The following is a 56,694-nucleotide window of genomic DNA, read 5'->3' on the forward strand; positions in this document are numbered from 1 at the left end:
ATTGTAGGTGACATAATGGAGCGCATCGCGCTCGTAGAAATCGAACACCGAACCGTCGGGGCGGATATTGCCCGTCACCTGCTTGCGGAAGGCCGCGCGGGCGCGCTCGATCAGCTTCGCGTCACCGACCTCGAACGCCGCCATCGTCGCCAGCTTGATGCGGTGGCTCTGCCAGTTGGTGTGGGAATTCTTCACCGTGCCGTCCATCGCGTCGAGATAGCCCTTGGCCATCTTGCGCCAGAAGCCGTCGAGCTTGGCCTTGAGCGCGGGCGGCAGGTCGTCCTCGGTCAGGTCGGTAGCAAGGATCAGCGTGTCGAAGCCGGTCTCGTCGATCGGATTGAACGACATCTGGTAGATGTCCGCCCAATTCTCGAGATAGCGCGCGGTCTGGTCGAGATAGCGCCTGTCGCCGGTCAGCCGCCAGGCGAGTGCCAGCGCGATCACGATCGGCTGGTCCTGCTTGGCCTTGAGGCTGATCTCGCGGATGCCCTTGCCGGGAAGCGTCCCTTCGGTGTGGAGCTGCGGGATCGCGCCGGGCGGCCGGTCGAGCGCCGCATTGGCGCGGGCGATGATCTGGCGCGCCACCGGATCGGTCGCCGGAATGCCCTTGGCGAAACCGGGACCGAGGATCGCATTGTCCTGCGCGAATGCGGGAACGGCGCCGAACGCCAGCAGGGCGACGGCGCTGGAAAGAAGCAACTTCATCGGGCGGATCTCACCGAAAAGAGGGCGGAGCGGCTGCACGCATAGCCGCTCCGCATGCAGGGAGGCTAGAAGTTGGTGCGCACCGTCAGCGTGTAGGTGCGTCCGTCATAGTCGATGCGGCGCGGCAGCATCGGGTCGTTCTCATATTCCGATCGGGTGGCGTTGGTGAGATTGAACGCGTCGAGCGAGAGCGAGAAGTTCTTGCTGATGTTGATCGAGGCCGAGGCATCGAGCTGGCTGCGCGCCTTCACCGTGCGGGCATCGCCGACAAAGCTGTTGCCGGCGGCGAGATCATATTTTCCGCGATGGTTGAACACCATGCGCAGGCCGAACAGCTTGGTCTCGTAATAACCGATCAGGTTGATGTTGTGCTTGGCCACGCTGGGCAGCGTGATCGGGTTGCCCGCCGTGTCCTTCCCGTCGATCTGGGTATAGGTGTAGTTCGCGGCACCACCGAGATACTTGAGGAAGCCCGGCAGGAAATCGAGGTTCTGCTGGACCGAGACCTCGACGCCGCGCACCCGCATCGGGTTCTGGTTGGTCAGGCCGCTCGCCCGGACGATCGCTTTGACCAGCGTGCCGCCGGCGCCGATGAACTGGTTCGAGCTCACGCAGTTCGGACCGACGATGCTGAGGTTGCCCAGCCCATAATCGACGCCGTTGATCCGGCCATCCGACGGGCAGAGCACGTTCTGGTCGGTGATCGGGCCGATATAGCCGTTGACGTTCTTCTGGTAGACCGCGACCGCGAAGGCACCGCCGGGGCGGTTATACCATTCGAGCGACAGGTCGAACGAGTTGGAGGTGTAGGGCTTGATGCTCGTCGCGCCGATCGTGACCGTGTAGACCGGGTCGACCGCCGGGGTGAGCACTTCGGGCACCTGCACGAAGGAGATCGGCACGGTGTCGCGCGGCTGCGGGCGGACATAGGTCTTGTAGTAGGCGCCGCGCAGGACGAGGTTCTTGGCGAGGTCCGCCGCGAACATCGCCGAGGGCAGCCAATAGTCGTAATGGTCCTTGTAGGTCCGGTTCGACATGCTGTGGTTGACCGGCCCGGCCAGCGTCGAGAGCGCACTGGCGCAGTTGCGGCAATCGAGCGCGTCGATCCGCTGGTCGGTGGTCTCGTAGCGGACGCCGGCATTGCCGCGGACATGGATGCCGAAGATGTCGGTATCGAACTTGCCCATGAGATAGGCCGACATCACCTTCTTCGAGTTGGTGAAGTTGTTGTTCCAGTAATTGGCGTCCCAATAGTTGTTCACCAGCCCATAGGGGGTGAGGAACACGCCGCCGCTGCCATAGACGAACTGGCCGGGCAGGCCGTTGGGATTGGCGGTGGTGCGCGGGCCGGTGTTCACCGGGGTGACTGCACCGAGCACCTGGTTGATGTTCAGGTCGCGCCAGTTCTGGGTATAGCCCCCCGCGGTGCCGCCGAAGAAATCGGAGACATAGGGGTTCACCACCGACATTGCCGGGGTGACGTTCCCGGTGTTGGCGCCAAGCGAGGTATTGCGCGAGCCGATCGAGGTATATTCGTTGCGCTCGTAGCGGAGGCCCGCCTGCACGCTCGACAGGAAGCTGCCTTCGAAGCTCCGCTCGAAATCGAGCTGGATCGCGTCGAGCGCATTCCACGACTGGCCGTTGGTGCCGGTGACGCCGAAGCGATCGCCCTGGGTGCCCGCCGTCGCGCCGGGCATCTGCGCGCCGGCCTGAGTAGCCTGGTTCGCCGCCGAGGGCAGCGGATAGCCGCCGGTCGGGATGTGCGAGGCATTGGGCGTGTTGAGGATGAACTTGGCATCCTGCAGGCTGGTGCCGCCGGTGAAGATCGAAGCAGTGATGCCGTTCAGCCCGGCGGTGCCGAGATTGCGGTACGGGTTCTGGATGATGTCCAGCTCGATCTGGTTGGCGAGCACCTGCGCGCGCGAGATCGTGCCCTGCGCGGTCACCCGCCACTGATCGTCCTTGAACTCGATCGTCGGGTTGATCGCCCAGGTCTTCTGCTTGGCCGGCTCCGAGCGGATCGAGTCATAGGTCTGCAGATTCTCGGCCGAGAACTGGTTGATATAGGCGCGCGGACCGCTCGAGGTCTGGACGACATAGGGCGTGCCGAGGCTGGTGAAATGCGCCACGGCCGAAGTCGCCGCGAGCGCGGTGTTGGTGTTGTTGCCCGCCGAAGTGTCGATGTAGAGGAGGTGGTTCAGGCCCTTGTCGAGATTGCGCTCGGTATAGAAGCCGGTCGCGCCGAACTTGATCTTGTCCGTCGCCTGCCACTCATAGCCGGCTGCGCCGGTGAGCAGATGCCCCTGGTTCATGCGGACGAACTGGCGGACCTGGCTCGGATAATAGACGCCGCCCGGATACTGGGCGATCAGCGCCTGATAGGTCGGGTTGGTCGCCGCCGCCTGCTGGTTGCCGACCTGGATCGCGCCAAGGCGGTTGGCCCAGGTGTTGACCGAGATGGAGTCGCGGCGGAACTTCTCATCCTTGTAGGCGACGACGCCGAACACCGCGAAATTGTCGGTGATGTGCGCATTGTAGCCGGCCGAGAGCGCCGGGCTGCCGAGGTCGCCGAGATCGTTATACTCATAGGACGCCTTGGCCCAGCCGCCCTGCTTGCGGCCCAGTGCCGGGGCGATGCGCAGATCGACATTGCCCGAAAGGCCGCCGGCCAGGTTCGCCGCCGACGGCGACTTGATCACGGTGATCGCGGTGAAGATGTCCGAATTGAACGCGCCGAGCGGCGTGGACGAGGTGTTGGTCGCGCTGCCCAGGATCGGATCGGCGAAACCGCCGCCGTTCAGCGTGGTGCGCGCGAACGAGCCCGGCAGGCCGCGCAGCGAGATCGTCGCGTTGCGCGAATCCGCCTCGCGGTTGATCTGCACGCCTGGAATGCGCTGCACCGCTTCGCCGACGTTCAGGTCCGGGAAGCGGCCAAGGCCATCGGACGAGATCGAATCGGTGATCTGATCGGATTCGCGCTTGATGTTGAGCGCGTCGGCATAGGCGCGACGGAAACCGGTGACCACGATCTGGTCGGTCGGCGTCGGCTCCTCGGCCTGCGGCGCGGTATTCTGGTTGCTGCTGTCAGTGTTCTGCGCAAGCGCAGGCGTAGCCATCAGGACGGCGCAGAGCGCCGAGCCGGCAAATAGAGCAGTCCTTCGCATGACTCTCCCTCCCCATCTGTTTCCCGGCTTGTTTTGCCAGACAGGCTGGCCACCGGTGTCAGGCCAATAAGGCCGATACGGCGACAAGTGTCAATAGAGTGGTCAGGCCACATTGCATTATTGGTCGGGCAGGATGCGCTACGGGCACGAAAATGGGCCATGACGGGCCTTCGCGCGCGAGCATTTTGGTCACGGCCAAGCGGGCTGTGTCCAGCTACACTTTCGGGTAGTAGGGAGCGTTCGCGGCGTGCATGCCGCTGAAACAGCCGCGTCCCCGCGCGCCATGAGGCACGCGGGGCGCGGGGGCGGGGGTTGGCAGGTTCAGCCCTGGGGAGACTGCTGCCACCCCCCGCCAAGCGCGAGGAACAGGGTTACGGTCGCATCGGAGAAGTCCGATTCCGCCTGTGCGAGCGTCAGCTCGTTCGTGGCGAGCGAGCGCTCGGCATCGAGCACGGTCTGGAACGGCTCGGCGCCGGCGCGATAGCGCAGGCGCGCAATGCGCGCCGCTTCGCCGCTCTGGTCACGGCCACGACGCAGCGCCTCGACGCGCTGGCCCTGCGCGACATAGGCGGCAAGCGCCGTCTCGGTATCGCGCAGCGCGGTGAGCCAGGTGCCGTCGAACGTCGCGAGCGCGGCGTCCGCCCCGGCCTTGGCCTGGGCGATGCGCGCACGAGCCACGGTCATGTTCGGGAAGCTGAACGAGAGCAGCGGACCGACGCTGAACCGGAACGACGAGCTCTTGAACAGGTCCTTCGGATCGAGCGCGGTCGAGCCGATCGAGCCGCCGATCGAGATGTTCGGATAGAGATCCGCGGTGGCGACGCCGATCTGCGCGGTGGCCGAAGCCAGGCGACGCTCGGCGGCACGGACATCGGCGCGGCGGGCAAGCAGGGTCGCGCCATTGCCGACCGGGATCGCTTGGCGGACCACCGGCACGCTCTCGCAACCCGCAACGTCCGCCGGAGCCTCCGCCGGCGGCTTGCCGGTGAGCGTCGCCAGACGGAACAGCGCCGCCTTGCGCTGCGCCTCGAACACCGGGACGGTGGCGCGGGTCTGCTCGAGCAGCGCACCGCCCTGGGCCGTCTCCAGCCCCGTGCCTCGGCCACCGGCCTCAAGCCGGCGGGTCAGGTCGAACGTGTCTTCCTGCAGCTTGAGCGTCTGGTTGGCGACCTTGAGCTGCTGGCCGGCGGCGCAGGCATCCGAATAGGCGCGGATCGTCTCGGCGACGACCGTGACGCGGGCCAGGTCATAGGCGGCCTGGCTGGCAGCGACATCCGCCCGCCCGGCCTCGATGCCGCGGGCGATCTTGCCGAACAGGTCGACCTGATAGCTCGCGTCGAGACCCACGGTGTAGGTCTCGCCCTCGAACGAGGCGTTGGGGATGCCCATCGCCGCGCCCGGGGTGCGGGCATGCGTCGCCTGCGAGCTGACCGTGGTGCTCGGCAGGATCTGGGACCGGGTCTCCCGCAGCACGGCGCGGGCCTGGCGCAGGTTCGCCGCGGCGACGCGCAGGTCGGTGTTCGCCGCCAGCGCCTCGCCGACCAGCCGGTCGATCACCGGCGTGTCGTAGAGCTTCCACCAGTCAGCCGGCGGCTCGTCGGGCACGAAGCCCGGCGCGTTCGCCTGGCTGAGCTCGCCCTGGGCAGGCGCCTTGGGCGCGGGCGAGACATAGTTGGGGCCAACTGCGCAGCCCGCCAGCGACAGGCCGGCGGCGGTCAGGATGAGGGTCCGCTTCATTGGGCTTCTCCCGTCGCGGTGGCAGGCGTCTGGGTCGGCTCCGGCGGGGCTTGCTCGCTCACCCGGCCCCCGCCCCATTTGCGCATCAGCACATAGAAGATCGGGGTGAAGACCAGGCCGAAGATGGTCACGCCGATCATGCCGAACACCACTGCGGTGCCGAGCGACTGGCGCATCTCCTGGCCCGGGCCGCTGGCGATCGCCAGCGGGATCACGCCGAAGATGAAGGCGAACGAGGTCATCAGGATCGGACGGAGACGCGAACGGGCCGCGTGGATCGCCGCATCGAACCGGTTCATGCCCTCTTCCTCGCCCTGCTTGGCGAACTCGACGATCAGGATCGCGTTCTTCGCGGCCAGCGCGATCAGCACGACGAGGCCGACCTGGGTGAGGATGTTGTTGTCCATCCCCCGCAGGTTCACGCCGAGCAATGCCGCGAGGATACACATCGGCACGATCAGGATCACCGCCAACGGCAGCGTGAGCGCTTCATATTGCGCCGCCAGCACGAGGAACACGAACACCACGGCGAGGACGAAGATCAGCGCCGAGGAACTGCCCGCCGCCTTTTGCTGATAGGCAAGGCCGGTCCATTCATAGCCATAGCCCTGCGGCAGCACCTTGGTCGCCATCGCTTCCATCGCCGCGAGCGCATCGCCCGAGGAGACGCCCGGCGCCGCCTGGCCCTGCAGTTCGACTGCGGGGAGCAGGTTGTAGCGGACCACGCGCGACGATCCGGAATCGCGCACAAGGTTCGCCACAGCCGAGACCGGCACCATCTGACCGCTCGACGAGCGGACCTGGAGACGGCCGATATCGTCCATCTGGTCGCGGGCGTTCGGCTCCGCCTGCGCGGTCACGCGGAAGGTGCGGCCGAGCAGGTTGAAGTCGTTGACGTAGGTCGAGCCGATATAGGTGCCGATCGCGTCGAACACCTGGCTGGGCTGCACGCCGAGCAGCTGTGCCTTGTCGCGGTCGACATCGGCACGGATCTTCGGCGTTGCGGTGTTGAACAGCGAGAAGACCTGGCTGACCTTATGCTCCTGCATCGCGGCGCCCATCATCGCGCCGGTCGCGCCCTCGAGCCCGCGCCAGCCGCCATTGGCCGACTTGTCCTCGACCATCATCACGAAACCCGAGCCGTTGCCGAGACCCTGCACCGCGGGCGGTGCGATCATGAAGATGTTGGCACCGCTGATCTGCGCACCGATCGCGCCGGTGAGCTGGCCGGCCAGCGCTTCCGCGCTCTGCTTCTTGCCGCGCTCGGACCAGTCCTTGAGCTTGATGAAGATCACGCCCGCGTTCGACGCCTGGCTGAAGCTCGCGCCGTCGAGGCCGGCGAAAGCCGCACCGTCGATCACGCCATCGGTCTTGGCGGCGATGTCATAGGCCTTGGCGACGACTTCGCTGGTGCGGTCGAGCGACGAGCCCGGCGGCAGCTGGACGACACCGATCAGGAAGCCCTGATCCTGCTCGGGGATGAAGCCCGTCGGCGTGGCGGTCAGGCGCCAGCCGGTGAGCGCCAGCAGGCCCGCATAGATGATCATCATGATCAGGCCCATGCGGATCAGGCGGCTGGTCACATGCCCATAGCGATCCGACAGCCAGTCGAAGCCCTGGTTGAACTTCTCGGCGCCGACCTTGATCGGGCGCATCCAGCGCGGACCCTTGTTCGCATCCATATGCTCGTGCGGCTTGAGCAGCAGCGCGGCAAGGGCCGGCGACAGGGTGAGCGAGACGAGCAGCGAGATCGCCGAGGCCGCGGCGATCGTCACCGCGAACTGGCGGTAGAAGATGCCTGGGATGCCGCCGACCATCGCGGTCGGGATGAACACCGAGACGAGCACCAGGCCGATCGCGACCAGCGCGCCCGACACTTCCCGCATCGTAAGATGCGCGGCCTCGCGCGGGCTCTTGCCCTCGCGGATATGCTTTTCCACCGCCTCGACCACGACGATCGCGTCGTCGACCACGATGCCCACGGCGAGCACGAGCGCGAAGAGCGAAAGCGAGTTGATCGAGAAGCCGAGCGCGAGCTGCACCGCGAAGGTGCCGACCAGTGCGATCGGGATGGCGACGATCGGGATCACCGCCGCGCGCCAGGTCTGGAGGAAGATCAGCACGACGACGACGACGAGGACGACCGCTTCGAACAGCGTGTGCTGCACGGCCTCCACCGAGGCCGAGACATATTCGGTCGGGTTGTAGGGGATGCTGTACTGCAGACCGGCCGGGAAGTCCTTCTTGAGGACGTCCATTTCCTTCAGCACGAGCTCCGCTGCGTTGAGCGAATTGGCGCCCGGCTGCTGGACGATCGCGAGCGCGATGCCGCGCTTGCCGCCGAACGAACCCTGGATCGAATAGTCCTGGCTGCCCAGCTCGACCCGCGCGACGTCACCCAGCTTGGTGAGCGCGGCGCCCGAGGGATCGGACTTGATAACGATGTTCGTGAACTGCTCGACGCTGGCGAGACGGCCCTGCACATCGACCGGCACTTCGAACGAAGGCTTGTCCTTGCCCGAGGGCGACGAGCCGAGCGCACCGCCCGCGGTCTGGACGTTCTGCGCCTGCAGTGCGGCGATGATCTCCGAGGAGGTCAGGTTGCGCGCGGCTGCCTTGTCCGGATCGATCCAGACGCGCATCGAATAGTTGCCGCCGCCGAAGATCTGCACCGAGCCGACGCCTTCGAGGCGCAACAGCCGGTCGCGGATCACCGTGTTGGCGTAGTTGCCCATATAGTCGACGTCGAGGCTGTTGTCGGGCGAGGTCAGCGCCACGATCATCAGGAAGCCCGATTCCTGCTTGTTCACCGTCACGCCGATCTGGCGGACCTGCTCGGGCAGGCGCGGCAGCGCGAGGTTGACGCGGTTCTGCACCAGCACCTGCGCGGCATCGAGATCGGTGCCGGGCTTGAAGGTGACGGTGATCTGGCCCGCGCCCTGGGTGGAGGACGAGCTCATGTAGAGCATGCCCTCGACGCCGTTGATCTCCTGTTCCAGCGGCGCGGCGACCGTCTCGGCGATGATCTCCGGCGAGGCGCCGGCATAGGCGGCCTGGACCGAGATCGTCGGGGGGGCGATCTCCGGATACTGCGACAGCGGCAGCAGCGGATAGCAGAAGGCGCCGATCAGGGTGATGAACACCGAGATCACGGCGGCGAAGATCGGCCGCTCGATGAAGAAGCTCGAGAAGCCGCGATGCTCAGTCGGCGGCCCGGACGGGGCTGCCGTTGTGGCCTGGTTGTCACTCATCGACCCGTTCCTCAGCGCTTGTTCGCGGGCTGGGCGGCGTAGTCAGGCGCGTCGTTGGGGCCCTTGGCGGGAGGCGCCGCTTCCTTGACCTGGCCCGGCTGCGGCGTGACCTTCACGCCCGGACGGGCGCGCTGGGCGCCGTCGATGACCACGCGGTCGTCCTTGTTCAGGCCCGAGCGGATCACGCGCAGGCTGCCCTGGAGCGGGCCGGTCTGCACCGGACGCGCGGTCACCGTGTTGGTCTTGTCGACGACGAACACGATCTGGCGGGCCGCATCGGCCATGATCGCCGTGTCGGGGACCAGCATCGCCGGATAGGGCTTGGACGCCTCGAGACGGGCCGAGCCGAACATGCCGGCCTTCAGGAAGCCGCCCGGATTGGCGATGACCGCACGGGCGCGGATCGTGCCGGCACCGGCATCGAGCGCGTTGTCGACGAAGTCGATCGTGCCGTTATGCGTATAGTCGCTCTCGTCCGAGAGCTTGACCTTGATCGGGGTGCCGTTCTGGGTGCCCGACCCGTCACGCTGGTACTTGAGCAGCAGCGCTTCCGAGCCCTGGAACACGAAATGGACCGGATCGACCGAAACGATCGTGGTCAGCACGGTCTGGTCGGTCGCGACGGTGTTGCCGACATCGACCTTGCGCTCCGAGATGCGGCCGCTGATCGGCGCAACGACCCGGGTGAAGCCGAGATCGAGCTGGCGGGCGCGGAGATTGGCTTCGGCAGCGGCGACCTGCGCGCTACCCGAGCGCAGCGCGGCGCGGCGCTGCTCCAGCTCTTCCTGGCTGGCGGCGCGCTGCGCGACCAGCGCTTCCGAGCGGGCATATTCGGTCTGCGCGTTGGCGAGCGTCGCCTTTGCCTGGGCGACCTGGGCCGCAGCCTGGGCGACGGCGGCCTGGGCCGGGCGCGGATCGATGGTGAAGAGCAGCTGGCCCTTGCGGACATACTGGCCATCCTTGAACCAGATGCCCTGCAGATAGCCCGTGGCGCGCGGACGCACCTCGACGCTCTGGATCGCCTCGAAGCGGCCGACGAACTCGTCCCAGTCGACGACGTCGCGCACCAGCGGGGCGGCGACGGTCACGGGCGGGGCACCCTGCTGGGGCGGCTGCGCACCGCCTCCACCGCAGCCGGAAAGGACAAGCGCGGCTGCAAGAGCCGGGATGAGCAGCTGACGGTTCTTCGAGTGCATTTTCGATCCCTAAATCCGTGCCTCTGGCCGGACATCCTCCGCGGCGTCGTTGCTCGAAACGAACGACTTCCGATTTGGTCCCGCTAAGCGGGTTCAGGGAACTTGTCAACGAGTGATGACATATGTCCACAGCGGTTGACTATGTTCACCGCCATGTTAGGGAAACTGTCCATGATCCCACCGGTTCCGTCGCGGCATCGCAATGCCGTTGCGACGCGCCAGGCAATTCTCGCCTCGGCCCGGAAGCATTTCGCGCGCGAGAATTACGAGAATGTCGGTCTGCGCGAGATCGCGGGCGATGCCGGCGTCGATCCCGCATTGGTCAGTCGCTATTTCGGCAGCAAGGAAGCGCTGTTCCGCGAGACGCTGCGCGATGACGACGAGAAGGACATCATGGACGGGGCGACGCGCGAGACGCTTGCCCAGCATTTCGCCGATCTCTTCCTCGAAAAGGATGACGCGCCGCCGGGCGAGCGCGACATCCATATCGAGCGCATCCTGATTCTGCTCCATTCGATCGGCTCGCCCAAGGCCGGGCAGATCATCCGCGACGCGGTGCAGGCGGATATCCTCGACCCCGTTTCCCAGGAACTGGTCGGCCAGGATACCGAGATGCGCGCGGCGATGGCACTTGCGGTGCTGATGGGCATGGGCATCATGCACAACATGCTCTCGATCGACACGCTTGAATGCACGCCCGAAGAGGATGCCCGCTTCGAGAAGCGCCTGACGCGGATCTTCGCCGCCGCGCTGGAGCCGATGGACGACTGACATGACCGCGTCGCCGGTCCGCAAGATCATCCATGTCGACATGGATGCCTTTTACGCATCGGTGGAGCAGCGCGACGATCCCACGCTGAAGGGCAAGCCGGTTGCGGTAGGCTATGCCGCGGCGCGCGGCGTGGTGGCGGCGGCAAGCTATGAGGCGCGCAAGTTCGGCGTGCGCAGCGCCCTGCCCTCGGTCACCGCATTGCGGCGCTGCCCCGAGCTGGTATTCGTCAAGCCGCGCTTCGATGTCTATCGCGCGGTCTCGAAGCAGATCCATGCGATCTTCGCCGACTATACGCCGATCATCCAGCCGCTCTCGCTCGACGAAGCCTATCTCGACGTGACCGCCAATCTACGCGGCATCGAGACCGCCTGGGCGACCGCCAAGGAGATCCGCGCGCGCATCCTCGAGGAGACCGGGCTAACCGCCTCGGCCGGGATCTCGTACAACAAGTTCCTCGCCAAGCTCGCCTCGGACCAGCGCAAGCCCAATGGCCAGTTCGCGGTGACGCCGGACATGGGCGCGGCCTGGGTCGAGACGCTGCCGGTCAAGCGCTTCCACGGCGTTGGCCCCGTCACCGCGAAGAAGATGCAGGGGCTCGGCATCGAGACCGGCGCGGACCTGCGTGCCAAGTCGATCGAGTTCCTGCGCGCCCATTTCGGAAGCTCGGCCGAATGGTATCACGCGATCGCCCGCGGCGAGGACGACCGGCCCGTCGATGCCGAGCGCATCCGCAAGTCCTCAGGCTCGGAGACCACCTTCAACACCGACCTGACGGGCAATGAAGAGATCGAGGCCGGCGTGCTGGAAATGGCCGAGGATGTCTGGGCCTGGTGCGAGAAGGCCCAGGAGTTCGGCCGCACCGTCACCGTGAAGGTGAAGTACGCCGATTTCCAGATCATCACCCGCAGCCGCAGCCTGACCGCCGGCCTGGTCGACCGCCGCGAGGCGCTGCGCGACATGAGCCTGTCACTGATCCGCTCGGTGCTGCCCACGCCCAAGGGGATAAGGCTAGTGGGCGTGACGGTGTCGAACTTCGAGGAGCGGCTTGGCGACGAGCTGCCGTTCTAGGCCTCAAGGGAGAGCCCATATGACCGATCTACGCAGCGCGCTCGAGAAGGCATCCCGCCAACGCCTGCTTCATTATCTTGCTCGTTCCATTCACGGCTTCACGATCATGGCCAGAGATCCGGATGCAAGCGACGCAGCCCGTAAGGATATCAACAACCGCATCCACTATCTTGCCGGCCACCTGATGAAGCTGATCGATCCAGAATCCCCGTTGAACGAATGGAATCTAGACGGGATCGTCGAACATGCATCGAAGCTCAATGCCCGCCTTGCGGAGGATAATCTCCTGGCGCTCATGGCTGTATAACAAGCCCGGCTATTCCCCCGGCCGGTACACCCGCTCGACATGCCCCTTCAGATCCTCGGGGTAGAAATAGACCGGCCGCAAATCCCCCTCCGCATAGCGTTCGGCCTGGTCCTTGAAGTGCTTCGACTCCGGATGCCCGCTCTCGCCGCCGGCGGTCACCGCCCAGGCGCGTACCTTCGGCCCGAACTCCACCGTCGCGACGAAGCTGTTGCCGAGCGTGCCGTAATAGCGCTTGGTCCCCGGCCAGTGCTTGGCGCCGAATGAGGCGAGCGAACCCCATTGCGCCGAGGTGAAGGGCACCGGGATGCTCGGCTTCGCATCGTCGAACTTCTGGGCGATCGCGCCGTCGTTCCGCTGGAAGCGGTTGATCTCGCCCCAGGGCACCTGCCAGCCACCGAAATCCTGGGTGAGGCGGTCGACCGCCGAGGCCAGCGCGTCGATCCGCTGCGCATCGGTGGCGCGCTCCGCCATCCAGTCCCATACCGACAGCCCTGCTTCCCTGGCCGGCGCTGCCGAGGGCGCCCATAGCGCCTCGCCCCAGAACACCGCGAGCGATGTCGCCCTGGAATCGGCGCCCCAGCGCCGGTCCCAGCCCTTCAATAGCGCCACCGGCTCGGCAAGCCTGGCCTTGCGGGCATCCCCCTCGGGCAACTTCTCCCAGGCCGATATCAGTCCCGGCAGCAGCCGGTCGAAGGCGGGCAGGAAGCTGTCATAAGCCGCCTGGCGCAGCGTCTCCGGCGTAAAGTCGCGCCGTGCGTTCAGCACCCGCAGCGCATGCGCGCCGCGCGGGTTCTCGCCCGCCTGGTCGAAATAGCGCGGATAGTCCGCCGCCTTCGGACTGTCGGCGCCGGCCGCGGTCCAGGGCCAGTTGTTCGTGTTGAAGGCCCAGCCGTTTCGCGGGTTCACTACCTGCGGCAGGCTGGCAAGGCTGTGCAGCCCCCGCCAGTCGGTCGCCGGATCGCTGCCGTCGACCGGCTTGCGATAATCGAAGCGATTGTCGCGCACCGGCATGAACTGCGGCATCAGGAACGCGATATCGCCCTTGGAATCGGCGAACAGCGTATTGTTCGAGCTGTTGGCCTTGAGCGCCGCGACGTTCAGGAAACTGGCATAGTCGCCGGCCTTGGTCCGCAGGAAGCTCTGCTGCAGCGCCTCGACCGGCTTGTTCATCAGCGACACCGCGATCCACTTGCCATCCGCTTCGCGCACGACCGGCCCGTGATGCGTCGAATAAGTGATGAAGCTACGCCGTCCCTGCTCCCCGTCCGCCATACGATAGGCGATGGTGATCGGCCTGACCGTTATCCGCCGCTTCTCGCCCCCGTAGAGATAGAAGAGCTCCTTCTCCCAACCGCCTCGATCGACGGTCTCCGCGAACTCATCGACATTGTCGACGCCGCTCGAGGTGTGCATCCAGCCGGCCCTGGCATTGAACCCCTGGTAGATGAAGAACTGCCCCCAGGTCGCCGCGCCATAGGCATTCAACCCCTCCCCGCTCGTCACCTGCTGTTCCGAGCGGAAGAAGAAGCTGGTGTGCGGGTTGATCAGCAGCAGCGCATGGCCGTTCTTCGTGTGGCCCGGCGCGATGGCGAAGCCGTTCGAGCCCTTGGGCTCCTTGTAGAGCAGGTCCTTCTCGGCATCGGTCATCGCCAGCTTCTGCTTGCCGTAGAACGCCTCGAGCTGGCTGAGCGGCACCCGCTCGATATCGCCGCCGATGCTGCCCTCGGAGAAGCTCAGCGCCATCCATGGCTCGAACCGGGTGAGCACGCGAGGCTTCACCTCGGGATGCGTGGCGAGATAATAGTTCAGCCCGTCCGCCCAGGCCCGCATCAGCTTGCGGAGCCATTCGGGGCTCTTCGCATAGTCCGCCTTCAGCACCTCGGGATCGACGAACAGGCGCTGGCGCAGATCCTGCCAGATCGCACCCTCGCCCTCCGCTTCCGCCAGGCGCCCGAGGCTGACCAGATAGTTGGTCTCGATCCGGTTGAAGTCGTCCTCGGCCTGGGCATAGATCATCCCGAACACCGCATCGGCGTCGGTCCTGCCGTGAATGTGCGCCACGCCCCAGTCATCGCGGGTTATCGTCACCCGCGATGCGGTCGCCTTCCAGCGATCGGCATCGGCCTGCGCATGGGCGGCAGGGACCAATGGGGTGGAAGCGAGCAATGCGGCGGCGAGGAGCAGGCGAGTCATGCGCCCACTCTAGGCCGGCTTTGCCTCAGTCCGGAATCGTTTCGATGCCGATGATCTCGATTGCCGCGGGCTTGCCCGCGAAATCGACCTTCTCGCCTTCCTCCGCGCCGATCAGCGCCTTGGCGAGCGGCGCCTGGAAGGAGAGACGATCCGCCGAGGGATCCGCCTCGTCATGCCCGACCAGGTCGATCACCCGCTCCTTGCCAGCCATGCGGATCCGCACCCGCGAGCCGATGCCGACCACGCCTTCCTCGGGCGCCGGCGCGATCTGGGCGGTGGTGCGCCGGGTGTTCCAGTAGCGCAGCTCGCGCTTCAGGCCCTCCAGCACTTCTTCCTCGCCGCCCGCCGCAACCGCGGCCTCCAGCTCGGCGACCTTCGCCTCGATCAGCGCAAGGCCGCGCGCCGTGACCATGTTGGGTCCCGGCGGCAGCGGCAGCTCGAACTTCGGTTCCTTATGTTCCTCGTCGCTCTCGCGACGAAACGCGACGCTCATTGGCCGGGGGTTTCCTCGATGCTCGACGAGATCTTCCAAAGATCGAGGCTGCCATCGGTTGCATGCTGATCGATCTCGGCCAGCTCTTCCGCGCTGAAATCGAGATTGTTGACCGCGTCCAGCGAGTTGTCGAGCTGCTCGACCGTGCGCGCGCCGATCAGCGCGGAGGTGACGCGCGGATCGCGCAGCACCCAGGCGATCGCCATCTGCGCCAGCGTCCGGCCGCGCTTCTGCGCGATCGCGTGGAGCGCGCGGATGCGCGCGATATTGTCGTCGGAGAGCAACCGCTGGTTCAGCGAGCCGCCCTTGGAAGCGCGGGCGTCCTCGGGCACGCCGTTGAGGTACTTGTTGCTCAGCATCCCCTGCGCCAGCGGCGAGAAGGCGATGCAGCCGGTGCCGATCTCGCCCAGCGTGTCGAGCAGCTCCGCCTCGATCCAGCGGTTGAGCATCGAATAGCTCGGCTGATGGATCAGCAGCGGCACCTTGTGTTCGGCGAGGATCGCAGCCGCCTGGCGGGTGAGCTCGGGCGAATAGCTGGAGATGCCGACATAGAGCGCCTTGCCCTGGCGGTGGATCTGGGCGAGCGCGCCCATCGTCTCCTCGAGCGGCGTCTTGGGATCGACGCGATGCGAATAGAAGATGTCGACATAGTCGAGCCCCATCCGCTTCAGGCTCTGGTCGCACGAGGCGATCAGATATTTTTTCGAACCGCCGACATCACCATAGGGCCCGGGCCACATGTCCCAGCCCGCCTTGGTCGAGACGATCAGCTCGTCGCGGTGGCTGGCGAAGTCGGTCGCCATCACGCGGCCGAAATTCTCCTCCGCCGAGCCATAGGGCGGGCCGTAATTGTTCGCGAGATCGAAGTGGGTCACGCCCCGGTCGAACGCGCGGCGCAGCATCGCGCGGCCGGTCTCGAACACGTCGGTGCCGCCGAAATTCTGCCAGAGGCCAAGGCTGATCGCCGGCAGGTCGAGACCGGAACGGCCGCAGCGGCGATAGGGCATGCGCCCGTCATAGCGCGCGGGATCGGCGACATAGGGCTGGGGATAAGGCATCTGGTCTCTCCGCATGAACCTTGCGACGCGCCGCGTGGCGCGCATCGGCTTCGCCGCGTCCTATAATGATTCCCGGCCAGCAGTGAAGGATGCGCGTACATGCCCCGATTGGCGCTCGTGATGATCGTGCGAGACGAGGAAAGGTGTCTGGCGCGCTGCCTGGAAAGCGCCCGCGAGCATGTCGACACGATGATCGTGGTCGATACCGGATCGACCGACGACACGGTCGCGATCGCCAAGCGCTACGGCGCCACGGTGCACCACTTCACCTGGTGCGACGATTTCGCCGCCGCCCGCAATGCCGCGCTCGACCTTTCGGATGCGGACTGGAACCTGATCCTCGATGCCGACCAGTGGATCGAGGGCGATGCCGGCGCGCTCGGGCCCGAGACGCTGCCGCCCGCCTTCATCGCCGCACAGCGCTTCCTCGGCTGCGCACACATGATCAACCACGATCCCGCCGAAGGCCCGGGGGTGCGCAGGCTGGTGCCGCGCGTCCTGCCGCGCGGGGTGCGCTATGAAGGGCGCATCCATGAGCAGCCGGCCTCGACGCTGCCGCTGGTGCCGCTGTCGCTGTCGCTGCGGCATGACGGGTTCGACGAGGCACAGCTCGCCCGCAAGGCCGGGCGCAACGAAGCGCTGCTGGTCGCCCAGCTCGCCGAGACGCCCGGGGATTCCTATCTCTGGTACCAGCTCGGCCGCGAGCATCTGGTGCGCGGCAAGCCCGGCGAGGCCGCTGATGCGCTGCTCACCGCCCACCGCACCGGCGCTGCGGGCGATGCATGGCGCCACGGCACCGTGGTCGGCGTGCTGCAGGCGCTCAAGCGGGCCGAGCGGTTCGAGGAAGCGCTGGCCTTCGCCGATCTGGAGCATCGCAACTGGCAGCGTTCGCCCGACTTCTATTTCGCTGTCGCCGACCTCTATCTCGACTGGGCGAGCCGTAACCCGGCGACCGCGATGAGCGAGCTGCTCCCGATCGCCGAGATGTCATGGAAGCGTTGCCTCGAGATCGGCGAGCGTCCCGATCTCGACGGCTCGGTCGAAGGATGCGGCAGCCATCTCGCGGCAGGCAATCTCGCCATGCTCTACGAGACGCTGGGGATCGACGACGAGGCTCGGGTTTATGCCGAGATGGCCGCCAGCATGCGCCAGCCGATCGCGGCGTAAGGGAAGCAACTGTTCCCCGGCCAAAGCCGGGGAATCCGAGAAAGGCTTAAACGGTGAAGCTCTCGCCGCAGCCGCAGCTGCCCTTGGCATTCGGGTTCTGGAACACGAAGCCGGCGGTGAAGTCGTCTTCCTGCCAGTCCATCGTCGAGCCGATCAGGTAGAGAATCGAGCCGCTATCGACATAGAAAATGCCGCCGGGCGTCTCGATCTTCTCGTCGAACGGCTTGGCCTCGCTGACATAGTCGACCGAATAGGCCAGCCCCGAGCAGCCGCGCCGCGGAGTCGACAGCTTGACGCCCACCGTGCCTTCCGGCGCCTTGGCCATCAGGTCGGCGATGCGCTGCTCGGCGGCCGGCGTCAGGATCAGCGCGGCGGGGCGGGTGCGCGTGGCGGTGGTCATCACAGCATCCCCAGTTCGAGCTTGGCCTCGTCGCTCATCTTCTGCGGATCCCATGGCGGATCCCAGACGAGATTGACTTCGGCATGGCCGATTCCCGCGACCGAACCGACGCGCAGCTCGACTTCGCCGGGCATCGATTCCGCCACCGGGCAATGCGGCGTGGTCAGCGTCATCGTCACCGCGGCATGGCCGTCGCTGGTGATGTCGACACCGTAGATCAGGCCGAGATCATAGATGTTCACCGGGATCTCGGGATCGTAGATCTCCTTGAGCGCGTCGATCACCGCTTCGTACAGCGCGCCGCCCGGCTCGGTGCCCGACAGCGCCTGCGGCTTCTGCGACAGGAAACCGGCGAGATAGTCTCGCTTGCGCTCGAACGTTTCGCTCACATCCTCAACCGCATCGTCCACACGCGCCTTGGGGGGCGGGGCGACGGCGTCCACCTGCTCGACTTCAATCTTACGCTCTTCGTTCATCCGAAGATCCTTGTGACCCGTTCTATTCCAGCAACCAGCGCGGCGATGTCGTCCGCGCCGTTGTACACTCCGAAGCTCGCCCGCGCCGTGGCCGGCACGCCGAGCAAGTCCATCAGCGGCTGGGCGCAGTGGTGCCCGGCGCGGATCGCGACGTTGGCTTCATCCAATATGGTGGCGATGTCGTGCGGGTGCACCCCCTCCACCGCGAAACTGACGATGCCGGCGCTGTCGGCGGGGCCGAACAGCTTGACCGAATTGAGCTGCGAAAGCGCCTCGCGCGCCTGCGTCACCAGCGCCGTCTCGTGCGCATGGATGCGCTCCAGCCCGATGCTATCCACGTAATCGATCGCCGCATGCAGCCCGACCACGCCGACAATGTGCGGCGTCCCGGCCTCGAACCGACCTGGCGGCGGGGCATAGGTGGTCTTCGCGAAGGTCACCCGGTCGATCATCGAGCCGCCACCCTGATAGGGCGGCATCGCGTCGAGCAGCGCGTAGCGGCCCCAGAGCACGCCGATGCCGGTCGGCCCATAGAGCTTGTGGCCCGACATCACATAGAAGTCGCAGCCGATTTCGGCGACGTCGACGGGCATGCGCGGCACGGCCTGGCAACCGTCGAGCAACACCTTGGCGCCGACCCGGTGCGCCAGTTCGGTCGCGCGCTTGGCGTCGAGGACCGAGCCGAGCACGTTCGAGACATGGGCGAGCGCGACCAGCTTGTGGCGCTCGGTGAGCATGGCTTCCAGCGCGTCGAGGTCGATGCGCTGATCGGCGGTGAGCGGCACCACGTCGATCTCGGCGCCGACGCGTTCGGCGACCATCTGCCAGGGCACGATGTTCGAATGATGCTCGAGCGCGGAAAGCAGGATTCGGTCGCCGGCCTTCAGCTGGGTGCCGGCCCAGCACTGCGCGACGAGGTTGATCCCCTCGGTCGCGCCGCGGACGAAGACGACTTCGTTCTCGGCCCCACCCAGGAACTTCGCCACCCGCTTGCGCGCCGCCTCATAGGCCAGCGTCATGTCCGCCGAGCGCTGGTAGACGCCGCGGTGCACGGTGGCATAGGTCTCGCCATATGCGCGATTGATCGCGTCGAGCACCGGCTTGGGCTTCTGCGAGGTCGCGGCGGTATCGAGATAGTGCCAGCCGGCCGGGATTGCCGGGAAATCGGCGAGCACGTCGAGCGGGCGGGTATCGGCAGTCACGGTCATAGCGCGGTGTCCAGCCAGCGATCCGCATCGGCGGCAAAGGCTTCGCGTACCGCGTCCTCGCCGATCCGGGCGATCGCGTCGGCGACAAAGGCGCGGGTGAGCAGTGCCTGGGCGCGGGCATGGTCGATGCCGCGGCTCTGCAGGTAGAACAACGCCATCTTGTCGAGCTCGCCGACCGTGGCGCCGTGCGCGCACTTCACGTCGTCGGCGAAGATCTCGAGCTCCGGCTTGAGGTTCACCGTCGCCGAGCGCTGGAGCAGCAGCCCGCGCAGCGACTGCTCGCCATCGGTCTGCTGCGCGCCGCGCGCCACTTCGACGCGGGCGGCAAGGCTGGCGGCCGACTTGTCCGCCGCTACCGCGCGCCACAGCTGACGCGACGTACCTTCGAGCGCGTCATGCCGCACGACGACCGCGGCTTCCTGCTTCTGCGAACCCGAGGTTAGCAGCGCGCCGCCCATCTCGGCGAACCCGCCCTTGCCGTTGACCAGCAGCGACCCGTCGATCCGGCTGCCCATGCCGCCGGCGCCGAGGAACACCGAGACCAGGCTCGCCGCCTCGCCCACTTCGGCTTCCTCGCGCAGCGAGACGAAACCATCGGACTGGAGCAAACGCACCGAGCGCATCAGCCGCGCACCGGTGCCGAGGCACAGCGTGGTCAGCCGGTTGGCCCAGCCCGAGCCGGCATAGGTCTCGACAACGCTCGCCACCGCATCGGCATCGAGCATCAGCCGCGCGGGCACATGGCTCTCGCCGCCGGTGCCGAGATGGACGATCTGCACGGCGAGCGCAGCATGCTCCGGCCCGAGATGCAGCGACCAGCCCTCGCCATCGGTGAGGCTGCCGAGCGGATGGTCGGTCGTCGCCAGCTGCTGGGTCACCTGCACCGGGCCCGGCTGCGAATGCGCCGGCTCGAAGCGGCCATCGACGAACAGCAGGCGCGGTCCCTCGATGTCGAGGAACAGGCCGGCCGGATCGACGCCGGTCGCATGCTGCGGCGTCGCTGCCGCCGCCTTGAGCGCGCCCATGTCAGCCCAGCGCCATTCCTCCTGGCGCGGCGTGGGGAGTTCGAGCAGCGTGTTCACGCCGCCAGGATCCCATAGCCTTCGCGCTCCAGCTCGAGCGCGAGCTCCGGCCCGCCCGAGCGGACGATGCGGCCATCGGCGAGGATGTGGACGAAGTCGGGCTGCACATAGTCGAGCAGCCGCTGGTAGTGGGTGATCAGCAGCACCGCCTTGTCGGGCGCGCGCATGATCCGGTTGATCCCCTCGCCCACCGCACGCAGCGCGTCGATGTCGAGTCCGGAATCGGTCTCGTCGAGGATCGCCAGCTTGGGACTGATGATACCCATCTGGACCATCTCGTTGCGCTTCTTCTCGCCGCCCGAGAAGCCGACATTGACCGGGCGCTTGAGCATCTCCGGGTCCATGCCGAGCGCATCGGCCTGCGCGCGCGCCAGCTTGAGGAACTCGCCGCCCGACAGCGGCGCCTCGCCCCGCGCGCGGCGCTGGCTGTTGAGCGCCTCGCGGACGAACTGCAGGTTGGAGATGCCGGGGATCTCGACCGGATACTGGAAGCCAAGGAACAGGCCGGCCGCGGCGCGCTCGTGCGGCGCCAGCTCGAGCAGGTCCTGCCCCTCGAAGATCGCGCTGCCGCCGGTCGGCTCATAGCCCGGGCGGCCGCCCAGCGTATAGCCGAGCGTCGACTTGCCGGCGCCGTTCGGGCCCATGATCGCATGGACTTCGCCCGCGTTCACTTCGAGGCTGAGCCCCTTGAGGATTTCCTTGCCGTCGATTTCGGCGCGGAGGTCGGTGATCTTCAACATGTCGTACGTCAGTTCCCTTGGGTGGCGCGCGCGTCGGCGAGCGCCGCAATCATCGCTTCGCGCTTGTCCGCGAAGCATTGGCCGAGTTCCTGGTTGAGCGCGTCGAGCCGGCGCTTGCGCTCGTCGGCAACGAGCGCCTTGTCCTGGCTGGCATCGAAGCGCGGCCGCATCGCGGTGAAGCACTGCACGGTGGACTCGCAGCCGATCCGGTCGATCGCGGCATCGCCGGTCGACTTGCGGGTGCGACAGCTTGCCCTGCCCTTCTTGAAATCGGCATGGCCGCGCCAGTCCTTGAGCTTGCGGCCGATCACCGTGATCTCATTGGAACGCAGGTCTCCGGCGTCCTGGGCGGTAAGGAGAAGCGCGAGTGCCATCATCCGCGCTTCCCCGCGCGGATGCGTCGGCTGAAATCCTCGAGGATCGCCGGCTTGCGCGCCTCGATGCAGCCGCGCATCGCATCCTGGCTGAGCGTGCCCTGCCTGGCGCACTTCGCCGCCGCCTTGCACAGCTGGCCATCGACCGACGCGCTGCCGCTCGACTGGCTGAGGCTGCAGCCGAACTTGCCGTCGGCCCCGCGCGAAACATGGACCGAGATGCCCTCAAGCCGCTTGCCGACCACGACGATCTCGTTCTCGGGCGATTCCGGCACGTCCTGCGCGACGAAGAGGAGGAGCAGCGCCGCGATCATGGCCGCCGCTCCGACTTGTCGGTGTCGTCGCGCTGCGGAGTGTTGCCGGTGGTGAATCGCACCACCGGGCCGTCCGACGCGGGATTGGTCGGCGGCGAGATCGGCTTGACGCGCTGGCGCTCGGTCTCGCGGGTCTCCTCGCCATTGGCGACAGGACCGATCCCATTGGTCGGGAACGCGACCTTGGGCTGGACGAGCTTGGGCAGCTCGAACAGCTGCTTGCCGGGGGCGCTGGTGGTCGTCGCGGCAGCAGGCGCCGGCGCGGCGATCGCGGCCTGCTCGAGCACGCTGAGTTCGCGGCAATCGGTCACTTCGTCAGCCGTCTTCGCATAGCAGACCGGCGTCGCCTGGCAGGCCGTCGTGTCGCGCCGCTGGCTACCGCTGGAAACCATCACCCGGCAATTGCGCAACTTGCCGTCCGCCCCCTTGTCGAACAGCATCGTGGTGCGGCCGAACGTGGCGCGCACGACGATCTGCGCCTCGTCCTCCACCGGCGCGCCGACGGCCTGGGTGGCGGGCACGTCCTGGGCGAGGAGAAGAAGGGCGGCGGCGAGGATCATGAAAGCCATCCGAACAGCAGGGCTATCAGAATGATGGCGACCGGGAGCCCGGCACCTAGCAAAAACTGGTAATAGCCGAGCGGGTTGTCTGCCTTGGTAATGAGCGCCCCCCAATGCCAGGCGCGTTCAGTCTTCAGCGACCAGGCCATGATGCCTGCGCCAAACAACATGAACACCAGCCACGGCATAGCGGACATCACCCGACGCTGCCCTCCAGGCTGATTCCCAGCAGCTTCTGCGCCTCGACGGCGAATTCCATCGGCAGCTGCTGGAGCACTTCCTTGGCGAAGCCGTTGACGATCAGCGCCACCGCGGCTTCTTGATCCAGCCCGCGCTGCATCGCGTAGAACATCTGGTCCTCGCTGATCTTCGAGGTGGTCGCCTCATGCTCGATCTGCGCGGTCGGGTTCTTCACTTCGATGTACGGCACCGTATGCGCGCCGCACTGGTCGCCCAGCAGCAGCGAATCGCACTGGGTGAAGTTGCGGACATTCTCGGCGCCGGCATTGACCAGCACCTTGCCGCGATAGGTATTGTCCGAGCGGCCGGCGCTGATGCCCTTCGACACGATCGTCGAGCGGGTGTTCTTGCCGATGTGCAGCATCTTGGTACCGGTATCGGCCTGCTGGCGGCCATTGGTGACCGCGACCGAATAGAATTCGCCGACCGAGCCGTCACCCTTGAGCACGCAGCTCGGATATTTCCAGGTGATCGCGCTGCCGGTCTCGACCTGGGTCCAGCTCACCTTCGAGTTCTTGCCTTCGCACAGCGCACGCTTGGTGACGAAATTGAAGATGCCGCCGACGCCGTTCTCGTCGCCCGGATACCAGTTCTGCACCGTCGAATATTTGATCTCGGCATCGTCGAGCGCGACCAGCTCGACCACCGCGGCGTGGAGCTGGTTCTCGTCGCGCATCGGGGCGGTGCAGCCCTCGAGGTACGAGACGTACGCACCCTTGTCGGCGACGATCAGCGTGCGCTCAAACTGGCCGGTATTCTCGGCATTGATCCGGAAATAGGTGCTCAGCTCCATCGGGCAGCGCACGCCCTCCGGAATGTAGACGAAGGTGCCGTCGGAGAAGACGGCGGCATTCAGCGCCGAGAAGAAATTGTCGCGTACCGGCACGACCTTGCCGAGCCACTTCTTCACCAGCTCGGGATATTCGCGGATCGCCTCGCTGATCGAGCGGAAGATCACGCCCGCTTCCTCGAGCTCCTTGCGGAAGGTGGTGGCGACCGAGACGCTGTCGAACACCGCGTCGACCGCGATCTTGCGCGCGCCTTCCACGCCGGCGAGCACCTTCTGCTCCTCGATCGGGATGCCGAGCTTCTCGTACGTCCGCCGGATCTCGGGATCGAGATCGTCGAGCGAGTTGATCGTCTTCTTCTGCTTCGGCTCCGCGTAGTAGTACGCGTCCTGGTAGTCGATGTGCGGGATCTGCAGCTTCGCCCATTCCGGCAGGGTCATCTCCTGCCAGATGCGGAACGCCTTCAGCCGCCAGTCGAGCATCCACTGGGGCTCGCCCTTCTTGGCCGAGATGTAGCGGACAGTGTCCTCGGACAGCCCCTTGGGCGCGAACTCCTGTTCGACGTCCGAGGCGAAGCCCCATTCATACTTCTTGTTGGCGGCCGCCAGTGCTTCCGCGTTCTTCGTAGCCATGCTTACACCTGCTCCCCGGCCAGCGCCGGGGTCCGGATCGAGTCTGCCGGAGTGTGCGCCACGGCCTCGGCCGGGACGCTGGAAATCTGGGCGAGGGAAATGCCCGCGAGCGCGCCCTTTACAGCACCGTTCACGACATTCCAGTGCGGCTTCACCTTGCAGCTGTCCTGCACGCAGCAATCCTGCTTGCCGGCATCGACGCAGCTGGTGAGCGCGATCGGGCCTTCGACGGCCTCGACGATGTCGGCCAGGCTGATCGCCGCCGCCGGCCGCGCCAGGCGGAAGCCGCCGCCGGTGCCGCGCGCGCTCTCGATCAGGCCCGCGCCGGAGAGCTTGCTCACCAGCTTCTGCACGGTGGGCAGCGGCAGCCCGGTATCCTCGGCAAGCAGCGTCGCGTTGAGCCGGCACGTCGCGCCGCAATGGCGCGCCGCGGCGGACATCATGACGACCGCATAGTCAGCGAGGCTCGACAGACGCACTTGAATTCCCTTGCCGCCCCTTCGCGCAACCACGCTCCGGGCTCAATCGGACAAATATGTTCCGATTGGCCAAATGGGCTCAGCGGCGGCGAAGGTCAACCGATTCGGGGATCACATCCGGCAGGAAATGGAAGGTTTCGTTGTCGAGCGTCACCGCCAGTATCGGATCGATCGCCGCGCGCAGCGACGTCGGCGTGTGCCCGGTGAACTGCCGGATCTCGTTGATCATGTGCGACTGGTCCGAGAAGGGCTCGACCACTTCGTCCACGCTCGCGCCCTGATAGATGCGCATCGCCGCGCCGATCGCGCGGAACTTGCGCTTCAGGTGCGCCGGACTGCCGGCGAAATAGTCCTTGCACAGCCGCTGGACCTGGCGCTCGCCGATGTTCGAGCTCTTGCGGATCCGCGCATAGAGATCGTCGATCGTCGGATCCTTGGTCGCCGCCCATTCGCGGACCGCGCGCAGGAAGACGAGGTGCGCCGCCGGCACCGGCTTCACTTCGTGCTGGCGCATCTTGAGCAGCGGCTCGATCGCATCGATCATCTCGTCGAGCGTCTCCATCTTGTGGAGCCGATGCCAGAGCAGCCCGGCCTGCTCGCAGAACAGCTTCTCGCCATCGACGATATGGTCGGCGACCTTGTAGGCCGGCAGGCCGATCAGCGCCTTCCAGCCGATCGCGCGCAGCGACACGCCGAAGCAGTGGAACGGCCCCTGCATGCGATAGGTGGCGGCGGCCGTGCCCGGGCCGTTGATCATCACCTTTTTGGTGCTCTCGCTATGCCCGTCGGGGAAGTGGACCGTGCCACTGCCCTTGATGACGAAGCGCAGCTGGCCGAGATCGACGCGTTCGATCCCCTCCAGGTCCGCGCCGTCATGGCGATAGAGATAATAGGATTCCACATGCGGGAGCAGCGCGCCCTCCGCCTTGCGGAATTCGATCTGTGGCCGCGGATCGCGGTCATTCTCAGCGGCCGGATGGGCCGGTTTCATCCTGGGTGCGCCCCGCATGTTCTGCCCTGTTCATCCGAGTTTTCCCCTCCTCGGATTCCCTCTTTTGTGGGCCAAATATACCGCGTGGTCGCCAAATAGAAAAGTGGCCCGGTTAGCCGAAGCCAACCGGGCCAAAAGGAAAGGGTTCCCCCATTGAGCGGAAACCCCTCGGGTCGCAGTTCTCCTCTAGCCCGCCCCTCGGCCAGCGTATTGGAAGGAATCGACATACGCAGCTTTACGGAGGGAAAATCCGATGCGAAGGCCATGCCCATGACCTATGGCTTCCGCTCCGCGCTGTTCGCGCTCGACGCCGAGAAGGCGCACCGCGCCGCGATCCGCGCCCTTGCGCTCTGGGGATCGCTCGGCACGCCTTTCTCATCCGAAATGGTGCAATCACCCATCCAATTGGGAGGATTGACCTTTCCCAACCGAATCGGGCTCGCGGCCGGGCTCGACAAGGATGCCGAGGCGATTCCGGGGCTGTTCGCGCTGGGCTTCGGCGCGGTCGAAGTCGGCACCCTCACCCCCCGCCCCCAGTCGGGCAACCCGAAGCCGCGGCTGTTCCGGCTGGTCGAGGACGAGGCGGTGATCAACCGCATGGGCTTCAACAATGGCGGGATCGACTCGGCACTTGCGCGGATTGCGAAGCTCGGCCCGCGCAAGGGCCTGCTCGGCATCAATGTCGGCGCCAACAAGGACAGCGACGACCGCGTCGCCGATTATGCGCTCGGCGTCGGCAAGGCGGCGGCGCTCGCCGATTACATCACGATCAATGTCAGCTCGCCCAACACGCCGGGCCTGCGCGACCTGCAGAGCCGCCCGGCGCTCGACGAGCTGCTCGCCGCCAGCCATGCCGCGCGCGGCAAGACGCCGATCTTCCTCAAGGTCGCGCCCGATCTCGATCGCGCCGGACTGGAGGGCGCGATCCAGGCGGCGGTCGACAACCATATCGATGCGCTGATCGTCTCGAACACCACCATCTCGCGCCCGCCGCTCCGCTCGACCCATGCCGGGGAAGCGGGCGGCCTGTCGGGCAAGCCGCTCACCGAGCTGTCCCGCGCCAAGCTGGTCGAGACGCTGGAGATCGCCGGCGGCGCGCTGCCGCTGATCTCGGCGGGCGGGATCGACAGCCCGGACGAAGCGAAGCGCCGCATCGATGCCGGCGCCGCGCTCGTCCAGGTCTATTCGGCCCTGGTCTATAAGGGCCCCGGCCTGGCCCGGGCGATCGCGACGGCGCTGGCCTAGCCGGCCAGCTTCTTCAGCCGCAGCGACAGCGCGACATAGGTCGCCCCGGCGAAGATCGACACCCAGGCGATCAGCCACACCAGGCTGATCGCGCCCGCGACCGGCCAGGCCAGCAGCGCGATGCCGAAGGCGATCGAGGCGAGGCCGGCGAGGATCAGGAAGATCTCGCCCTGGATCTCCTTGCGCAGCGCGATCGCGCCGGCGACTTCCATCACGCCGGTGACCAGCGCCCAGGCGGCGATGAGCAGGAGGAGCACCTGCACGGTCACGCCCGGCCAGATGAAGGTCAGCAGGCCGGCGGCAATGCCCGCCAGGCCGGTCAGCACCAGCCACCAGCGCGGCGTGTCGCCGCTGCGCATGCCCGACATCGCGGCGGCCAGCGCGAACACGCCGTCGGTCAGCGCATAGGCACCCCAGACGATCGCCAGGGTGAGCAGCGCCACCCCCGGCCAGAGCAGCGCGAGGAAGCCGAAGGCGATGCCCGCCACCCCGCGCAGGGTGAACAGCCACCAGCGCTTGGCCAGCGCGCGCAGGAGCGAGGGAGAGGCGAATGTCGAGGCGGTGGTCATGCGAACCCTCCTGTTGACCGCGATACGGCGGGGAGATTGCGCCCGGTTATACCCCCACGCAACCATCCGATCGTTTGCCCCTGGCCGTAGCGTCTTTGCGCCCCGGCCAAAGCCCGCTACGGCTAGGGCCATGAAGAAGCTGATCCTGCTGTTCGCGTTCCTTGCCGCGCCCGTCGCGGCTTCGGCCCAGGGTGTGGTGAGTGCGGCGGACCCCCGCGCGGCGGCCGCCGGCACCGAGATCCTCAACGCAGGCGGCAGCGCCACCGACGCGGCGATCGCAACGATGCTCGCGCTCAACGTGGTCGAGCCGCAGAGCGCCGGCATCGGCGGCGGCGCCTTCTTCCTCCAGTACAATGCGAAGACCAACAAGATCCGCACGATCGACGGGCGCGAGGCGGCACCCATGGCGGCGGACAATCGCTGGTTCTACGGCCCGGACGGCCAGCCGCTCGACCACCGCGCCGCGGTCCCCGGCGGGCGCAGCGTCGGCGTGCCCGGTACGCTGCGCGCGATGGCGCTGGCGCATGCCCGCGGCGGCAGGCTGCCCTGGGCCCGCCTGTTCCAGCCGGCGATCCGGCTCGCCCGCGACGGCTTCGAGGTCTCGCCCCGCCTCAACAACGCGCTGCGCAGCTATGCCCCGCATGTCGATGTCGGCACCCGCGCCATCTATTACGGCGCCGACGGCAAGCCGATCGCCACCGGCACCCGCGTCACCAACCCGCAACAGGCGGCATTGCTCGAGCGCGTCGCGAAGCTCGGCCCGGACAGCTTCTATGTCGGCCCCCAGGCCGAGAAGCTGGTCGCCACCGTCAACAACGCCGCGCGCAACCCGTCGAAGATGACGACCGGCGACCTCGCTTCCTATGCCGCCAAGGACCGCCCGGTGCTCTGCGGCACCTACCGCGCCTACAGGATCTGCTCGATGGGCCCGCCCTCCTCGGGCGGCGTCACCGTGCTGATGATCCTCGCCCAGCTCGAGCGCTTCGACATGGCGAAGCTCGGCAAGGACAATCCCGTCGCCTGGCACCTGTTCGCCGAGAGCTCGCGCCTCGCCTATGCCGACCGCGACATGTATGTCGGCGATCCCGACTATGTGCAGGTGCCGCTGGCCGGCCTGCTCAACCGCAAGTACCTTGCCGGCCGCTCGGCGCTGATCTCGCCCGACAAGAGCATGGCCGTGGTCGAGGCCGGCAAGCCCGTGGGCGCGCCGAAGCGGATCAAGGCGCAGAGCATGGAAGTGCACGGCACCACCTCGCTGTCGATCGTCGACAAGGCCGGCAACGTCACCCAGGTGACCACCACGATCGAGAGCCCGTTCGGCTCGGGCCTGTCGGTCGACGGCACGATGCTCAACAACGAGCTGACCGATTTCGATATCGTGCCCGAGAAGGACGGCTATCTCGTCGCCAACCGGGTCGAGGGCGGCAAGCGCCCGCGCAGCTCGATGGCGCCGACCATCGTCTATGGCCCGGACGGCAAGGTCCGCCTGGCGATCGGCGCGGCAGGCGGCTCGACGATCATCGCCCAGGTCGCCAAGGGCATCATCGGCGTGGTCGACTGGAAGCTCTCCGCGCAGGACGCGATCGGCCTTGGCCTGCTCTATGCGCCGGGCATGATGGCGATGGCCGAGAAGGGCACCCAGCTTGACGCGATGGTCCCGGCGCTGCAGGCGTTGGGCGAGAAGGTGCAATCGGGCCCGCTCGGGCTCAAGATGAATGCGGTCGAGCGGGTGAAGGGCCGCTGGACCGGCGGCGCCGATCCGCGCAGCGAGGGCGTCGTGATGGACCAACAGGGCCACACGACCGTTATCACCCGCGTGGGCGCGCAGCCGAACCGGCCGTCGGAATAAGGCGGGACGCCCCGGAAAGGGGTGCCCGTATGGGGAGAGGGAATGCGTAGGCTCGAACGGTTTGAGAACCTGGTCCAGATGTTCTTCGCGCGTGCGCGGGAAAAGGGCGACGCGCCCTTCCTCTGGCACAAGGCGGGCGGGAAGTGGCAGCCGACCAGCTGGGCGGAAGCCGCGCGGCAGGTGGCGAGCCTGTCGGCGGCGCTCACCGCGCTCGGCCTGAAGCGCGGCGACCGGGTGATGCTCGTCTCCGAGAACCGCCCGGAATTCTGCATCAGCGACCTGGCGATCATGGCCGCGGGCTGCGTGACGGTGCCGACCTACACCACCAATACCGAGCGCGATCACCAGCACATCATCGAGAATTCGGGCGCCTGCGCGATCATCGTCTCGAACGGCAAGCTGGCCAAGACGCTGCTGCCGGCGGCGATCCGCGCTTCCTCCGCCCGGATGATCATCGGACTGGAAGACCTGCGCGTCGGGCAGCAGAGCAGCCTGGAATTCCATGACTGGCGCGCGCTGATCGCCAAGCACGACACCGATCCGCGCGGCGTCTCGTGCAACTGGCGGCGCGAGGACCTGGCCTGCATCATCTACACCAGCGGCACCGGCGGCTCGCCGCGCGGCGTGATGCAGCATCACGGCGCGATCCTGTGCAACGTCGAGGGCTGCTGCACGATCATCTCGGAGGATTTCGGCTGGGAGGAGGAAGTGTTCCTCAGCTTCCTGCCGCTCAGCCACGCCTATGAGCATACCGGCGGCCAGTTCTTCCCGATCGGGCTCGGCGCGCAGATCTATTATTCCGAAGGGCTGGAGAAGCTCGCCTCGAACATCGAGGAAGTGCGCCCGACGCTGATGGTCGTCGTCCCCCGCCTGTTCGAGGTGCTGCGCACCCGCATCGTCAAGCAGGTCGAGAAGCAGGGCAATTTCGCCAATTTCCTGCTCGACAAGGCCGTGGCGATCGGCGGACGCAAGGCGGCGGGCAATTCGGGGCTCCGCGACCTGCCGATGAACCTGCTGCTCGGCGCCACGCTCAAGCCCAAGCTCGCCAAGAAGTTCGGCGGGCGGATCAAGGCGATGGTCTCGGGCGGCGCGCCGCTCAATCCGGAAGTCGGCATCTTCTTCCAGAGCCTCGGCATCACCTTCCTCCAGGGCTATGGCCAGACCGAGGCCGCCCCGGTGATCTCGTGCAACCGGCCCAAGGCCGGGCTCAAGATGGACACGGTCGGCCCGCCCTTGCCCGATGTCGAGGTGCGCATCGCCGATGACGGCGAGATCCTGGTGCGCGGCGAGCTCGTGATGCACGGCTATTGGCGCAACGAGGAAGAGACCAAGCGCGTCCTCAAGGACGGCTGGCTCTATACCGGCGACATCGGCCATATCGACGAGAAGGGCCGCATCAAGATCACCGATCGCAAGAAGGACATCATCGTCAACGACAAGGGCGACAATGTCGCGCCCCAGAAGGTCGAGGGCATGCTGACGCTGCAGCCCGAGATCGTCCAGGCGATGATCGCCGGCGACAAGAAGCCGTACATGTCCGCGGTGATCGTCCCCGATCCCGAATGGACCGCCGAATGGTGCGCGCACACCGCCACCAAGTGCGACTTCAAGGAGCTGTCGCACGATCCCGACTACAAGGCGGCGCTCGGCGCGGCGGTGGAACGGGTCAACAAGGACCTGTCGGTGATCGAGCGCGTCCGCAAGTTCATCGTCGCCGACGAGCCCTTCACGATCGAGAACGAGCAGCTGACCCCCTCGCTCAAGATCCGCCGCCACATCCTGAAGGCAGTCTATGGCGACCGGCTCGACGCGCTCTACCGCACGAACACCCCGCCGCTGGAAGATCCGAAGAAGGATTGATCGCCGCACGCGTCATCCCGGCGAAAGCCGGGATCTCGTGCGGCTCTTTCCCCGCGCCTTCGCCTGAGATCCCGGCTTTCGCCGGGATGACGATAGGAAACCGGGACGACGAAACCAAAAAGGCCGGGGCTTCCACCCCGGCCTTTCGCATTTCAGTCGGGCCGCCGAAGCCTCACTTCGTCTCCGGCACCACCTTCACCGTCCAGTCCTTGTCCGGGCGGAGATACTTCATCGCCAGCCCCTGCACATCGGCCGGGCTCACCCGCGAATAATCCTGGGCCAGCGTCTCGACCGCGGCGATACGCGCCGGGTCATAGGTGCCGCCCTCGACCAGGCGCATCCAGAACATGTTGCCCGACGACATGCGCAGGATCTGCTGCTTGAGCGGAGTCAGCGCGCGGTTGAGCTCGTCGGCATCGACCGGCTTCGCGACGAGATCGGCCGCGATCTTGCGCGACAGCTCGAAGAAGAAGTCGACCTTGTCCGGCGGCACCATGCCGAGCGCCATGATCTTGCCGCCGGTCGACAGGCCGAGCGGCCACTGGCTCGCCACCTGCGGCGAGTAGCTGACGCCCGCCTGGCTGCGCAGCTGGTCGAGCAGCCGGTCGCGGAAGATCGCGGCGAGCACCTCGAGCTTGCGGCTCTCGGTGATGCCGCCATTGGCGGTGCCGCCGCCGGTCGGCCAGGCGATCACCGCCGCAGCCTGGTTGGGCTGGCCGGTATGGGTCAGCGTCACCGGGGTGGCGACATGCGCGGGGAACTCGAACGGCACCGGCGGCGCCATGCTGGCGACGCGCGGCTTGAGCGCGCCGAAGGTGGCGGCCACGGCCTTCACCGTCGCCTCGGCATCCATGTCGCCGAACACCTCGACTTCGATCGGGCCGGTCGCCAGCAACGGCTCCCAGAACTTGCGGAAGCTGGCCGGGGTGGTCGCCTCGATCACTGCCTTGGACGGCACGCCCCAGCGCGGATCGCCATTGTGGAGCAGCCGTTCCAGGTCGCGGCTCATCACCGCGTCCGGCGAAGCCGAGAGGCCGGCATAGCCCGACAGGATGCCCGCCTTGGCGCGGTTGACCGGGTTCGGATCCCAGGCCGGCGCGGACAGCTTGGTGGCGAGCAGCTTGAGCTGGTCGGACAGGTCGTCCTTGGTCGTCTGCGCGCGCAGGGTGAAGGCATCGTCGTCGATGTCGAAATCGGCGCCGATCTGGCGGTTGCCCGTCAGATAGTCGAGCTCCTCCTGGCCGTACTTGCCGACGCCGCTGGCGACGAGCGCCGGCTCGCCGGCCCAGGCCGGAGTCGCACCCTTGTTGGGCAGGCTCGACAGGCCGCCGCCGAAGCGCACGTTCACATAGACCTTGCCGGTTTCCGACGGGTCCTGGCGCATCAGCAGCGTGACGCCATTGGCAAAGGCGAGCTTCTCGATGCCGGTGCCCGGCAGGATCTGCTCGCGGCTCGCCACCTTGCCCGGCAGGCCGAGCTTGGGCAGCGCCGCGAAGCTGACATTGCCCAGCACCTTGCGCTTGCCGGCACCGGCGACATTGGCCTCCAGCGCCGAGGCCACCTTGGTGGTGATCGCCGGATCGGGCGCGTGCAGGTTCACGATCGCGCGGGTCGCGGTGCCCTGGAACACCGTCTTCGACGAGGCGAGCACGGTGGCGGGGGTGAACATCTTGCCGTCCACCGCGCCCTTGAAGATCGCATAGGAGAATTCGGGGGTCGTCACCGTCTCGTTGATGTCGACCGCCTCGGCCAGGTCGTCGGCGAGCTTGGCGCCCGCGTCGACCGGCGCGGTGTTGATCCGCTGCTGCATCGACGACGCGATCTCGGCGACTTCGCGGTCGATCTCGGCCTGGGTCGGCGGGGTCGCCTGGGCATCGGCGATCACCGCGCGCACGTCGCGCAGCGCGGCTTCCCAATCGTCGCCGACCGGCAGCACCTGCACCGTGGTGATGTTGGCCGATCGCGCCAGGTCGCTCAGGTCCGCGCCGGCGGCGATATAGGTGCCACCCGAACGCGCCCGGGTCTCGAGCCGGCGATTGATGATGCGGATCGCGACCAGATCGATCATCCGCTTCTGGTTGAAGATCACCGTGTCGCCATCGACCGTCCAGGGGCGGACGATCGTGATCGTGGTCAGCACCGGCAGCGCGGGCTCGACGATGCTGGCGGATACCGGCTTGCCAGCCACCGGCTTGCCGAAATCGGGGCTCGGCACGGCCGGGCCGGTGCCCTTCCAGTCCGAGAAATGCTTGACGATCATCTGCTCGAGCAGCGCCGGATCGACATCGCCGATCGCGATGATCGTGGCGCGCTCGGGGCGGTACCAGCGGTCATGGAACGCCTGCACGCTCGCCGGGGTGGCGCCGTTCAGCGTCTCCACCGTGCCGATCGGGTCGCGCTGGGCGAGCGGCTGGCCGGCGAACATCAGGTCGAGCATCGCGTCGCGCAGGCGCACCTGCGGGCCCGGCTGCTCGCGCTGCTCGGCCAGCACCACCGGGCGCTCCGAATTGAGGATCGGCTGGGTGATCTCCGGGCCGGACATCATGCCGGCAAGGATCTTGAAGCTCTCATCGAGCCCCGCCGGCGTCGCCATCGGCAGGTCGAGCTTGTACGTGGTGGCGGTGAAGGTGGTGCTGGCGTTCGAGTCCGAGCCGAAGGTCACGCCCAGCCGCTGCCAGATGCGCTTCGATTCGCCGTCGGGCACGTGCACCGAGCCGCGGAACGAGAGATGCTCGAGCAAGTGCGCGAAGCCCCGCTCGCTGTCCTGCTCCATCAGCGAGCCGACATCCATGCGGACGCGGACCGAGACCTGGCCCGGCGGAACGCCGTTCTTGCGCACCGCATAGCGCACGCCGTTGGAAAGCCGCCCGAACTTCCAGGCATCGTCATGGACGAGGTCGCTCTTCTCGTAGAGCCAGGGATCCTTGGCGGTCTGGACCGGCCGCCCCACCGTCTTGGTGTCGGGCACGCCCGGGGGATTGGTATTCTGCTGGGCCTGGGCCGGCAGCACCGGAGCGAGCGAGGCAAGGGCGAGGAGCGCGAGAGGCGCACGCAGGAAAGAGTGCATAGCTGTCCATCTAGGAGCGAAGCGCCGGGCATGCCAGCGCGAACCTTGCTCCCGGATGTATGAAAAGGCGGCACGGCTACGTTACGAACCCGCCCCCATGCGCCGCGTCAGGGCCATGTTTTGGACCCATCGCCCGCCTAGAAAACAGCCTGTGGGCAAGTCCCGCGAGTCGAAGAGGCAGCGTAACAGCGAGTCAGTCAGCAAGGTCAGGTGCAGTGAAGGTCGAGCCGAGCGCGCGGGGCAGCGCAATGTGGCGGGACGCAGGCGAAGTGGAAGTCGGCGAAGCCCGGGAGATGATTCCCGATATGACGGTGATGTCGGGCGCGATCATGCCCGATTCGCCGCTTCGGGCCGAGCGCGACCGGCCCTTCCTGATCAAATATGGCAAATATCTGCGCGGCACCTTCGATCGGTTCATCGCGCGCTTCTCGCTGGTCTCGAACAATCCGGTGCTCGACGTGCGCGACTTCGCCTGGACCCAGGCGCTGCGCGCGAACTGGCAGGCGATCCGCGCCGAGGCGATCGCCGCGGCGCTCGATCCGCACCAGGCGCCGAGTTTGGCGCACATCTCCCCCGATCACCGCGCGATCGCGCCGGCGAACAAGTGGCGCAGCTTCTTTCTCTACGGATATGGATATTTCGTGGAGGAAAATCTGAATCGCTGCCCCGAGACCACCCGGCTGGTCGAATCGATCCCTGGGCTGAACAGCGCCTTCTTCTCGATCCTCGCGCCCGGCACCCATATCCCGGCGCATCGCGGCGTCACCAAGGGGCTGATCACCTGCCATCTCGGGCTGGTCGTGCCGCGCGACGGCGACGCCCGGATGCGGATCGACGACCGCGTCGTCCGCTGGTCCGAGGGCGAGACCCTAGTGTTTGACGATACCTATGACCATGAGGTGTGGAACGATACCAGCGGCACCCGGGTCGTGCTGCTGATCCAGTTCCGCCGGCCGCTGCGCCAGCCGGGCCGCTGGTTCGTCGACCGGTTCCTCGCCTGGATCCGCCATTCGGCCTTCGTCCAGGATGCGCGGGCCAACCTGATCCGCTGGAACCGGGTGGTCAATTCGACCAATTGATCCCGCGCAAATGCGTGCCCACATGCGCCTCCGAAAAGGAGTTGCCGAAATGGCTACTGATCAAACCAAGGCCTGGGCTGAATTTCGCCGGATGATCGTCTGGATCGCACTTGCCGGCGTACTGATGGTCGCGGGCGCGCTCTGGTATCTCTCGCTCTACGACGCGCTCTATCCTTCCGCGATCGCGGCAACGGTGGGCGGTGTGTTCATCTCGACGCTGCTCGGCTGCGGCCTGTTTGCCGCCGCCTTCTTCAGCGATAAGAGCGGTCATGACCAGAGCGTGAGCGACGCGACCACGCATGAGGACGAGCAGCCCCAAGCCTGACCCCAGCCTCGGAAACCTTTCGTTTCCCGCCTTCCGCTTGATCCGCGCCGCCCAAGCGCCCAAATGGCGATCATGCTGATCGAAACCGAAGCCACGCCCAATCCGGCGACGCTCAAGTTCCTTGCGGGTCGCACCGTGATGGACGCCGGCACTCGCGACTTTGCGAGCCCGGAAGAAGCCGAAGCCTCGCCGCTCGCCGCGGCGCTGTTTACCCTGGGCGACGTGACCGGCGTGTTCTTCGGCCGCGACTTCATCTCGGTCACCATCGCGCCGGGCAGCGACTGGCGTGACGTGAAGCCCGATGTCCTCGGCATCCTGCTCGATCACTTCGCCGCCAACATGCCGCTGTTCCATGCCGCATCTGCCGGTTTCAGCGTGCCGCCGGAAAGCGCCGATTTCGGCGACAATCCCGAGGACGCGGAGATCGTTGCGCAGATCAAGGAACTGATCGAGACGCGCGTGCGCCCGGCCGTTGCCAATGACGGCGGCGACATCGTCTATCGCGGCTTCGACGCCGGCAAGGTCTATCTCCAGATGCAGGGCGCCTGTTCGGGCTGCCCCAGCTCGACCGCCACGCTCAAGAACGGCATCGAGCAGCTGCTCAAATATTACGTTCCCGAAGTCACCGAAGTCCGGGCCGTCTGAGCCCCAATCTTCTCCGAAAGGACTGTTTCATGGCCACTCCGCTCGACGATGCGGCGCTGGATACGCTCTTCCGTACCGCGCGCTCCTATAACGGCTATACCGACGCCCCGGTGACCGAGGCCGATATCCGCGCCATCTACGAACTCACCAAGATGGGCCCGACCTCGGCCAACAACCAGGCCGCGCGCTTCGTCTGGGTGACCACCCCGGAGGCCAAGGAAAAGCTCGCCCAGTTCGCCAGCAGCACCAATGCCGACAAGATCCGCAAGGCGCCCGCCACGGTGATCATCGGCATGGACCTGGTGTTCAACGAGCAGCTGCCCTGGCTCTTCCCGCACGCGCCGACCGCCAAGGACTGGTTCCCGACCGAGGAAGCCCGCTACACCACGGCGTTCCGCAACTCGTCGCTGCAGGGCGCATATCTGCTCCTCGCCGCCCGCGCGCTCGGCTTCGATACCGGCCCGATGTCGGGTTTCGACAACGCCAAGGTTGACGAAGCGTTCTTTGCAGACCAGCCCAATGTGAAGTCCAACTTCATCGCGACGCTGGGACATGGCGACCCCTCCTCCATCTTCGATCGACTCCCCCGCCCGGAATTCGAGAAGTTCAATCAGCTCCTCTGACCTGACTCTCGTCATCGAGACCGCGACCGCCGCCTGTTCGGTAGCACTTCTCGACGGGACGACCCTGGTAGCCGCGGCCCATGAAGTGGTGGGCCGTGGCCATGCCGAGCGCCTGGTACCGATGATCGCATCGCTGCCGGGCGAGGGTCGTGCCGCGCGCATCCTGGTCGATGTCGGCCCGGGCAGCTTCACCGGCGTGCGCGTCGGGCTGGCCGCCGCGCTTGGCCTGTCGATCGGCTGGGGCGCCGGGGTGCAGGGCTATTCGTCGCTCGCGCTGCTCGCCGCGTCCGGCTTTGCCGTCAATGCGGGTATGCCACAGCTTGCCGTGATCCTCGAAGGGGGGCACGGTGAGGTGTTCATGCAGGCGTTCCAATCCCAGCCATTTGGGGAAGACGGGCCGTTCCGCTCGCTCGTTCCCGCCGCCGCCCGCGAAGCGCTGGGCGCGCTGCCTGCGTTCGGCAGCGGCGTGCGCCACCTTGCCGCGCTCGGCGAAGGGCTGGAGCTGCACGAGACACTGCCCAATGCCGCCGATGCCCGGCTGCTCCCCGCCGCCTTTGCCGCCCTGCCCGCGCGACCGATCTATGGCCGCGCGCCCGATGCCAAGACGCTCGCCGAGCGGGGCCTAGCATGAGCGGAACGGTGCACCTCGTCGAGCTGCGCGAGGGCGGCTCGCAGGATCTCTACAGCGTCAACAACATCATGCAGGAGGCCTTCGACCCGCGCTTCGGCGAGGCCTGGACCAGCGCGCAGTGCCTGGGCATGCTTTCGCTGCCCGGCGTCTGGCTGGTGGTGGCCAGTGTCGATGGCGAGGATGTCGGCTTCGCCCTCTCCCGCGCGACGGTCGATGAAGTCGAGCTGCTGCTGCTCGCCACCCGCCCGAGCGCCCGGCGGCGCGGCGTGGGCGGTGCGCTGCTGCGTGCCGTGATTGAAGAAGCGCGCGGCCGCAACACTGTACGCGTGCATCTTGAGGTTCGCTCAGGAAACGATGCCGTTCAGCTCTACCGTCGCGAAGGCTTCGAAAAGGTAGGAGAACGTCGCGATTATTATCGTGGGCGTGGCGGGCAATTGTTTGACGCACATACTTATGCTCGGGATATTGCCGATCTGACCTGAAACTTACGGAAACATGCAAGTTTGGTCTTGCGTTTGATCCGAAATGGTCCGATAGGGCGATCTCAGACGACAATTAATAGTCGTCTTACCCGGGTCGAAAGGAAAAAAATGGAAACGCAAGCTGAGATTGATGAAACGCTGGTCACGCTGACCGCGGATATTGTTGCAGCTCATGTCAGCAACAACAGCGTGTCGGTCTCCGACCTTCCGACTCTGATCGCGAACGTGCATGGCGCCCTTGCAGGTCTTGGCCGCGCCGCCGTCGAGCCGGAAGTCAAGCAGGAGCCGGCCGTTTCCATTCGCGCCTCGGTGAAGCCCGACTATATCGTGTGCCTCGAGGACGGCAAGAAGCTCAAGATGTTGAAGCGTCACCTGATGACGCACTATCAGATGACCCCCGAGCAGTACCGCGCCAAGTGGAACCTGCCGGCCGACTATCCGATGGTCGCCCCGAATTATGCCGAACAGCGCCGCAGCCTGGCGAAGAAGATCGGCCTCGGCACCAAGCGCCGCAAGCGCTGAGCCGCAACAATCTGAAACAGGCAAAGGCCGGTCCGGATCGCTCCGGGCCGGCCTTTTCGTTTCGCGATCGCGCCTTTTCGCCGCCACAGTCTTCCAACTTCGGCCGGTGCACGCTACATCGCGGGCATGGGCCGTAAGATCGATCTCGAAGCGCTTTGCCACGAAAAGGGGCTGCGCATTACCGAACAGCGCAAGGTGATTGCGCGCGTCCTCTCCGATGCGGAGGACCATCCGGACGTCGAGAAAGTCTATGAGCGCGCCTCGGCCATCGACCCGGGCATCTCGATCGCCACGGTCTATCGCACCGTGCGCCTGTTCGAGGAAGCCGGCATCCTCGATCGCCACGATTTCGGCGATGGCCGCGCCCGCTACGAGCCGGCGCCCGAAGCCCATCACGATCACCTGATCAACGTCGAGACCGGCGAAGTGATCGAGTTCGTCGATCCGGAGCTCGAGCTGCTGCAGAAGCAGATCGCCGAGCGGCTGGGCTTCCGCCTGGTCGATCACCGGATGGAACTCTACGGCGTCGCCCTCGACCGCAAGAACTGAGGTGGCGCCCGCGGGCGAGACCAGGGAACAGCGCGCCGCCCGTCGTCGTGAAGAGGCGATGGAAGGGCTCGACACGCCAATCAGCCTCGCCGGCAAGTGCCGCATGGGCCTGCGCATCGCCGGGCTGGTGCTGGCGCTGCTGGTCTTCGTGCCGCTCCATTACCTGTTCCGCCTCTTCCGCCTGCCCTCCCCCTGGCCGCGCCATTTCCTCGGCACCGCCGCGCGGATCTGCGGCGCGCGGGTCAACCGCGTCGGCACGCACCTGAAGCGCGACGTCTTCTACATATCGAACCACCTGAGCTGGATCGACATCCTCGCGCTGGGCGGCGCCAGCGGTACCGCCTTCATCGCCAAGGCCGAGATCGAGACCGCCCCGGTGGTCGGCTGGCTCGCCGGCCTCAACCGCACCGTCTATGTGAAGCGCGAGAACCGGCTGGGCGTCGCCGAGCAGATCAACGAGCTGCGTGATGCGCTGGCCGAGACCTGGGCGATCACCGTCTTCCCCGAAGGCACCACCACCGACGGCAAGTCGCTGCTCCCGTTCAAGACGCCGATGCTGCGCGTGCTCGAGCCGCCGCCGCCCGGCGTGATGGTCCAGCCGGTGATGCTGCATTACGGCGCCGCGGCCGACGACATCTGCTGGATCGGCCAGGAAACCGGCCTCAACAATGCGAAGCGCATCCTCAGCCGCAAGGGCAGCTTCCGCCTCGACGTGCATTTTCTCGAGCCCTTCCACCCGCGCGACTTCCCGGGCCGCAAGGTGATCGCCGCCGAAAGCCGCCGCCGGATCGAGGAAGCTTTGGTCAAGACGCTCGACCACCCCTTGCGCACCTTCCGCTTCGCCGAGGACCCGATCGGCTACAAGCCGAAGCCGGGGGCCTGACCTTTCAATCCTCCCCCGGAGGGGGAGGGGGACCGCCGCGTAGCGGTGGTGGAGGGGTAGCGCGCCTCAAGCGACAAAGCCCGTGGAGAATACCCCTCCACCAGCTTCGCTGGTCCCCCTCCCCCTCCGGGGGAGGAATGTGTATATGCCCGCCCGATGAACGCTCCCAAGAATCCCAAGACCTTCCACGTCAAGTCGTTCGGCTGCCAGATGAACGTCTATGACGGCGAGCGCATGGCCGAGCTGATGGCCGCGCAAGGCATGACCGCCACGGCCGATGCCGACGGCGCCGACCTGATCGTGCTCAACACCTGCCATATCCGCGAAAAGGCGACCGAGAAGGTGTTCTCGGACATCGGCCGCCTGCGCAAGCACGCCGCCGCGGCCGATCGCGCCGCGCCGATGATCGCCGTCGCCGGCTGCGTGGCGCAGGCCGAGGGCGAGGAGATCGTCCGCCGCGCCAAGGTCGATGTCGTGGTCGGCCCGCAGGCCTATCACAACCTCCCCGAACTGGTCGCCAAGGCCGCGGCAGGCACCTCCGCGCTCGACACGGACATGCCCGCCAACAGCAAGTTCGGCGCGCTGCCCAAGCGCCGCAAGGTCGGTCCCACTGCCTTCCTCACCGTGCAGGAAGGCTGCGACAAGTTCTGCACCTATTGCGTGGTGCCCTATACCCGCGGCGCCGAGATCAGCCGCCCCTTCGCCGAGCTGGTCGACGAGGCAAAGGCGCTGGTCGATGCCGGCGCGCGCGAGATCACCCTGCTCGGCCAGAACGTCAACGCCTGGGACGACGAGGCGGGCACCGGTCTCCACGGCCTGATCCACGCGCTCGACCGGATCGCGGGGCTGGAGCGCATCCGCTACACCACCAGCCATCCCAACGACATGCGCGAGGGCCTGATCCGCGCCCATGCCGAAGTCGGCAAGCTGATGCCCTTCCTCCACCTGCCGGTGCAGGCCGGCAGCGACCGCATCCTCAAGGCGATGAACCGCAGCCACAGCCGCGATTCCTACCTGAAGATCCTCGACCGCGTCCGCGAAGCCCGCCCCAACATCGCGCTGTCGGGCGACTTCATCGTCGGCTTCCCCGGCGAGACCGACGCCGAGTTCGAGGAGACGCTGAGCCTGGTCGACGCCGTCGGCTATGCGCAATGCTTCAGCTTCAAGTACAGCCCGCGCCCCGGCACGCCGGCGGCCGATCTGCGCGACCAGTATATCCCGGCCGAAGTGATGGACGAGCGCCTCCAGCGCCTCCAGGCCGCGCTCAACCGCGACCAGCTCGCCTTCAACCAGGCGACCATCGGCAGGACCTGCGCGGTGCTGATCGAGCGCCAGGGCAAGCTGCCCGGCCAGATGCTCGGCAAGTCCCCCTGGCTCCAGTCGGTGTACCTGGGCACAGACGCGAAGATCGGCGACATGGTCGAGGTCGAGATCACCGGCGGCTTCGGCAATTCGCTGACCGGCGTCGAGAAGGTCAAGGCGGCGGCCTGAACCCGCATTTGTGGGACCTGAGTTCCCCGGCGAAGGCCGGGGCCCAGCTCCGGTGCACCATCAAAGGCGCCGGAACCTCTCGAACGACATTGCAACTGGACCCCGGCCTTCGCCGGGGAACAGCTTGAGCACCGCGTTCGCTGCGTCCCGGTCATGAAGCTGGAGACGAAGCGCGGGCTCCGGAAGGCCGCCCCGATCATCGCCATCGGCCACCATTCCGCCGCGTTAACGATCCCCGGCAAGTCCCCGGTAAGTTTCATGAATCTAGCTCCTTATGTCCCACCACCCGCCATTCGGCCGGGTGCAAAAGACAAGAAGGGGGTCGCGCCAGAATGCGCTTCTATCTCGCCACGCGGTTCCTGTTTCCGCGCCACTTCCACCTGCGCATCTTCACCATCTGCTTTGTCGCGGTGCACCTGCCGCTGCTCACCTTCATCGCCAGCCAGGCGGTGATCGGTGAATGGGAATGGCAGATCTTCGTGCCGCTGCTCCTCGCTACGCTCGCGGGCACGCTCGCGGCCATCTATGCGCTCGGCGCCCTGCTCGCACCGATCCGCCAGGCCTCGGCGATGCTGCGCGAAGTGCAGGACGGCAAGCCGGTGGTCGATGTCCCCGCCGGCGGCCGCGATCTGGCGGGCGAGCTGCTCGACAGCGTCGGCCTTGCCGCGATCGCCACCAATACGCGGATCAGCCAGCTGCGCGATGCCGCCGAACGCGACGTGCTCACCGGCCTGCGCAACCGGCGCGGCTTCCTCGATGCGGCCGCCCATCTGCGCGCCGGCACCCGCGCCACGCTGGCACTGGTCGACATCGATTTCTTCAAGCGGATCAACGACATCTTCGGCCATGACGAAGGCGATATGGTGCTGCGCGAGTTCGCCAGCCGCCTGACCGAGACAATGCGCCGCTCGGATCTGGTCGCGCGCTGGGGCGGCGAGGAATTCGCCATCCTGATCCCCGGCATGGGCCCGCGCGACGCCCGCGCGCTGATCGAGCGCCTGCGCACCGCGCTCCATGCCGATCCGATCGGCCCCAATCCGGAAGAACCGGTCACCTTCTCCTGCGGCCTCGCCTTCCTGCGCGGGCCCGAGCAGATCGCGGTGGCGATGCAGCGCGCCGACAAGGCACTCTACGCCGCCAAGCGCGCCGGCCGCGACCGGATCGAGCTCGACGAGGCGCGAATGCTCGACGCCTGAGGCCCGCTCAGGCCGCCTGCTCGGCCGATGCCGTCACCGGCTCGGCCCAGCAGCCGTCGAACGCGCCGAACACCGGCTCCGAACCCTTCTGCCCGGTCTCCAGCCACTTCACCTTGGCGCGGGTATAGTCGACCATCGCGTTCAGCTGCGCCGCCTTCTCCTCCAGCCGGGCAAGCTGCATCCGCATCAGCTCCAGGCTGCGCTCGGGCGTCATCCCGCCGGCATAATATTCGGCCGACAGCGTCGCGATCTCGCGCAGCGAGAAGCCCAGGCTCTGCGCCATCCGCACCATCCGCGCCGCTTCCAGATGCTCCTCGGTGAAGATCTGGTACGGGTTCGACCCGCCCTTCACTCCCGTTTCGGGCGCAAGCAACCCCTTGCGGATGTAGAAGCGCACCGTGTCGGTGCTCATGCCCGCCCGCCTGGCGAATTCGGAGATCAGCACGCGATTCATCCCTTGACCATGGACTATGGTCCACACTTATATGGCCAGGCTCCACCTCGCAACCGGAGCCCAGAATGCAGAAAACCGCCCTCGTCACCGGCGCCTCGGCCGGAATCGGCGAAGCCACCGTCCAGCGGCTGATCCAGGATGGCTACAAGGTCTTCGCTGCTGCCCGCCGCCTCGATCGGATGTCCCCGCTCAAGCGCCTCGGCGCCGAGCTGATCGACCTCGACCTGACCGACGACGCCTCGATCGTCGCGGCGATCGAAACGATCCGCGCCGCCGCCGGCCGGCTCGACCTGCTCGTCAACAATGCCGGCTATGGCAGCTATGGCGCGATCGAGGATGTGCCGATGGAGGAGGCCCGCCGCCAGATGGAGGTCAATGTCTTCGGCCTCGCCCGGCTCTGCCAGCTCGCCACCCCGCTGATGCGCGCGCAGAAATCGGGGACGATCGTCAACGTCACGTCGATCGGCGGCAAGTTCGGCGAGCCGTTCGGCGGCTGGTACCACGCCACCAAGTTCGCGGTGGAGGGCTTCAGCGATTGCCTGCGTCTCGAGCTGCGCCCCTTCGGCATCCGCGTCGTGGTGATCGAGCCCGGCGCGATCCGCACCGAATGGAGCGGCATCGCGCACCAGAGCCTGGTCGAGCGCTCGGGCAAGAGTGCCTATGCGCCTTGGGCGCTCCGTCACGCCGCGATGCTCGGCAATGCCAATGCGATGCGCTTCGCTTCGCCGCCCGAAGTGGTGGCGCGCACGATCGCACGCGCCGCCGCCGCCCGCCGTCCGCGCATCCGCTACGGCACCGGCGGCGGCGCGCCGGTATTCCTGTTCCTCGCGCATTGGCTGCCCGATCGCTGGCTCGACGCGATGATGTGGCGGGCGAGCCAGTCGGGGAAGGTCGACGCCTGAGGCGTTGCAACCGGGACACGGCCGCCGGCCGATTGCACGGCCGTGTCTTTCCCTCTGTCCAAGTTGGAAAACCTCTGTCACTCTCCCCATATCGCATGCGACAGGGAACCGCCCGCATCGTCTTCGCTTTGACACGCAGCGCCGCTACGTGCGCCGTGCAATTGGCGACCTCGCATACGCGTGGGACTACCAAGAGATTCAACATTTTTCAGCGCGAAGGAGCCGCATGAGCCGCAAGCCTGTCCCCGCCCAGTCCGGTGAACGCTCCCGCGCCGAGGTGAATTTCGACAAGCCCCAGCTCCTGCCCCAGCTTTTCGGCGAGTTCGACAGTAACATCCTCGCCCTCGAAGAGCGGCTGGGCGTCTATATCCATGCCCGCGGCCAGCGCGTGCAGATCGAGGGGACGACGGAAGCCGTCGCCCATGCCCGCGAGGTGCTGCAGGAGCTCCATGCCCGGGTCATCCGCGGCGAAGTGATCGACACCGGCCTGATCGACGCGGTGATCGCGATGTCGAGCGAGCCGATGTTCACCGGCATCGTCAAGGCGGACAACGGCAACGCCCCCGCCTCGATCATGATCCGCACCCGAAAGAAGACCATCGTGCCCCGCTCGGTCGCCCAGACGCACTATATGCGCGAGCTGGTGTCGAACGACATGATCTTCGCGCTCGGGCCGGCGGGCACCGGCAAGACCTATCTCGCCGTCGCCCAGGCGGTGGCGCAGCTCATCACCGGCAGCGTCCAGCGGCTGGTGCTGTCGCGCCCCGCGGTCGAGGCCGGGGAGCGGCTCGGCTTCCTTCCCGGCGACATGAAGGAGAAGGTCGATCCCTATCTCCGCCCGATCTACGACGCGCTCTATGACTGCCTGCCCGCCGAACAGGTCGAGCGGCGCATCGCCAGCGGCGAGATCGAGATCGCCCCGATCGCCTTCATGCGCGGTCGCACCCTCGCCGACGCCTTCGTCATCCTCGACGAAGCGCAGAACACCACGCCGGCGCAGATGAAGATGTTCCTCACCCGCTTCGGCCAGAACAGCCGGATGGTGATCTGCGGCGATCCCAACCAGGTCGACCTCCCCGGCGGCCCGCCCGCCTCGGGCCTCAACGATGCGGTCCGCCGCCTCGAGGGAGTCGAGGGCATCGCCTTTTCGCGCTTCACGGCAGCGGATGTCGTCCGTCACCCGATTGTGGGCCGGATCGTCGATGCCTATGAGGGCCCGAATGCTTGATGTCGCTGCGCTCGTAGAAAGCCCCTGGCCCGCTGCCGATTGGGAATCCCTCGCCAACCGCGCGGCGGAGACCGCGATCCGCCAGACGCCGTTCCTCGAATGGCTCGATCACCCCGCGACGATCGAAGTCGCGGTGCGCTTCACCTCGGATGACGAGGTCCATGTCCTCAACCGCCAGTATCGCGACAAGGACAAGCCGACCAACGTGCTGTCCTTCCCGATGATCCAGCCGGATCTGATGGAAGCGGTGACCGAGAATACCGACGACGGCGAAGTGCTGCTGGGCGACATCGTCCTGGCCCACGGCGTCTGCGCCGCCGAAGCGGTGGAGCGCAAGGTCTCGGTCGAAGATCATGCCACGCACCTGATTGTCCACGGCCTGCTGCATTTGCTAGGCTATGACCATATGGACGACGCGGAAGCCGAGGCCATGGAGGAGATGGAGCGCGCCGCGCTCCGCGACCTCGGTTTGCACGACCCTTATCTGATACGCGAGGATTGAACACCGAACATGCCCGAGGGCCAAAGTAGCAGCGCTGGCGGCGACAACCACGAAGGTGGCGGGATATGGCGCGGAATCCGCACCCTCCTGTTCGGTGACGATCAAGAAGAGACGCTGCGCGATCGGCTGGAAGACGCGATCGACGAGCATGAGGAAGATGGCGGCAGGAGCCCGGTAGGCGACCTCGCCCCGATCGAGCGGCAGATGCTGCGCAACCTGCTTCATTTCGGCGAGCGCGATGCCGGCGATGTCGGCGTGCCCCGTGCGGACATCATCGCGGTCGAGGAGAAGACCAGCTTCGCCGACCTGGTGAAGCTGTTCGAGGAAGCCGGCCACAGCCGCCTGCCGGTGTTCCGCGAGGAGCTCGATACCATCATCGGCATGGTCCACATCAAGGACGTGTTCAACATCCTGGCCAGCGGCGCGCCGCACCCGGAGAATCTGTCCGCCCTGATCCGCCAGCCGCTCTATGTGCCGCAGTCGATGGGCGCGCTCGACCTGCTCGCCCAGATGCGCGGCCGGCGGACGCACCTCGCGATCGTGCTCGACGAATATTCGGGCACCGAGGGGCTTATCACGATCGAGGATCTGATCGAGGAGATCGTCGGCGAGATCGAGGACGAGCATGACGAGGCACCGACCGCGCTGCTCGTGCCGATCGAGGGCGGCGGCTGGGAAGCCGATGCCCGCGCCGAGCTGGAGGACGTCGCCGAGACGGTCGACCCGCGGCTGGGCGAAGTGGACGGTGATGTCGACACGCTGGGCGGCCTCGCCTTCATCCTCGCCGGCCATGTGCCGGCGGCCGGGGAATGCCTTGAGCATGACAGTGGCTGGAAGCTCGAGATCGTCGAGGCCGACCCCAAGCGCGTGACGAAGCTGCGCCTGCATCCGCCCGCCGAGAAGGTGCTGGCGGAGGAATAATCGGCCGCCCGCCGCCCAACCGTCACGCCAGGCCGCCATCCCGGCGAAAGCCGGGATCTCGGGCGAAGGCGCGATACGACACGAGATCCCGGCTTCCGACGGGATGACGATCTTGGTGACAACGGCGTGTCGTAAAAATCACCCACTCGATCACTGACGGCGATCTAATCCATTTCTTCGATTGCATCCGGAGTGGCATCCCATGGGCTGCCAATCAGCAAGGAGCTTGGGAGATGGACGCGAAGACAGGTTCGATGGACGGCGGTGGCTGTCCGATGCACGGCGCGGGCGGCGTGCGCGCACTGCTCGGCCGCACCAACAAGGATTGGTGGCCCGAGATGCTCGCCACCGAAATCCTCAACCCCAATGGCTCGTCCAACCCGATGGGCGCCGATTTCGACTATGCCGAAGCCTTCAAGCAGCTCGACTATGCCGCGCTCAAGGCCGATCTCACCGCGCTGATGACCGACAGCCAGCCCTGGTGGCCGGCGGATTACGGGCATTACGGCCCCTTCTTCATCCGCATGGCCTGGCACGCCGCCGGCACCTATCGCACCGCCGATGGCCGTGGCGGCGCCAATAGCGGCCAGCAGCGCTTCGCGCCGCTCGATAGCTGGCCCGACAATGGCAATCTCGACAAGGCCCGTCGCCTGCTGTGGCCGATCAAGCAGAAGTACGGCAAGCACATCAGCTGGGCGGACCTGTTCATCCTCACCGGCAATGTCGCGATCGAGAGCATGGGTGGACCCGTGTTCGGCTTCGGCGGTGGCCGTCCTGACGTCTTCGAGCCCGAGCGCGACATCTACTGGGGCTCGGAAGACAAATGGGTGAACGAAGGCGTGCAGACCCGCATCGCCCCCGAGCATGGATTCCATGAGATCGAAGGCCCGCTCGCCGCGATCCAGATGGGCCTGATCTACGTCAATCCCGAAGGCCCGCAGGGCAATCCGCATGACGATGCCGGCATGGCGCGCGACATGAAGGAGACCTTCGCGCGCATGGCGATGAACGCCGAGGAGACCGTTGCGCTCACCGCCGGCGGCCACACCTTCGGCAAGGCCCATGGCAATGGCGACGCGTCGCTGCTCGGCGCCGCGCCGGCAGGCGGCGATCTGGTTGCGCAGGGCTTTGGCTGGGTCAGCGGCCACGAAAGCGGCGGCATCGGCGAGCATACCGTCACCAGCGGCATCGAGGGCGCCTGGACCAATACCCCCCGCGAATGGACCGAGAATTATTTCCGGCTGCTGTTCGACTATGACTATGAGCTGGTGAAGTCCCCCGCAGGCGCCAACCAGTGGCAGCCGATCAACCAGAAAGAGGAGGACATGGCGCCGGCGGCTTGGGATTCGAACCTCAGGGTCCCGACGATGATGACCACCGCCGACATGGCCTTGAAGCGCGATCCCGAGTTCCGCGCGATCAGCGAGAAGTTCCGCAACGATCACGAAGCGTTCAAGGACGCCTTCGCCCGCGCCTGGTTCAAGCTCACCCACCGCGACATGGGCCCCAAGGTCCGCTACCTCGGGCCGGAAGTCCCCGCCGAAGACCTGATCTGGCAGGATCCGATCCCCACCGGCACCAGGCCCTCGGACGTCGACGTCGCGGCGGTGAAGGCGAAGATCGCGGGCAGCGGCCTGACGGTCAGCCAGCTGGTCAAGGCGGCCTGGGCCTCGGCCAGCACCTTCCGCAAGTCGGACTTCCGCGGCGGCGCCAATGGCGCGCGCGTCGCACTGGCGCCGCAGAAGGACTGGGAGGTCAACGAGCCGGCAACGCTCGCCAAGGTCATCGACACGCTCAATGGCCTGCGCGGCAACTTGTCGCTGGCCGATGCCATCGTGCTCGGCGGCGTGGTCGGCCTCGAAAAGGCGATCGCGGATGCCGGCTTCGGCGTTGCGGTGCCCTTCAGCGGCGGCCGCGGCGATGCGACGGCGGCGCAGACCGACGCCGACAGCTTCGCGGTGATGGAGCCGGAGGCGGACGCGTTCCGCAACTATGTCGGCAAGAAGAAGCTGGCGGTGAAGGTCGAGGAAATGATGCTCGACCGCGCCTCGCTGCTCGGCCTCTCGGTGCCCGAGATGACCGTGCTGATCGGCGGCCTGCGCGTGCTCGGAGCGAATCACGGCGAGCGCGGCCATGGCCATTTCACCAAGCGTCCGGGCCAGCTGACCAACGACTTCTTCGTCAACCTCTACGACATGACCAATGTCTGGGCGGCGGCCGGAGAAGGCGATGACGAATATGTCGCGACCGACCGCGCCGCGGGCCATGAGAAATGGCGCGCGACCCGGGCGGACCTGATCTTCGGCTCGAACTCGGAACTGCGCGCGGTTGGCGAAGTCTATGCCGAGACGGGCAATGAGGAGAAGTTCGTGAAGGACTTCGTCACTGCCTGGACCAAGGTGATGAACGCGGATCGCTTCGACCTGAAGTGAGACGCCCGCAGCGGGCGGGTCGAAAGCCATTGGCTTAGGCCCGCCCGCCCCCTATCCTTCCGCCATGCTCAAGCGGATCCTCATCGTCCTTGCCATCCTCGTGGTGGTGCTCATCGGCCTCGTCGTCTGGGCAATCCAGCCGGACAAGGCCAAGCTCTCCGAAAGCGCCGTCACCGGCGTCGTCCCGCAGCTGAGCGAAGCGCGCTACCAGGACGTCCCGACCGTCCGCATCGCCAAGCCGGTGGGCTGGGCGAACGGCGCCAAGCCGACTGCACCCGAGGGGCTGCAGGTCGCCCCCTTCGCCGACAAGCTCGATCACCCGCGCTGGCTCTATCGGCTGCCCAATGGCGACGTGCTCGTCGCCGAGAGCAATTCGCCCCCGCGCGAGGGCGGTGGCATCACCGGCTGGATCATGGGGATCATGCTGAACCGCGCCGGCGCCGGCGTGCCCTCGGCCAACCGCATCACCCTGCTGCGCGACACCAACGGCGACGGCGTGGCCGACCAGCGCTCGGCGCTGATCGAGGGGCTGAACTCGCCGAGCGGCATGGCGCTGATCGGCGACTGGCTCTATGTCGCCAATACCGACGCACTGGTCCGCTTCCCCTACAAGGCCGGCGACACCAGGATCACCGCCAAGCCCGAGAAGGTCATCGACCTGGCCGGCGGCGGCAATCACTGGGCCCGCAACATCCTCGCCTCGCCGGACGGCAAGCGCATCTATGTCGCCGTCGGCTCCTCCTCGAACATCGGCGAGAACGGGCTCGACAAGGAAGGCGACATCTATGCCGCCGACTCGCCCTTCCAGGTCGCCAGGCAGCTCGATGCCGCCAGGCGCACCCGCGCCGCGATCCTCGAGGTGGTGCCGGAAACCAAGTCCTCGCGCGTCTATGCCTGGGGCCTGCGCAATCCCAACGGCATGGCCTTCGAGCCGCATACCGGCAATCTGTGGACGGTGGTCAACGAGCGCGACATGCTCGGTTCGGACATGCCGCCCGATTACCTCACCCAGGTCGATTTCGGCACCTTCTATGGCTGGCCGTGGAATTACTGGGGCGGCTATGTCGACAAGCGCGTGACGCCCGAGCGGCCGGACCTGCGCGAATATACCAAGCGCCCGGACTTCGCGCTCGGCGCCCATACCGCGCCGCTGGGCCTCGCCTTCGCCGCCAATGCCAAGCTGGGCGGCAAGTTCGCCAATGGTGCGTTCGTCGCGCTGCACGGCTCGTGGAACCGCGAGCCACCCTCGGGCTACAAGCTCGTATTCGTGCCGTTCGGCGACAATGGCTATCCGCTCAAGAACACCAAGCCGGTCGACCTGCTCACCGGCTTCCTCGCCAAGGACGGCAAGACGGTGAACGGTCGCCCGGTGGGCCTGATCACCGATGCCGGCGGCGCGCTGCTGGTGGCGGATGATGTCGGGAACATGATCTGGCGCGTGAGCAGCACGGCGGGCGCGCCGATCGCCAAGTAATTCCCTTTACCGCTTTTGCGGGAGAGGGACGGCGACCCCGGCGAAGGCCGTGGGAGCCAGGGCGGGGGTGAGAGCTGGCCGCGAGCGGTACGTCTGCCGTGCCTACTGCCCCTCACCCTTCCGCCGCTACGCGGCTCCCTCCCTCTCCCGCAAAAGCGGGAGAGGGAAATCAAATCAGGCAGGGATCTGCTGGCTGATGCAGTGGAAGCTGCCGCCGCCGGTGAGGATATGATCGGCGCGCTGGCCGATGATCGCGCGGCCCGGAAACAGCTCGGCGAGCGTGTCGACCGCAGCCACGTCATTCTCCTGGCCGTAGAGCGGCACGACCACCGCGGCATTGCCGATGTAGAAGTTCATGTAGCTCGCCGGGATGATCTCCTCATCCTCGTTGAGCACCCGACCCGGCGAGGGGAAGCGGACGACCTCGACCCCGGCGCGCTCGGCGCGGGCGGCGGCGTCCTGGTAGATGCGCCAGTTGGGGTCGTTCTCGGCGCCCTCGGGGATCAGCAGCCGGTTGGGGCCGATGAAGCGGGCGAGATTGTCGACATGGCCGTCGGTATGGTCGTTGAGCAGGCCATCGCCTAGCCACAGCACCTGGGTATAGCCCAGGTCCTTGCGCAGCATCTCCTCGACCTCGGCCTTGCTGAGCTGCGGGTTGCGATTGCGGTTGAGCAGGCACTGTTCGGTGGTGACCACCAGGCCGGTGCCGTCGCCATCGATCGCACCGCCTTCGAGCACCCAGGCATGGTCCTCGACGTTCATCTGGGCGCGCTCGGCGAGGCGGTGGCCGATATCGTCATCGCCTTCGAGGTCGTACTTGCCGCCCCAGCCGTTGAACTGGAAGTCGTGCGCGGTGCCGTCGCCGCCGATGATCGCGGCGGTGTCGCGCAGCCAGATATCGCCGAACGGCTCGACCACGACCTTGGCAGAATGACCGGCCAAGGTACGGGCAGCCTTGGCGGATTCCTCATTGGCGGCGACCAGGATCACCTGCTCGCCCTTGCCCTCGGCGTGCACGGCCTTGGCGAAGGCGGCGACTTCGAGGCGCGCGGAAGCGAGATCGTCGAGCCAGAGTTCGGGATGGCTGGGGAAGCCGATCCACACGGCGTGATGGTGTGCCCATTCGGGCTTGGGGGGGAGCGGATTCGTCATGCCGCCCCCATAATCCCGTTCACTGTCCGGCGCGAGACTTGTCACGAACCGCGCGGAATTCGGCGGTCTTGTACCAGTTCGGCCAGGCGCTGCCCTCGGCGAGCTGGCGGCCGAGGCCGTAATAGATGTTCAGGTCCGAGACCGAACCGCTCCAATCCCAGGCCGGGTTATATTCGTCCTGGGGCTTGTGATAGCGGTTCTGGGTATAGTCCTTGGCGGCCTTCTCGCCGGCTTCCTTGCCGCCATTGACCAGGTCGTCACCGCTCTCGCCATAGAGCATCGGCACGCCGAGCTTGGCGAAGCTGAAATGGTCGGAGCGGTAATAGCCGCCCGCCTCGGGCCGGGCCTCGGGGACGATCACCCGGCCCTCGGCCGCGACGAAGGGCTTCACCAGATCCTCAAGCTCGGACTTGCCGGCGCCGGCGATCACGAAATCCTTCGTCTTTCCAATGACATTCAGGGAATCCATGTTCACCCCGCCCACCGTCTTGGCGAGCGGATAGACCGGGTTCTCGGCGTAGAACTTGCTGCCGAGCAGGCCCGATTCCTCGGCCGTCACCGCCAGGAAGACCAGGCTGCGCTTGGCGGGGCCGGCCTTGGCATGCGCCTCCGCCAGCGCGACGAGGCCGCCGATGCCCGAGGCATTGTCGACCGCGCCGTTGCAGATGTCGTCGCCATTCACCGCGTCGCAGCGGCCGAGATGGTCCCAATGGGCCGAGTAGAGCACGACCTCGTCGGGCTTCGCGGTGCCCGGGAGCACGCCGACGACGTTCTTCGACGCCTGGCGCTTGATCGTGTTTTCCCAGCCGACAGAAGCCTTTACGCCGAGCGGAACCGCCTTGAAGCCCTTCTGCGCCGCAGCGGCGGAAAGGGCATCGAAGTCCTTGCCGGCGGCAGCGAACAGGGCCTTGGCCTTGTCGAGCTGCATCCAGCCGATCGCCTGGCTCTGGTCCATATGGTCGCCCGGCGTGTCCTGCTCGAGCTGGGGGCCGGTCCAGGAGGACTGGACCACGCCCCAGGGATAGGCGGCCGGATAGGTGTCGTGGACGATGATCGCGGCGGCCGCGCCCTGCCGGGCGGCCTCCTCGAACTTGTAGGTCCAGCGGCCGTAGTAGGTCATTGCCTTGCCGTCGAACAACCCCTTGGTTTCGGGGGTTTTATAGTCGGGGTCGTTGACCAGGATGACGACCGTCTTCCCTTTCACGTCCAGACCGGCATAGTCGTTCCAGCCGCGCTCGGGGGCGTTGATGCCATAGCCGACGAAGACGACGTCGCTGTCCTTGATCGCGACCTTGGGGACCACGCGGTAAGTGGCGATGACCATGTCCTTGCGATAGTCGAGCGACACCGCCTGCTTGCCGCCGGTGAAGACCAAAGGCGCCACGTCCTTCGCGGTGATCTCGACCAGCGGCACGTCCTGGGTCCACTGCCCCTTGTTGCCCGGCTTGAGCCCAGCCTTTTCAAAGCGTTGGACGATATAGGCGATCGTCTTGTCCTCGGCCGGGGTGGTCGGCGCGCGGCCTTCATAGGCGTCGGAGGACAGGACCTGCGTCACCTCCTTCATCGTCTCGACCGGGATGGTCTGGGCATTGGCCGCGGTGCCGGAGAGCAACAGGGCGACGGTGAGCAGATGGCGCATGGATACCCCCAAACAGAACTTCGTACGCCGATGTTGGCAAGGGTTGCGCGGGTTCGCAATGCGAGGCAGCCTGATAGCGATAACATAGGAGGGGATGCGATGCGGTTGTGGACGCTCTGTGCGCCGATATTGGCACTCGCCCTGCCCGCGACCGCGCAGCAGCAGGATTACACCGCCGCCAATGCCGACCGGCAGGCGATGCTCGATCGGCTGGGGATCGAAAAAATCCGTGCGGGCGCAGATGGTTTCAACCCCAACGCACCCAATGCGGTGAACTATGACGAGGCGAAAGCGGGCACGCCTGAACTTCCGGATATGATGCGTCTGAACGACGGCCGCCGAGTGAACAACAGCAAGGATTGGGACCGCCGGCGCCGCGAGATCGTCGAGCTGTTCGACCGCGAGATCTATGGCCGGGTGCCGCTAACCGCCCCGAAAATAACATGGAATCTGGTACGCGAGGAAAAGGCCAGCGAAGCCGGGATTCCGGTGACCAGGCGCTGGCTGGAAGGCGTGGCGGACAATCGGGACGCCCCGCAAGCATCGGCGCATATAAGTGTACGCTACACGCTGCCCGACCGCCCCGAACGCGTGCCGGTGATGCTGAGCTTCGGCTTCCCCGAAGGCTTCAAATTCCCCGGGCCGCCGCGCCCCGCCGACCCCGGCCCGCCCTATACCGAGCAGCTGCTCAAGCAGGGCTGGGGCTATGCCGTGGTGGTGGCGAATTCGATCCAGGCCGACAATGGCGGCGCGCTCAAGACCGGGGTGATCGGCATCTCGCTCAAAGGGCGCCCGCGCGGGCCCGAGGACTGGGGCGTGCTGCGCGCCTGGGCCTGGGGCGCGAGCCGGGCGCGCGAGGCGCTTGCTTCGGACGCGAAAGTGGACAGGCGGCGGATCGGGATCGAAGGGCTGTCGCGCTATGGCAAGGCGGCGCTGGTCGCCATGGCCTATGATCCCCAATTCGCGATCGGCTTTGTCGGCTCCTCGGGCGCGGGCGGCGCGGCGCTCTATCGGCGCAATTTCGGCGAGCGGATGGGCAATCTGGCGGCCGGGGGCGAGTATCACTGGTTCGCCGGCAATTTCCTGAAATACGCGGGCCCGAAAACCGAGTTCGATTTGCCGGTGGACGCGCACATGCTGATCGCGCTTTCGGCGCCGCGACCGCTGTTCATCGGCGCGGGGACGGTGGATACCGGAGACGGCTGGGTCGATCCCAAGGGCAGCTTCCTGGCGGCGGTGGCGGCATCACCGGCCTGGACGGTGCGCGGGGCCAAAGGGCTGAACGCAAGCGTGTTCCCGCCGGAGTTGACGCCAGTGACCGAGGGCGACCTGGCGTTTCGCCAGCATCGCGGCGGGCATAACAATCGGGATAACTGGCCGAGCTTCATTGACTTCGCGGTGCGGGAATTGGGGCGGTAGGCCGGCTTCCCTGTTCCGCTGGCTCTTTCCGTTCCCCGGCGAAGGCCGGGGCCCAGGGTCACAAGCGAGACGGCAGAGAAACCCTGGGCCCCGGCTTTCGCCGGGGAACTGCTGAGCAGCTGGCCCGCCTTCGCCCGAGATCCCGGCTTTCGCTATCCCCCCACCGCGCGCAGCACGTCGGATGCCAGGTCGGCTGCGACCTCGGCATGGGCGAGGCGTTCCAGCGCTTCGTGCTGGAGCCGGGTCAGCGTGGGGATCAGCGCGTCGCGGCGGGCCTCGGCGGCGCGGATGCGGGGGAGATAGCGGCGCTCGAGCTTCTTGAGCCGGGCGACGTCGGCCACCGTATCGACATGGATGATCAGATCCTGCTCGCCGTCGAAACAGGTGGCCGAGGGGATCTGCCGCTCGGCATCGCGGTAGCGCTGGCGCAGGGCATGGACCTCCGCCTCGCTGGCGATGAAGCGCTCGAGCGGATCGGCGCGGAGCAGGGGCGCGAACAGCTGGGGCATGTTGGGCGGCCAATCGAGCGCATGATCCTGGACCGGATCGATCGCGAAACCGGTGACGCCCACGCCCCAGCCACTGACCGGATGCGGCGAGATATCGGTGAGCTGGCCCGAGGGCGCACGCCACACCGCATGATGCCAGCCGAACAGCGCGATGCCGGGTATCTCGACCAGCATCCAGCCGAACACGCAGGCCCCGCCCTGCAACCGCACCTGATCGCGCACATTCCAGTAGCAGCGGCCGCGGCGGCTGCCGGGCAGCGGATAGCGCGGCACCGCGATGGCTTCGGCGGTGCCGAGCCGGGCAAGCAGCGCTGCCAGCGCCGGATGATCGAGACCGGCGTCCCGATGAAGCAATCCCAAAGCAAGTCCCCCCGGACTCTTGCGCGGGCACGGATCCCCCGATCCCGCGACACGCGCAGCAAGAGCACCCCCGACGCCGATTGGCGCAACATGCGGTGCGGCCCCGTGCGACCCGAGACCCTGTTTGCGGATTTGTTACAGCGCCCGAACGACCGCGTCAGGCAAGGTGCCGCCGAAATGGGTCAATCCTGGCGCGATAGGCACGGTTTTCCGCCAGATTGAGTAGATTCCGGAAAGCCGCCGGCCGATCGGCTTCGACACCGCGCCGGTTCCATCGCCCGATTGCCAATGCCCGCGCACCGGCTAGGCTGGCCGTTCGAATATCGGGGGGATCATGAAGAATCTTGTTCGTGCGGCAATGCTTGCCGCATCGGCCATGCCGGCCATTGCCTATGCCCAGAGCGAGGATGCGCGCAAATTCGGCGCGCGGGAGTTCATCCAGCAGATCAGCCTGTCGCCGGACGGCACCCAGGTGGCGATGCTCCAGCCCGTTTCCGGGCGGGGGGACGCGCTGATGGTGGCGAACCTGGAGACGGGCGAATCGAAGATGGTCCTGAATTCCAGCGGCGATCCCGATCAGATCACCAGCTGCCGCTGGGCCAGCACGACGCGGCTCGTGTGCAACATCTACATGATCGGGAAGCTCGACAAGAAGCTGGCCTTCACCCGGATGGTGTCGCTCAACGCCGACGGATCGGACCTGAAGCTGCTGAGCCAGCGCGACAGCGCAACCGCGCTGGACATCATCCAGTCCGGCGGCGACATCATCGACTGGGGCCCGGACGGATCGAACGGATCGGTGCTGATGACGCGCGAGTTCGTGCCGGAATATTCGACCGGCAGCCATGTGGCGAACGCGCGCGAGGGGCTGGCGGTGGAGCTGGTCGATGCGACCACGCTGAAGCGCAAGCTGGTCGAGTCGCCGCGCGGGGGCGCGAACGAATATATCAGCGACGGCCATGGCAATGTCCGCATCATCGGCTTCGCCCAGGCGCGCAACGAAGGCATGCTGACCGGCAATTACAGCTATCAGTATCGCACCGCCGGCGATCGCGACTGGAAGAAGCTGGGCGACCTGGTGAGCGATGGCGGGGGCGGCTATTCGGGCTTCAATCCCTATGCCGTCGATCGCGATGCCAATGTCGTCTACGGCTTTGACGACAAGGACGGTCGATCCGCGCTGTACAGCATCGCGCTGGACGGCAGCCTGACCCGCAAGCTGGTGTTCGCGCATCCCGAGGTCGATGTCGACGGGCTGGTGCGGATCGGGCGGCAGCGCCGCGTGGTGGGC

Annotated in this window: 52 protein-coding genes (2 of these 52 running past the window's edge); 26 read left to right on the forward strand and 26 right to left on the reverse strand. The window is 66.7% G+C overall.

All coding sequences use genetic code 11. The features are described from left to right. From HNP52_RS00820 to HNP52_RS00840, 5 genes are all read right to left on the reverse strand, one after another. On the reverse strand, positions 1 to 705 hold the 5' portion of the coding sequence (locus HNP52_RS00820) for an alginate lyase family protein (RefSeq protein WP_184161125.1). Its footprint begins 354 nt before the window's first position; only the first 705 of its 1,059 coding nucleotides appear in the window; it begins with the start codon at positions 703 to 705; the stop codon falls past the left edge of the window. A 65-nt stretch (positions 706 to 770) separates the two neighbouring features. Next, complete coding sequence (locus tag HNP52_RS00825; protein WP_184161128.1) at positions 771 to 3,869, reverse strand: TonB-dependent receptor; 3,099 nt, start codon at positions 3,867 to 3,869, stop codon at positions 771 to 773. 321 nt (positions 3,870 to 4,190) lie between these two features. Then, the gene (locus HNP52_RS00830; RefSeq protein ID WP_184161131.1) at positions 4,191 to 5,606 is read right to left on the reverse strand and encodes an efflux transporter outer membrane subunit; all 1,416 of its coding nucleotides are present in this window, start codon (positions 5,604 to 5,606) and stop codon (positions 4,191 to 4,193) included. Next, positions 5,603 to 8,857, reverse strand: a complete 3,255-nt coding sequence (locus HNP52_RS00835; RefSeq protein ID WP_184161134.1) for an efflux RND transporter permease subunit — start codon at positions 8,855 to 8,857, stop codon at positions 5,603 to 5,605. The genes HNP52_RS00830 and HNP52_RS00835 overlap by 4 nt, the downstream gene beginning before the upstream one ends. Positions 8,858 to 8,868: 11 nt before the next feature. Further along, entirely contained in the window at positions 8,869 to 9,945 is a 1,077-nt protein-coding gene (locus tag HNP52_RS00840; RefSeq protein WP_311768376.1) for an efflux RND transporter periplasmic adaptor subunit, read from the reverse strand. 279 nt (positions 9,946 to 10,224) lie between these two features. Here HNP52_RS00840 and HNP52_RS00845 point away from each other — a divergent pair, with 279 nt between their 5' ends. The 3 genes from HNP52_RS00845 to HNP52_RS00855 are packed head-to-tail and all read left to right on the forward strand — an operon-like array spanning position 10,225 to position 12,200. Beyond that, entirely contained in the window at positions 10,225 to 10,824 is a 600-nt protein-coding gene (locus HNP52_RS00845; RefSeq protein WP_184161140.1) for a TetR/AcrR family transcriptional regulator, read from the forward strand. Between the two features lies 1 nt (position 10,825). Further along, entirely contained in the window at positions 10,826 to 11,893 is a 1,068-nt protein-coding gene (dinB, locus tag HNP52_RS00850) for a DNA polymerase IV (protein WP_184161143.1), read from the forward strand. 19 nt (positions 11,894 to 11,912) lie between these two features. After that, on the forward strand, positions 11,913 to 12,200 hold the full coding sequence (locus tag HNP52_RS00855) for a hypothetical protein (RefSeq protein ID WP_184161146.1): 288 nt from the start codon (positions 11,913 to 11,915) through the stop codon (positions 12,198 to 12,200). Between the two features lie 9 nt (positions 12,201 to 12,209). On the opposite strand, the gene HNP52_RS00860 is transcribed toward HNP52_RS00855, so the two are convergent. From HNP52_RS00860 to mgrA, 3 genes are read right to left on the reverse strand one after another with little or no spacing between them, the layout of a single operon-like run. Beyond that, positions 12,210 to 14,393 carry a penicillin acylase family protein gene (locus tag HNP52_RS00860; RefSeq protein ID WP_184161149.1) on the reverse strand — a complete coding sequence of 728 codons (2,184 nt, stop codon included), beginning with the start codon at positions 14,391 to 14,393 and terminating at the stop codon, positions 12,210 to 12,212. 25 nt (positions 14,394 to 14,418) lie between these two features. Continuing rightward, positions 14,419 to 14,886 (reverse strand): GreA/GreB family elongation factor, encoded by a 468-nt coding sequence (locus HNP52_RS00865; RefSeq protein ID WP_184161152.1) that lies wholly within the window; start codon positions 14,884 to 14,886, stop codon positions 14,419 to 14,421. Continuing rightward, the gene (gene mgrA / locus HNP52_RS00870) at positions 14,883 to 15,944 is read right to left on the reverse strand and encodes an L-glyceraldehyde 3-phosphate reductase (RefSeq protein ID WP_184161155.1); all 1,062 of its coding nucleotides are present in this window, start codon (positions 15,942 to 15,944) and stop codon (positions 14,883 to 14,885) included. The genes HNP52_RS00865 and mgrA overlap by 4 nt, the downstream gene beginning before the upstream one ends. A 99-nt stretch (positions 15,945 to 16,043) precedes the next feature. On the opposite strand from mgrA, the gene HNP52_RS00875 reads away from it, so the two are divergent. After that, positions 16,044 to 17,111, forward strand: a complete 1,068-nt coding sequence (locus HNP52_RS00875) for a glycosyltransferase family 2 protein (protein ID WP_184161159.1) — start codon at positions 16,044 to 16,046, stop codon at positions 17,109 to 17,111. Positions 17,112 to 17,157: 46 nt separating this feature from the next. On the opposite strand, the gene HNP52_RS00880 is transcribed toward HNP52_RS00875, so the two are convergent. The 12 genes from HNP52_RS00880 to HNP52_RS00935 form a co-directional block, all read right to left on the reverse strand. Beyond that, positions 17,158 to 17,511 (reverse strand): iron-sulfur cluster assembly accessory protein, encoded by a 354-nt coding sequence (locus tag HNP52_RS00880; RefSeq protein ID WP_184161162.1) that lies wholly within the window; start codon positions 17,509 to 17,511, stop codon positions 17,158 to 17,160. Then, positions 17,511 to 17,987, reverse strand: coding sequence for an SUF system Fe-S cluster assembly protein (locus HNP52_RS00885; RefSeq protein ID WP_184161165.1), 477 nt, complete (start codon positions 17,985 to 17,987; stop codon positions 17,511 to 17,513). Before HNP52_RS00885 ends, HNP52_RS00880 begins: the two co-directional genes overlap by 1 nt. Beyond that, on the reverse strand, positions 17,984 to 19,195 hold the full coding sequence (locus HNP52_RS00890) for a cysteine desulfurase (RefSeq protein ID WP_184161168.1): 1,212 nt from the start codon (positions 19,193 to 19,195) through the stop codon (positions 17,984 to 17,986). Before HNP52_RS00890 ends, HNP52_RS00885 begins: the two co-directional genes overlap by 4 nt. Then, positions 19,192 to 20,277 carry a SufD family Fe-S cluster assembly protein gene (locus tag HNP52_RS00895; RefSeq protein WP_311768377.1) on the reverse strand — a complete coding sequence of 362 codons (1,086 nt, stop codon included), beginning with the start codon at positions 20,275 to 20,277 and terminating at the stop codon, positions 19,192 to 19,194. Before HNP52_RS00895 ends, HNP52_RS00890 begins: the two co-directional genes overlap by 4 nt. After that, positions 20,274 to 21,017 (reverse strand): Fe-S cluster assembly ATPase SufC, encoded by a 744-nt coding sequence (sufC, locus tag HNP52_RS00900; protein WP_184161171.1) that lies wholly within the window; start codon positions 21,015 to 21,017, stop codon positions 20,274 to 20,276. The genes HNP52_RS00895 and sufC overlap by 4 nt, the downstream gene beginning before the upstream one ends. A gap of 8 nt (positions 21,018 to 21,025) precedes the next feature. Then, a complete protein-coding gene (locus HNP52_RS00905; RefSeq protein WP_184161174.1) occupies positions 21,026 to 21,391 on the reverse strand; it encodes a hypothetical protein in 366 nt (121 codons plus the stop codon). Further along, positions 21,391 to 21,705: a hypothetical protein gene (locus tag HNP52_RS00910; RefSeq protein WP_184161177.1), complete on the reverse strand. Its 315-nt coding sequence runs from the start codon at positions 21,703 to 21,705 to the stop codon at positions 21,391 to 21,393. The genes HNP52_RS00905 and HNP52_RS00910 overlap by 1 nt, the downstream gene beginning before the upstream one ends. After that, positions 21,702 to 22,265 carry a hypothetical protein gene (locus HNP52_RS00915; protein ID WP_184161180.1) on the reverse strand — a complete coding sequence of 188 codons (564 nt, stop codon included), beginning with the start codon at positions 22,263 to 22,265 and terminating at the stop codon, positions 21,702 to 21,704. The genes HNP52_RS00910 and HNP52_RS00915 overlap by 4 nt, the downstream gene beginning before the upstream one ends. Next, positions 22,262 to 22,453: a hypothetical protein gene (locus HNP52_RS00920; protein WP_184161183.1), complete on the reverse strand. Its 192-nt coding sequence runs from the start codon at positions 22,451 to 22,453 to the stop codon at positions 22,262 to 22,264. Before HNP52_RS00920 ends, HNP52_RS00915 begins: the two co-directional genes overlap by 4 nt. 8 nt (positions 22,454 to 22,461) lie before the next feature. Continuing rightward, complete coding sequence (gene sufB, locus HNP52_RS00925) at positions 22,462 to 23,925, reverse strand: Fe-S cluster assembly protein SufB (protein WP_184161186.1); 1,464 nt, start codon at positions 23,923 to 23,925, stop codon at positions 22,462 to 22,464. Between the two features lie 2 nt (positions 23,926 to 23,927). Beyond that, on the reverse strand, positions 23,928 to 24,404 hold the full coding sequence (locus tag HNP52_RS00930; protein WP_184161189.1) for an SUF system Fe-S cluster assembly regulator: 477 nt from the start codon (positions 24,402 to 24,404) through the stop codon (positions 23,928 to 23,930). A 79-nt stretch (positions 24,405 to 24,483) separates the two neighbouring features. Continuing rightward, a complete protein-coding gene (locus tag HNP52_RS00935) occupies positions 24,484 to 25,395 on the reverse strand; it encodes a helix-turn-helix domain-containing protein (RefSeq protein ID WP_184161191.1) in 912 nt (303 codons plus the stop codon). Between the two features lie 270 nt (positions 25,396 to 25,665). On the opposite strand from HNP52_RS00935, the gene HNP52_RS00940 reads away from it, so the two are divergent. Next, complete coding sequence (locus HNP52_RS00940; protein WP_184161195.1) at positions 25,666 to 26,640, forward strand: quinone-dependent dihydroorotate dehydrogenase; 975 nt, start codon at positions 25,666 to 25,668, stop codon at positions 26,638 to 26,640. Here the strand turns inward: HNP52_RS00940 and HNP52_RS00945 are convergent. After that, complete coding sequence (locus HNP52_RS00945; protein ID WP_184161198.1) at positions 26,637 to 27,209, reverse strand: HdeD family acid-resistance protein; 573 nt, start codon at positions 27,207 to 27,209, stop codon at positions 26,637 to 26,639. The two genes, HNP52_RS00940 and HNP52_RS00945, sit on opposite strands and share 4 nt — an antisense overlap. 130 nt (positions 27,210 to 27,339) lie before the next feature. Here HNP52_RS00945 and ggt point away from each other — a divergent pair, with 130 nt between their 5' ends. Further along, complete coding sequence (gene ggt, locus HNP52_RS00950) at positions 27,340 to 29,058, forward strand: gamma-glutamyltransferase (protein WP_184161200.1); 1,719 nt, start codon at positions 27,340 to 27,342, stop codon at positions 29,056 to 29,058. A 42-nt stretch (positions 29,059 to 29,100) separates the two neighbouring features. Next, the gene (locus HNP52_RS00955) at positions 29,101 to 30,918 is read left to right on the forward strand and encodes a long-chain fatty acid--CoA ligase (RefSeq protein WP_184161203.1); all 1,818 of its coding nucleotides are present in this window, start codon (positions 29,101 to 29,103) and stop codon (positions 30,916 to 30,918) included. Between the two features lie 172 nt (positions 30,919 to 31,090). Here HNP52_RS00955 and HNP52_RS00960 read toward each other — a convergent pair whose 3' ends face one another. Next, positions 31,091 to 33,985: a pitrilysin family protein gene (locus HNP52_RS00960; RefSeq protein WP_184161206.1), complete on the reverse strand. Its 2,895-nt coding sequence runs from the start codon at positions 33,983 to 33,985 to the stop codon at positions 31,091 to 31,093. Between the two features lie 248 nt (positions 33,986 to 34,233). Here HNP52_RS00960 and HNP52_RS00965 point away from each other — a divergent pair, with 248 nt between their 5' ends. The 11 genes from HNP52_RS00965 to HNP52_RS01015 all read left to right on the forward strand — a co-directional run bounded on the left by HNP52_RS00965 (position 34,234) and on the right by HNP52_RS01015 (position 42,411). Continuing rightward, positions 34,234 to 35,064, forward strand: coding sequence for an aspartyl/asparaginyl beta-hydroxylase domain-containing protein (locus HNP52_RS00965; RefSeq protein ID WP_260395852.1), 831 nt, complete (start codon positions 34,234 to 34,236; stop codon positions 35,062 to 35,064). A 49-nt stretch (positions 35,065 to 35,113) separates the two neighbouring features. Beyond that, on the forward strand, positions 35,114 to 35,389 hold the full coding sequence (locus HNP52_RS00970; protein WP_260395853.1) for a hypothetical protein: 276 nt from the start codon (positions 35,114 to 35,116) through the stop codon (positions 35,387 to 35,389). A 72-nt stretch (positions 35,390 to 35,461) separates the two neighbouring features. Next, the gene (locus HNP52_RS00975) at positions 35,462 to 36,034 is read left to right on the forward strand and encodes a NifU family protein (RefSeq protein ID WP_184161209.1); all 573 of its coding nucleotides are present in this window, start codon (positions 35,462 to 35,464) and stop codon (positions 36,032 to 36,034) included. A gap of 29 nt (positions 36,035 to 36,063) precedes the next feature. Then, on the forward strand, positions 36,064 to 36,657 hold the full coding sequence (locus HNP52_RS00980; RefSeq protein ID WP_184161213.1) for a malonic semialdehyde reductase: 594 nt from the start codon (positions 36,064 to 36,066) through the stop codon (positions 36,655 to 36,657). After that, positions 36,644 to 37,288, forward strand: coding sequence for a tRNA (adenosine(37)-N6)-threonylcarbamoyltransferase complex dimerization subunit type 1 TsaB (gene tsaB, locus HNP52_RS00985; protein WP_311768421.1), 645 nt, complete (start codon positions 36,644 to 36,646; stop codon positions 37,286 to 37,288). Before HNP52_RS00980 ends, tsaB begins: the two co-directional genes overlap by 14 nt. Continuing rightward, the gene (locus HNP52_RS00990) at positions 37,285 to 37,770 is read left to right on the forward strand and encodes a GNAT family N-acetyltransferase (protein WP_184161219.1); all 486 of its coding nucleotides are present in this window, start codon (positions 37,285 to 37,287) and stop codon (positions 37,768 to 37,770) included. The genes tsaB and HNP52_RS00990 overlap by 4 nt, the downstream gene beginning before the upstream one ends. Before the next feature lie 108 nt (positions 37,771 to 37,878). Next, a complete protein-coding gene (locus tag HNP52_RS00995; protein WP_184161223.1) occupies positions 37,879 to 38,292 on the forward strand; it encodes a MucR family transcriptional regulator in 414 nt (137 codons plus the stop codon). 126 nt (positions 38,293 to 38,418) lie between these two features. Continuing rightward, positions 38,419 to 38,841, forward strand: coding sequence for a Fur family transcriptional regulator (locus HNP52_RS01000; protein ID WP_184161227.1), 423 nt, complete (start codon positions 38,419 to 38,421; stop codon positions 38,839 to 38,841). A 58-nt stretch (positions 38,842 to 38,899) separates the two neighbouring features. After that, positions 38,900 to 39,724 carry a 1-acyl-sn-glycerol-3-phosphate acyltransferase gene (locus HNP52_RS01005; protein ID WP_184164862.1) on the forward strand — a complete coding sequence of 275 codons (825 nt, stop codon included), beginning with the start codon at positions 38,900 to 38,902 and terminating at the stop codon, positions 39,722 to 39,724. 156 nt (positions 39,725 to 39,880) lie between these two features. Then, the gene (miaB, locus tag HNP52_RS01010) at positions 39,881 to 41,215 is read left to right on the forward strand and encodes a tRNA (N6-isopentenyl adenosine(37)-C2)-methylthiotransferase MiaB (protein WP_184161230.1); all 1,335 of its coding nucleotides are present in this window, start codon (positions 39,881 to 39,883) and stop codon (positions 41,213 to 41,215) included. Between the two features lie 332 nt (positions 41,216 to 41,547). After that, complete coding sequence (locus tag HNP52_RS01015) at positions 41,548 to 42,411, forward strand: GGDEF domain-containing protein (protein ID WP_184161233.1); 864 nt, start codon at positions 41,548 to 41,550, stop codon at positions 42,409 to 42,411. 7 nt (positions 42,412 to 42,418) lie between these two features. On the opposite strand, the gene HNP52_RS01020 is transcribed toward HNP52_RS01015, so the two are convergent. Further along, the gene (locus tag HNP52_RS01020; protein ID WP_184161235.1) at positions 42,419 to 42,856 is read right to left on the reverse strand and encodes a MerR family transcriptional regulator; all 438 of its coding nucleotides are present in this window, start codon (positions 42,854 to 42,856) and stop codon (positions 42,419 to 42,421) included. Between the two features lie 74 nt (positions 42,857 to 42,930). Between HNP52_RS01020 and HNP52_RS01025 the strand changes: the two genes are divergently transcribed. From HNP52_RS01025 to HNP52_RS01050, 6 genes are all read left to right on the forward strand, one after another. Further along, positions 42,931 to 43,767: an oxidoreductase gene (locus HNP52_RS01025; protein ID WP_184161237.1), complete on the forward strand. Its 837-nt coding sequence runs from the start codon at positions 42,931 to 42,933 to the stop codon at positions 43,765 to 43,767. Positions 43,768 to 43,993: 226 nt separating this feature from the next. Further along, positions 43,994 to 44,995: a PhoH family protein gene (locus tag HNP52_RS01030; RefSeq protein ID WP_184161239.1), complete on the forward strand. Its 1,002-nt coding sequence runs from the start codon at positions 43,994 to 43,996 to the stop codon at positions 44,993 to 44,995. Further along, complete coding sequence (gene ybeY / locus HNP52_RS01035) at positions 44,988 to 45,497, forward strand: rRNA maturation RNase YbeY (protein ID WP_184161241.1); 510 nt, start codon at positions 44,988 to 44,990, stop codon at positions 45,495 to 45,497. Before HNP52_RS01030 ends, ybeY begins: the two co-directional genes overlap by 8 nt. Before the next feature lie 9 nt (positions 45,498 to 45,506). Further along, positions 45,507 to 46,418, forward strand: a complete 912-nt coding sequence (locus HNP52_RS01040) for a hemolysin family protein (protein WP_184161244.1) — start codon at positions 45,507 to 45,509, stop codon at positions 46,416 to 46,418. Between the two features lie 233 nt (positions 46,419 to 46,651). Next, the gene (gene katG, locus HNP52_RS01045) at positions 46,652 to 48,850 is read left to right on the forward strand and encodes a catalase/peroxidase HPI (protein WP_184161247.1); all 2,199 of its coding nucleotides are present in this window, start codon (positions 46,652 to 46,654) and stop codon (positions 48,848 to 48,850) included. Positions 48,851 to 48,914: 64 nt separating this feature from the next. Beyond that, positions 48,915 to 50,324 carry a sorbosone dehydrogenase family protein gene (locus HNP52_RS01050; protein WP_184161250.1) on the forward strand — a complete coding sequence of 470 codons (1,410 nt, stop codon included), beginning with the start codon at positions 48,915 to 48,917 and terminating at the stop codon, positions 50,322 to 50,324. A 174-nt stretch (positions 50,325 to 50,498) separates the two neighbouring features. On the opposite strand, the gene HNP52_RS01055 is transcribed toward HNP52_RS01050, so the two are convergent. Further along, positions 50,499 to 51,476: an agmatine deiminase family protein gene (locus tag HNP52_RS01055; RefSeq protein WP_184161253.1), complete on the reverse strand. Its 978-nt coding sequence runs from the start codon at positions 51,474 to 51,476 to the stop codon at positions 50,499 to 50,501. A gap of 19 nt (positions 51,477 to 51,495) precedes the next feature. Then, positions 51,496 to 53,115 (reverse strand): M28 family metallopeptidase, encoded by a 1,620-nt coding sequence (locus HNP52_RS01060; protein WP_184161256.1) that lies wholly within the window; start codon positions 53,113 to 53,115, stop codon positions 51,496 to 51,498. A 99-nt stretch (positions 53,116 to 53,214) separates the two neighbouring features. Here HNP52_RS01060 and HNP52_RS01065 point away from each other — a divergent pair, with 99 nt between their 5' ends. Then, positions 53,215 to 54,534 carry a hypothetical protein gene (locus tag HNP52_RS01065; protein ID WP_221416069.1) on the forward strand — a complete coding sequence of 440 codons (1,320 nt, stop codon included), beginning with the start codon at positions 53,215 to 53,217 and terminating at the stop codon, positions 54,532 to 54,534. Between the two features lie 152 nt (positions 54,535 to 54,686). Here HNP52_RS01065 and HNP52_RS01070 read toward each other — a convergent pair whose 3' ends face one another. Further along, positions 54,687 to 55,397 (reverse strand): hypothetical protein, encoded by a 711-nt coding sequence (locus HNP52_RS01070; RefSeq protein WP_184161258.1) that lies wholly within the window; start codon positions 55,395 to 55,397, stop codon positions 54,687 to 54,689. 340 nt (positions 55,398 to 55,737) lie between these two features. Between HNP52_RS01070 and HNP52_RS01075 the strand changes: the two genes are divergently transcribed. Continuing rightward, positions 55,738 to 56,694 carry the 5' end (the start) of a S9 family peptidase gene (locus HNP52_RS01075; protein WP_184161261.1) on the forward strand. The gene runs 1,029 nt beyond the window's last position, so the window shows 957 of its 1,986 coding nt (coding positions 1-957); the start codon lies at positions 55,738 to 55,740; its stop codon lies off the right edge, out of view.

The sequence above is a fragment of the Sphingomonas kyeonggiensis genome, assembly GCF_014204495.1.
Classification (GTDB): Bacteria; Pseudomonadota; Alphaproteobacteria; order Sphingomonadales; family Sphingomonadaceae; genus Sphingomonas; species Sphingomonas kyeonggiensis_A.

Coding starts and splice junctions, on each gene's coding strand:
- HNP52_RS00945 (WP_184161198.1), bottom strand. CDS start 27,209: ATGACCACCGCCTCGACATTCGCCTCTCCCTCGCTCCTGCGCGCGCTG.
- HNP52_RS00995 (WP_184161223.1), top strand. CDS start 37,879: ATGGAAACGCAAGCTGAGATTGATGAAACGCTGGTCACGCTGACCGCG.
- HNP52_RS00990 (WP_184161219.1), top strand. CDS start 37,285: ATGAGCGGAACGGTGCACCTCGTCGAGCTGCGCGAGGGCGGCTCGCAG.
- HNP52_RS00970 (WP_260395853.1), top strand. CDS start 35,114: ATGGCTACTGATCAAACCAAGGCCTGGGCTGAATTTCGCCGGATGATC.
- HNP52_RS01000 (WP_184161227.1), top strand. CDS start 38,419: ATGGGCCGTAAGATCGATCTCGAAGCGCTTTGCCACGAAAAGGGGCTG.
- HNP52_RS01055 (WP_184161253.1), bottom strand. CDS start 51,476: ATGACGAATCCGCTCCCCCCCAAGCCCGAATGGGCACACCATCACGCC.
- HNP52_RS01030 (WP_184161239.1), top strand. CDS start 43,994: ATGAGCCGCAAGCCTGTCCCCGCCCAGTCCGGTGAACGCTCCCGCGCC.
- HNP52_RS00875 (WP_184161159.1), top strand. CDS start 16,044: ATGCCCCGATTGGCGCTCGTGATGATCGTGCGAGACGAGGAAAGGTGT.
- katG (WP_184161247.1), top strand. CDS start 46,652: ATGGACGCGAAGACAGGTTCGATGGACGGCGGTGGCTGTCCGATGCAC.
- HNP52_RS01040 (WP_184161244.1), top strand. CDS start 45,507: ATGCCCGAGGGCCAAAGTAGCAGCGCTGGCGGCGACAACCACGAAGGT.
- HNP52_RS00865 (WP_184161152.1), bottom strand. CDS start 14,886: ATGAGCGTCGCGTTTCGTCGCGAGAGCGACGAGGAACATAAGGAACCG.
- HNP52_RS00955 (WP_184161203.1), top strand. CDS start 29,101: ATGCGTAGGCTCGAACGGTTTGAGAACCTGGTCCAGATGTTCTTCGCG.
- HNP52_RS01065 (WP_221416069.1), top strand. CDS start 53,215: ATGCGGTTGTGGACGCTCTGTGCGCCGATATTGGCACTCGCCCTGCCC.
- HNP52_RS00830 (WP_184161131.1), bottom strand. CDS start 5,606: ATGAAGCGGACCCTCATCCTGACCGCCGCCGGCCTGTCGCTGGCGGGC.
- HNP52_RS00975 (WP_184161209.1), top strand. CDS start 35,462: ATGCTGATCGAAACCGAAGCCACGCCCAATCCGGCGACGCTCAAGTTC.
- HNP52_RS00980 (WP_184161213.1), top strand. CDS start 36,064: ATGGCCACTCCGCTCGACGATGCGGCGCTGGATACGCTCTTCCGTACC.
- HNP52_RS00855 (WP_184161146.1), top strand. CDS start 11,913: ATGACCGATCTACGCAGCGCGCTCGAGAAGGCATCCCGCCAACGCCTG.
- HNP52_RS01015 (WP_184161233.1), top strand. CDS start 41,548: ATGCGCTTCTATCTCGCCACGCGGTTCCTGTTTCCGCGCCACTTCCAC.
- HNP52_RS00835 (WP_184161134.1), bottom strand. CDS start 8,857: ATGAGTGACAACCAGGCCACAACGGCAGCCCCGTCCGGGCCGCCGACT.
- HNP52_RS01025 (WP_184161237.1), top strand. CDS start 42,931: ATGCAGAAAACCGCCCTCGTCACCGGCGCCTCGGCCGGAATCGGCGAA.
- HNP52_RS00915 (WP_184161180.1), bottom strand. CDS start 22,265: ATGATCCTCGCCGCCGCCCTTCTTCTCCTCGCCCAGGACGTGCCCGCC.
- ybeY (WP_184161241.1), top strand. CDS start 44,988: ATGCTTGATGTCGCTGCGCTCGTAGAAAGCCCCTGGCCCGCTGCCGAT.
- HNP52_RS00910 (WP_184161177.1), bottom strand. CDS start 21,705: ATGATCGCGGCGCTGCTCCTCCTCTTCGTCGCGCAGGACGTGCCGGAA.
- sufB (WP_184161186.1), bottom strand. CDS start 23,925: ATGGCTACGAAGAACGCGGAAGCACTGGCGGCCGCCAACAAGAAGTAT.
- ggt (WP_184161200.1), top strand. CDS start 27,340: ATGAAGAAGCTGATCCTGCTGTTCGCGTTCCTTGCCGCGCCCGTCGCG.
- HNP52_RS00845 (WP_184161140.1), top strand. CDS start 10,225: ATGATCCCACCGGTTCCGTCGCGGCATCGCAATGCCGTTGCGACGCGC.
- miaB (WP_184161230.1), top strand. CDS start 39,881: ATGAACGCTCCCAAGAATCCCAAGACCTTCCACGTCAAGTCGTTCGGC.
- HNP52_RS00880 (WP_184161162.1), bottom strand. CDS start 17,511: ATGACCACCGCCACGCGCACCCGCCCCGCCGCGCTGATCCTGACGCCG.
- HNP52_RS00935 (WP_184161191.1), bottom strand. CDS start 25,395: ATGAAACCGGCCCATCCGGCCGCTGAGAATGACCGCGATCCGCGGCCA.
- mgrA (WP_184161155.1), bottom strand. CDS start 15,944: ATGCCTTATCCCCAGCCCTATGTCGCCGATCCCGCGCGCTATGACGGG.
- HNP52_RS01060 (WP_184161256.1), bottom strand. CDS start 53,115: ATGCGCCATCTGCTCACCGTCGCCCTGTTGCTCTCCGGCACCGCGGCC.
- HNP52_RS00860 (WP_184161149.1), bottom strand. CDS start 14,393: ATGACTCGCCTGCTCCTCGCCGCCGCATTGCTCGCTTCCACCCCATTG.
- sufC (WP_184161171.1), bottom strand. CDS start 21,017: ATGTTGAAGATCACCGACCTCCGCGCCGAAATCGACGGCAAGGAAATC.
- HNP52_RS01005 (WP_184164862.1), top strand. CDS start 38,900: ATGGAAGGGCTCGACACGCCAATCAGCCTCGCCGGCAAGTGCCGCATG.
- HNP52_RS00920 (WP_184161183.1), bottom strand. CDS start 22,453: ATGCCGTGGCTGGTGTTCATGTTGTTTGGCGCAGGCATCATGGCCTGG.
- HNP52_RS01050 (WP_184161250.1), top strand. CDS start 48,915: ATGCTCAAGCGGATCCTCATCGTCCTTGCCATCCTCGTGGTGGTGCTC.
- HNP52_RS00940 (WP_184161195.1), top strand. CDS start 25,666: ATGACCTATGGCTTCCGCTCCGCGCTGTTCGCGCTCGACGCCGAGAAG.
- HNP52_RS00885 (WP_184161165.1), bottom strand. CDS start 17,987: ATGAACGAAGAGCGTAAGATTGAAGTCGAGCAGGTGGACGCCGTCGCC.
- HNP52_RS00960 (WP_184161206.1), bottom strand. CDS start 33,985: ATGCACTCTTTCCTGCGTGCGCCTCTCGCGCTCCTCGCCCTTGCCTCG.
- dinB (WP_184161143.1), top strand. CDS start 10,826: ATGACCGCGTCGCCGGTCCGCAAGATCATCCATGTCGACATGGATGCC.
- HNP52_RS00825 (WP_184161128.1), bottom strand. CDS start 3,869: ATGCGAAGGACTGCTCTATTTGCCGGCTCGGCGCTCTGCGCCGTCCTG.
- HNP52_RS00890 (WP_184161168.1), bottom strand. CDS start 19,195: ATGACCGTGACTGCCGATACCCGCCCGCTCGACGTGCTCGCCGATTTC.
- HNP52_RS00905 (WP_184161174.1), bottom strand. CDS start 21,391: ATGGCACTCGCGCTTCTCCTTACCGCCCAGGACGCCGGAGACCTGCGT.
- HNP52_RS00965 (WP_260395852.1), top strand. CDS start 34,234: ATGTGGCGGGACGCAGGCGAAGTGGAAGTCGGCGAAGCCCGGGAGATG.